Below are 57,671 nucleotides of genomic sequence, written 5' to 3'. Positions count from 1 at the left end.
TCTCCAGAATTGTCTATATCGAGGGAAGCACTCCATGGGTCTCCAACGAGCGTGCTCATGTCTTCCCGGGGTTTGACGGAACTGAACTTGATCTTTATATCAAGGTTTATCATATCTGGCATCCAGACCGAAATCCTACATTTAAGCTGCAATAACATGAATGGTTATCTTGCGTAAGTGAATTTTGCGGATAGCATGGGGAAAACTCAAGGTTTTTACGATTTACTTGGCGGGAAGCTCCTTTAACTAACAGCACAAGACAGCAAGCTGGCTTCGTTCTTTCATCGGCGTCGGCTTGTTTGGCGTTCTCCGTGTTTGCTTTTTTAGATGGGGACGAAACAGCCTGAATAGTCGGGAATTCTATAAAAAAGGTCGTAAGACCATGCTGCCGCCATCATTAGGACCTCTGCAGTGCCAGCTATTGCATTTCTTTTGAAAATAAGTGAACCAAATTTTCCTGGGCTGTGTTTATATCACAGACAGGTGTAAAGGAGAGGGGAAATACATATGAACAAAGCAATGAAAGCGACGGTTGTCGCAGCAGGGATCGCGATGTTGTTTGGATCAGTAAATATGACGGAAGCATCCGCAAGCAAGGCGGCCAATAAATCGTCACAGACGGTGATAAAGTCGTCGGCTGCTGATAAAAAGGCTGTTGAAGCCGCCAAAGCGGTACTTTCCAAGAAGCTCGCACAAAAAAATCAGGGAGATTTATATATTTTGTACGTACGGGATAAGGCGCTGAATGGTGGCGCTGAATTTATGAATTACATGAACATGTTCCGGTTCAAAACATATGAGGAATATCTAAACCAAGCAGCCAAGCTAAAAGGACCAACGCTAACAAAGCCGGAGGCCCTGCCTGAAGGCTATAAATTTGTGAAAGGAAACATTCAGCCTCCACTTATTAAGTATCTCACACAGTATCAAAAAGAAGTCAAGGCTGAGGCTGCAGCACAAGGAAAAGGCGTTCATTATAAAAAGTTTGTTTGGAAGGAAATGGGCGAAATTAATCTGATATTTGCAAACGGAAAGGACAATTTGCAAATGCAAGTAGCCTACTATGTGGGCAAAGATAAGGGTAACAGCGGATATAGTTACCATACGGCAGATGAATTCGATGCAGAGATAGCAAAGAAACATCCCGACTTTGTCAGAAACACGCTGAGTTGGTCAGATCAAAATTACATTTACAATATTACAACTAATCCGGGTAACCCGCTTACTAAAGAGGAATTGATCAAACTCTCAGAAACAGCAGTAAAGAAGTAAAATATCTTATTTATAGCTTGTCGTAGGGACAAGCGGGAGACTTGTAACCACAGATTACACAGCGGTATATAGAAAGGGCATGAAGGGACGCCGGTCGGATTCAATGATGAGTCTGGCCGGTTTTTTAATGTTATGAATGTATGAATTTTATGGAAAGCTTAAGTACTCTATAATCGCAAGGAAAACATCTGCTAAATGTGGCCCTCGCTACGAGAATAGATGATGCCGTTTCCCGGGCAGCTCACTTATAGGTGTTTCATAACTTATTTTTTTACTGGAATTGCCCAAAAAGAGTGAACCTAATTTTCCCGGGTTGTGTTTATATCATAGAAGCTGGCACAAAGGGATCCCAAATGATACGCCTAGCCTTCACACATCACTTAAGTATAAGAAAAGAGAGGAGAAATATACACATGAAATATCCAATTAAGGCGGCGGTTGTCGCAACAGGAATCGCGATGCTGTTTGGAACCGCAAATATGACGGAGGCAGCAACGGTCAATAATTCCGCACAGGCGGTCACAGCGAAAGCTCCGGCTGTTGCTGATCATAAGGCTGTCGAAGCCGCAAAGAAAGAACTCAGCCAAAAACTGCAGCAGAAAAATACAGGAGATATGTATCTCTTGTACGTAAGCGATAAAAATCTCAACGGCGGCTCTGAATTCTTGTATTACCTGGATATGTTACATTTCACAAACTATGAGAATTACCTGAACCAGGCAACCAAACTGCAGGGTCCTGTGCTTCAAAAGCCGGAAGGTCTGCCTGAAGGATATAAATTTGTGAAAGGAAACATTCAACCTCCGATTGCCAAGAATCGCGCGGAGTATCAAAAAGAAGTGAAAGCTGAAGCTGAGGCCCAAGGAAAAGGCGTTTATTACAAAAAGTTTGACTGGAAGGAAATAGGCGAAATTAATCTGACATTTGCAAATGGAAAAGACAATTTGCAAATGCAAGTATCCCACAAGATTGACAAGGATAAGTCAAGTGGCGAATACCGGTACTACACATCGGACGATTATGATGCCGAGACAGCCAAGAAGCATCCTGAATGGGTCAGAAATGTACTGAGTTGGTCAGATGAGGATCATGTATACAACATCACAACCAATCCGGGCAGCCCGCTCACCAAGGAAGACTTGATCAAGTTTGCAGAGACGGCTGTTAAGAAGTAAGGCGGATTACGCTTTATCTGCAATGATCGGATGTAGAAAGCCGGCGAAGTAAGGATAATGCAGGCATACTTAGCAGGGTTCTGAAGAAGCCGGTCAGATTAAATCTGGATCTGGCCGGCTTTTCGCATGGGCATATCACGAGACAGTTGGCAGTGCCCAAGTAGACAGATAAAAAAGAGACATCTTCTCCCTGAATTCTACCGGGGAACGGTCGTTTAGTATTTTCTGAAAGTGCCCAAGGGTGAGTGGAGCCTGTCAGTTTGATTGTTGCAATCCTTGGGGGGTAAGCCATAGCCGAGCGTACATGCAAAGAGCAAGAGAGTACGGTTTCCTTTTAGGACCGTGCACGCTTGCTCTTTTTCTTTTAGTACTCATTTCCTTACGGTTCAAGTAGGGTTGGTCTGATATCCTAGGGGTCAATCTTCCTTCAGCTGCAGTGGCAGATGATGATTGGCGAATACTTCGAAGGGCATCTGGAAGCGGGATACCTATTATGACCGGGATTTTGCCAAGGATGGGGAGATCACCGATTTACTCGAAATTATCCACGATTTAAAAAGTTGAAAAACCATTCTCTGTGCATCCTCGTTATTATGATATGAGCCTAATCGGGATAACCATTCAATCCAATGCGTCTTGCATATGGTGATCCTGCCCACACTGCTGGTGTGGGTTATTCGGTTTTCGGTTTTGGAGTATAGCTATAACCCCCAGGTTAACAGCAGGGCCGATTATGACGCGGGGGTGCCTTTTTTAAACGCATTTTAAACGAAGGAATCCCCGTCATTTAAACTTGATCCTGTAACCTATAAGTAGAACATCACAGAGGGAGTGAACGAAAGCATGCTGGAAGCCTACCTGTTTCCAATATCTTATGCATTTTTAACCTTTCCCATAGCGGCTTTGCTGTGCGCAGTTCCCTTTCTGATTGTGCAGTATCGCAAATATGGTTATTTTAATAAATTCCGGGGATTTCTGCTGTATTTATTTCTGCTCTACATGATGAACGCAGTGTATCTGGTGCTCCTTCCTTTGCCTGCCTCGCGGCATAATGCTCCAATGAATGTCGCCTCGGTCATGCAGTGGATTCCTCTGAACTTTATCCAAGACATATTGAAGGAGACCAAGGTGGTATGGGGCGAGCCTTCGACTTACATGCATCTATTCAAGGAAAGAGCCTTCTTGCAGGTCGTATTTAACGTATTTCTCGTGGTTCCGTTCGGCATGTTCCTGCGTTATTATGCTCGGGCATCTTGGGTTACGTGTTTGGTGGCCTCATTCGGATTATCGCTGTTCTTTGAGGTGACCCAGGTGACCGGTATTTACGGCATCTATGATCACCCTTACCGGTTGTTTGATGTGGATGATCTGCTGTTGAATACCATGGGTGGAATGATCGGATTCGTGCTCGCGGATTGGATGAAAAATCACCTGCCTCGCCTCGATCGGCTGGATGAGAAGGTGGATCTATCGCAGAAACGGGTCAGTTATACGCGCCGGGCGATCGCTTTCGGTATTGATGCAGGGGTCGTGCTGCCGATGATTGGCGTGTTGACGGTGCTGAATGTGAAGGGTGCGTATTTTATTGTCGTGATTTTATATCATATCGTGCTGCCGTATATGATGCAGGGACAGACGCTGGGCAAGTGGATTGTCCGGGTCCAGATTCGTGGAGCAGAGGAACATCTGAAGTTGAAGGAAGTAATCATCCGTAACGGACTGCTATATGTGGTCTGGGGTGGATTCCATGCCTTGCTTGTTCCCGTTAATGTTTTGGGTTCGCAAATCCTGGCTGCCATGTATGCGCTGGGGGTATTGCTTCTGGATGGTGTTGTGTTTATCCATGTGCTGTTATGTCTCATCCATCGCGATCGAGTGCTGCTGCATGAAGCCAAGAGCGGAACGAGGCTGGCTATCGTAGAGAATAAACCATTAAATAAGACTGATTAATGTTGGTTACCACAGGGTTTATTATTTGTTATAATGTGGAAAACGGGTTCGTCGAGGGGGAGATACAACTGAAAGGCAAAATCCTCTCCATTTCCGCAATCATCGTAGGGTTGCTGTTTATTTCCAACCAACATCTGGGCTATTCATTCGGAGATGATCTGTTCCGCTGGGCAGGGATCTCGCCATGGACTCAGGAAGGTAATTATGGTCTTCATTTGCCTGTTATAGCAGGCCTTATTTTGTTGGTAGCTGGCATCCTATGGGTGGCACGAATTTATCGTTCACATTATCCGAAGATTATGAGCCGATTATTGATCGGCTGTATCGCATGGATCGTTATTTTTCCATTCCTATCAGAGTTTGTTATGTATGTGGTGAATTACAATTCGAGTGGAATATCTACCGTGTCCTATTCCAGGAAAGACAGCAAGTGTGATTATCGCACAGAGAATGATGCTATTCGGGCACACTGCCAGTTTCATATTTACAGCTATGGTAACGAGCAGCAGGTTATGGTACGACCGTTAAGCGTTGATATTGGCGGGAGGATGGTTGACTTCGAGTCTAAGGTGGTTACGGTTCGGCCACGAGGTCGGATACAGATTAGCGAAACCTTTGAGGGTTTCTTGGAACAGCCTGACCCTTCCTACAGTATGTCGGGGGGAACCAACGAGCCGGGCATCGAGCTGATCGTGGATGGCAGAAGCAAACAGGTCAAATAGCCATCCGGTTCTTCAGAATAATGACTCTGAATTGTGGGGTGAACCATGGTCGATATTCATCGTGCGGGTCGGCTTATGCAAATACCGCTGTTAACGTTGCTGTTGCTGGTGATGTGTTCATCGCCAGCTGCGGTTGCTTCCTGGGCATATCCATTTGTCGTGAACGACGGGAAGGTTTTTGTCGTGTCAGAGGACCGCGTGGATGAGTCCACGCTTGGAGACGTGGTGGGGAAGGTCACCTACCATACGGATCAGGAAGGGACCTACGGCGGCAACTTCTCTAATATTTACCCAAAGGGAACGAAATACTATGCCATCCAAGGAATCGCTCCTGAATCCGCCATCGCGGTTGAGACGCAGGAAGGTTATGTCATGGCTCGTTATGAGGGTGAGTATGGCGGATCCCGTGTTCCGTGGGAAGTCATCAAGAATTGGATTGCGGCGGGGCTGATCCTGCTAGTCGTTGTGTGGGTGGCGGCCGTTGTTCGAAAGAAGCGGGCAAGTGGCTCATATAGGCGCTAGCTGCTTCGGGAGCTAAGCAGACTTATTCACGGTGTGCAATAACAGCCGGTATTCTATGAGCATGCTCATTGGACACCGGCTTGTTATATTCATGTATCATTGCGGATTGCAGGTTGACCTATGGAGGATTTATATTTGCTACAATAGAAAATAGAACTAGAAACCGATACGATAAGGAGACAGCTCATGAAACCGATACGAAACTCGGCCAAGGCCGTTATTATGCGGAATCATCAAATTCTTCTAACGAAAAACGTAGACCATTTGGGGGATTTCTATCTGTTCCCTGGCGGTGGACAAGAAAAGGGGGAAACCTTGGTGCAGGCGGTGATCAGAGAGTGCCAGGAAGAAATCGGGCGTAAGGTGGAAGTTCGTGATCTCCTGCATGTCCGTGAATACATAGGGTCCAATCATGAATTTGCGGAATGGGATTCCGATGTGCACCAAGTGGAGTTTTATTTTGAGTGCAGCTTGGCGGATGCAGGGGATAGCTTTCTTGGCCATAATCCGGATGAATACCAGGTGGGTGTGGAATGGATCGATCTGCCTTCATTGGATGAGATTCGAGTATACCCTCGATCCCTGGTCAAACCACTCCAGGATAAGGCTGCACGCCCCGTAGTTTGCTATGTTGGCGATACGAACTGATTTTATCTACAGAAAATCTTGAAGTTTGTGGTCAAAAATTCAATGGGATGATGGAGGATGCCGAATATGGATCAATGGGAATACAAAACGCTGAAATACAAAACCGGAGGATTCCTTGGAGGCAAGGTGAACGAAGAGGAATTTGAGGATTTATTAAACAGTTACGGGATTGACGGATGGGAATTGATCTCGTGTTTTGATACGAGTGTGCATCAAGGCCAATCCAGAGACATCATTGCCGTAATGAAGCGCAGAGCTTATCTGGGGTGAGGAATGAATAAAAGGGAGACGATATTATGATCATTCGCGAGACAGAGGATGCTTTTGTGATGACGGCCCAGGACGACCATGGCCGATTCTCGGGCGATGTAGCTCGGGGCTTCCGGCGAGAGCTGTTTATGGATGAGTCTGTATTGAAAGAAGTACTGCTGGCTATAACCGAGCATGACCGCGCTTGGCTTCGGATGGATGACACGCCGATCTGGAATGACGAGAGCCGGACTCCTTACACTTTTATCGATTATCCGGTCCTGCCGAAAATGCTAATGTATACAAAGGGTGTTGATGAGATCGAAGCGATGAGTCCTTATGCAGGGTATCTCTGCAGCCTTCATTTTGCGTCATTTATGAAAGAGGCGACAGAAGCGCCGCTGGTGGAATTCTACCATGAGGAGTTGGCTCGGCAAAAACGACTAAGTGATCAGTTTCAATTTCCCGATGAAGATGTCGTTAACAGACAGTTTGGCCTGCTGCAGCTGTGCGATGATATCTCACTCTATGTAAACATGAATGCACCTGGTGTTTCCAAGGATCAGGAGCATCCTTGGTTCAAAGAGGGCTTCGATATGTCGATCGATGGGGAAAGGGTCATAGCGGCCTGGGCAAGCGAGCATGAGATTCGATTGCGACCGTTTCTGTTCGACCAGGCATGGTCGGCTTCGGTGAAGTGGAAATATGTACTGAAGGCGAAGATTGATGAACTGGGAGTGGCCAAGGCATTTGATGGTGCGGCGTGGACGGAGCAGACGGTTACTTTTGTACCGTAAGTTCATTCATATAAACGATCATACTTCATCAGCAAAAATATGATATGATCACCACAGTAGGCTGTAGACTGGATAGATTTGATTCTGTAGGAATGTAGAGGATGAACAATGAAGAAAAAGGAATTTTTGATCGTTGCGATGCTTAATTTTTTGGCTGCGATAGCGTTCTTGGTGGTCGTTTTCATTACGGATCGAAGCTCTTGGCAATGGGGATTTGGGATCGTTTCACTGTTGTTTGCGATTGGTGGAGTAGGGAATTTGGTATTGCATGCCAAGAACAAGTAAAACCTCCTTCGCAGGGCTATCATGATAAGATTCACTTTGTAAGGTAGGAGGATTATGATTTTGATGGAATGGAAGAACCTTTATCGGGGTGTGCTGATGGGAGTCAGTGACCTAATTCCAGGTATAAGCGGCGGCACTATTGCTGTCGTGCTGGGTATCTATGATCGTTTGCTGGCGGCTATCAGTGGATTTTTCAGCAGGGAATGGAAGAAGCAGCTGGGCTTTTTGATTCCACTTGGCGTTGGAATTGGAGCAGCTCTATTGTTGCTGAGCCGCGTGATTGAATACCTGCTGGCAAGCTACTATGAGCCTACCCAGTTTTTCTTTACAGGATTGATTTTAGGGGTGTTGCCTCTTATTCTGCGTAAAGCGGAGGCGAGAACCAAATTCAAAGCCGTGCATGTGGTCGTGTTGATTGTGGCAGCCGGTTTATTGGCTTCGACGGCCTTTCTCAGAACGGATGCCACATCCGATCCGATAACCGTCCTGACCTGGTCCAACGGGATTGGACTGTTCTTATCCGGCTGGTTGGCCAGCATGGCGATGCTGCTGCCTGGCATTAGCGGGTCGTTTGTACTTCTCCTTCTGGGTGTGTATTCTACTGCCATTTCAGCTCTATCCTCATTAAATTTAGGGATTATAGCTGTCATTGGGGCGGGAGTGGTGATTGGCTTCGTGGTTAGCAGCCGGTTGATTCGGTACCTGCTGGACCGTTTCCCACATATGACGTATGCCGTTATTATTGGATTGATATTAGGATCTATTGTTATCGTGTTTCCGGGTATTCCATCCGGAACGGGTATGATGGCTACCAGTATAGGAACCTTGCTGCTGGGGCTGATCGTAGCGGTGTTCATGGGTAGAAAAGAATAAGAATGAAATATAAAACAGGGAGCCGAGGGCTTCCTGTTTTTAGGTTGCACTGAGCGACTTTGCTCTGAAGGAGCGAAGGGTTGAGATGGCATATGAATGATTTATGCCTTTACTTGTTACCGCATTTATGTGACAATATTCACAAATGGATTAACATTAAAAAAGTATTCATGAATAGGATCCGTGAGGATTCCGTTCATAAGATATGTTAAATGATAAAGCAATGCATAGATGTCGATGTTGTCTTTCCAAGTAAAGGAGCGTTATTCATGAGGAATAATGGGAATTGTGTCAGCTGCGGCGGCGAGGTATACCTTGCCTCTAACAGATGCGCTCAATGCGGAATGCTGCAGACGTCCGGTCCAACCAAGCACACATTCATGCTGCAGGTCGCTTCGATGATTGGTGCAGGGTTGCTTATTTTCGCGGTCCCGGTGGTCCTGCTGCTGATGTGGAGACAATAGGATAGAAGCGAATAAACGTTTTATAATCCCCTTATTTGCAGACTGTGATCGAAGCGTTCATCAAGTGATGAATTCGACATGGTTGGCAGGAAGGGGTTTTTGTGCTTGGAGCAGCGCAAACTTAAATGGAATTCCCTATGGAGCTTTAACCGGCATTCCGGACATAAGAAGGGAATATTTCATTATACTGGTCCTGGACCAAGACCCTCATCCAAAAAGATGTTAAAATATCCCTAACCAGATAAAGGATGGGGTTCTTGATGATACATAAAATGAAGGAATTTGCTGCCAGCATTCGTTTTTCGGGAGCTGTGCTCGTAACAGATGAAAATGACAACGTAGTATGGGATGATGCCTTCGGTTATTCCAACCGGGCCGATCACATCCCGAATCAAACAGACACCAGGTTTGGCATTGCCTCAGGCTGTAAGCTGTTCACCGCTATTGCGGTTTGTCAGCTTATCGAACAGGGCAAGCTGTCGCTGGACAGCAAGCTAAGCGATTGTTTGGATATCCCACTGCCTAATTTTAGCCCGGAGATTACCGTTTTTCATTTGTTGAGCCACAGCTCGGGTATTCCGGATTATTTTGATGAAGAGGTCATGGATGATTTTGAGGATCTGTGGAAAGCGGTTCCCATGTATACACTCCGGAACGGAAGGGATTTCCTTCCTTTGTTTCAGGATGAGCGCATGAAATTTCAGCCCGGTGAAAGATTTCATTACAACAATGCAGGATTTGTGGTGCTTGGTCTGATCGTTGAACAACATGCCGGAATACCGTTTCGCGACTATGTCCAGCAGTTTGTATTTGAGCCGTGCGGCATGCAGGATTCGGGATATTTCCCGCTGGATCGTCTGCCCGCAAATACGGCCTACGGGTATATTGATGAGGAGGACGGCACGTGGAGAACGAACCAGTATGCTATCCCGATTCAAGGTTATGCCGATGGTGGGGCGTATGTGACGGCACCGGACATGATCAAGTTATGGAGATCGCTTATGAACAATACGCTGCTCACCGCATCCATGACGGAGAAGCTGCTGGCTTCACATAACTTGAATTATGGGCTTGGCGTGTGGATTACCAAGAAAAATGAGGATGTGTTTAAATACCATGTCATGGGCTATGATCCGGGTGTGAATTTTCGGTCTGCTTATTACCCGGCCACCGGTCATACCCTTGTAGTGGCTTCCAATGCCGGTGGTGGCGCTTTTGAAATGATGCAGTTTATCGAGGAAGAATGGTTGAAGTGATCATAATCTACATGAAACAGCCCCGGGCCTTAAATAGGCCAGGGGCTGTTGTTCTGTTGATCCCAAATCAAGCGGGTGCTGAGTTGACTTATGATTCAGCTTTGAAGTACCGATTCGCCGCGGGTCTGAACATAAATATCAAGGCCGCAACAACGGCGATCATATGAAGGGTACGGCTGGAGGCAAATAGTATGGAAATATTGTCTGCTTGAGCAAAGGCGTCCCTAAGGGAACCGCCTGTAATGAGCCATTTGATAGGGTCAATGATTAGGGAGAGAGTGCCAAACCCGCCTAAAAACAAAGCCAACGCGATACGCGCCCAATTCTTTCCCCGAAGCATTCTGATCATGATGTAGACAAGGACAGCGAACATCGTCGTTCGTGCGGCGACTTGAATGAGAATACCGACAATTCCAGCACTCGTTAGGCTGGATATCGAATCGATGACAGCCAGGATCATTTCAAATACCCCTGCACCGATAGCAATTATCCATAACAGAAAGGACTGGAACACCTCAAGGGGGGCAGCATCCTTTTTCAAGATCCATCATTCCTTTCGTGCTAGAGTGATCCAATAACGCGTTGTTAGGGGAAACAATATTAAGCGATGGTGCGTCTGGCCGTGAACCACCAGCCTCCTGCAAGCAGAACGAGGGAGATGATCAGCGTGAGGCCGAGTCCTTGCAGCAGCGAATCGTTGAAGAGAAGGGCCAGCAAGCCATCAGCCAGCGTATGCCGGAGTGAAGGAATGGATGTAAAGATAGGGATTGCCGCAATAAATACCACCCAGACCACCCAGCCCATTACATGACGCAGACCGGAAAACAGCAGATTCAGTAATGAAATAAGAAGCAGGTAAACACCGAATTGATAGAAGAACATGCCAACGATGCCAAATTGATTCCATCCAAAGATTTCAAGGATGTTGAAGGTATTCTCATATTGTCGTATAAATCCGTTCTCCACCTGAAGCCAGATGATATTGAGGACAGCAAAGATGGCGGACCATATGGAGTAAACCAGAAGCATACCAATATAATATTCTTTTCGTGTAGCTCCTAAATTCATTACCCGCCGGAACAAGCCTGCCGGGAGCACACTGCCTACAAATATCAGGAACACGGTGAGGATGTTAGCCGCAGACACCTGCGTATTCTCCGAACTGTCTCCTAGAGACAGGCTTATGATCACATTTGCAATCAAACTAATCGCAACGGTGCCGAGCATCACCAAGAGATAAGGTCGAAGCTGAAGAAATGAAGCCCTCATGAGTGCGGTGGTCTTATTCAATGGATTGCCCTCCTTCGATTAAATAGGAGAAAAACTTTTGCAGCGGTAAACCGTCAATAGCAATACCAAGCTTGTTGGCTTGTGAACGGTCTGCCTCATGAATGGCTCCATATATCGCGGTTAAGGAACCTTTACCGTAAGATTCTTTATATATCACGTGACGATCCTTCGTAAATTGTTCGATTTGTTCCTGGTTCCCTGTCAACAGATGAGAATTGGCGCGGATATGGTCAACATCGTCATGCAATAACATAGCGCCGGAATCCATGATATAGACTCTCTCAACGACGGTTGCGATCTCATCAATCAGATGGGTCGAGAGCAGGATGGTCCGGGGATGATTGGCATAATCCTCAACCAGAACGCGATAAAATCTCTCTCGCATGAGCACATCCAATCCCAGCACCGGTTCATCAAATACGGTGATCGGGGCCCGGCTGGCCAGACCGATGATGTTTCCGACCAGGGATTCCATTCCCCGTGAAAGCTGGCGGATTTTTTTGTCCGGGTTTAGCTTGAATGTCTTTAGCAGGCTCTGGGCATAGTCCCAGTCCCAGTTCTCGTGAAAGGCCGATGCCAAGCGCAGCACTTCAATCACCTTGGCACCGCCGAAGAACAAATTTTTCTCTCTTACGTAGCAGATTCCCTTTGGGGTTTCTCCACTCTTAAGCGTTACCCCCGAAACCTGAATACTGCCATAGTCGGGAAAAGATCCGCCGGTCATCATATTAAGCAGTGTGGTCTTTCCGGCGCCATTGCGGCCCAGCAAGCCGTAGATCGTATTCTCTTCCAGTTGGAGCTCCAGATTTCGGACCGCTTCCGTACGCCCGTAACTCTTGCTCAGGTTGGAACAGGTAAGTATTGCGTTCATCCTGCTCATCTCCTATCTCTTTTGTTTGATCATTTCAATAACATCCTCGGTGGTCAATTCAAGCTTTTCTGCCTCATCAAGCAGCTTCAATACGAGTTCGTTGTAAAACCGATCCTGTCGCTTGGTCAATATGATCTGTTTGGCATCTGCAGCAACAAACATGCCCAGCCCCCTTTTCTTGTACAAAATCCCTTCATTGACAAGCAGGGCAATGCCTTTTACAGCTGTTGCGGGATTGACCTGAAAAGTACTCGCGAACTGCGACATTGAGATAATCTGATCATCCGCTTGGTATGTCCCGTTCAATATGTCATCTTCAATCATATCTGCGATTTGCTGAAAAATCGGCTGTCCTTCGTCAAACCTGGAATTCATGATATCACCCTGTCGGTATGTTAGTCTTGTAACATACTATAATGCTAGGTGGGAGGATGTGTCAATCAAAAAGAAAAAACAGACCCAAATGGGCCTGTTTGCGCTGTGAAGTACAAAAAGCCCTCGTCTCTTCAAGACGAGGGTAAGGGGGGTGATCAAGCTGCAAGGAATGCTATATCCAGCCCTTCTCTTCGGCCATCGAGATGGCCTCAATCCGGTTCTTGGCACTGAGCTTGCTTAAAATCTCAGACATATAGTTGCGGACAGTCCCATAGGACAAGTGAAGCTTCAAGGCAATTTCATTGGAGCTGTTGCCGTCTGCAGCCAACCGCAGCACTTCCCGTTCGCGTTCGGTCAGCGGATTGGCACCCGTACCTGAAAGCGTACCGAATACGAGCTCAGGGGAGACCTCCCGCCGCCCATCCATTACCCGGCGGATGGCTTCTGCCAGCCGTTCACTGGGCTCGTCCTTAAGCAGGTATCCCTGAACTCCCGCCTGCACGGCCCGCTCGAAATAACCGGGTCTGGCAAAGGTCGTAAGTATGATGATTCGGCTGGCATAACCGCGCAGCTTCACTTCCTCCGCTACTTCGAGACCGCTGCGCGCAGGCATTTCGATATCGAGCAGGCATACATCGGGTTCATGCAAGCCAATCAGGGATAGAGCTTCATCACCGTCGCCGGCTTGACCAATCACATCAATATCGTCTTCAAAATCAAGCAAGGAAGCCAGAGCGCCGCGCAGCATTCGTTGATCCTCGGCGATCAGCACTTTGATGCTCATGGGATGTGTCCTCCTTCCGGTTCTTGATGATGATCGGAACACGAATTTCTATTATCGTGCCTTGCTGGTCGGAGCTGGCCTCTACGGTGCCCCCGATAAGGGAAAGCCGCTCCACCATGCCTTTCAGGCCATTACTGTTGGATGAAGAAGATGGATCTTCTTCTTTGCATTGAAGACCGACTCCATTGTCGGCCACCTCAAGACGCCACTCATTGTCAAGCGACTCGAGGGCAATCCGGCACTGGCTTGCCTGACTGTGCTTCACCACATTGGTCACGGCCTCCCGCAAGCAGAGGCTCAGAATATTGTGGGCTAGGTCGGATATTCCCTCCAGCTTCGGGTTACCGGTGCAGATAAACCGGATATCGGCACTCTCCAGAATGATCTGGGCCTCTACCAATTCCTCGGGCAAGGTGGCGGTCCGCATATCGGACACCAGCTCACGTACTTGGCGCAGCGCGGCACGAGAGGTGTTCTGAATCTCCCGGGCTTCCAATTGGGCCTTCTCTGGATTCTTCATTGCCAGCTTCTCGACAAGCTGGCTCTTCAACGTGATGAGGGAGAGGGTATGGCCTAAGGTGTCATGAAGATCCCTGGCGATACGCATCCGCTCTTCACCTTTAATCAGATTGCGAATCTGCTCGTTAGCCTGCGCGAGCTCCTTCTCCAACTCCTGCCGCCGGTTCAATGAGCGGATACCGAAGGGTGAAAATAGCATGATGAGAAAGAAAGGAATCATAAAGACCAGATCCTTCCAGCCCAGCAAGCTCGCATTTTTGATTAAAGGAACAGTCTCGATGATGCCGAACAATACGAGGGAGATCGTGAAATTACGCCGGTCGGTATACCAGCCGATGAAATTGGCCGTAAAGAAGCCCATGTACATGTAGGTTGGGTGGTACCACATGCAGAGAATGAAAATGATGGACATCTGAACGCCCAGCCACGCAAAGAAACGAGGGGTGCCGGCGGCGAAGTAGAGCTGGCGGTACGTGACGAGAAACAAGGCAATAAGCGTAAAGCCGATCCCCATCTTCCATCCTTGTTCGCTCATCATGTTGATCACGGGCAGGGATATATAAATGAGCCATAAATAGGGGAAAACCCCCAATTGCGTTGGAAACACCTCAAACCCTGCAGATTTCGCGTCTTTCAATTTTTTCATGAAGCCATCATCCTATCCCCTTAATCGGCTTGTTGTTTTTTCCGAATATAGGTGGATAGTAACATAAATACTACCAAATATCCTGCCAAAACCATGAAATTATCCAAGCCCGGCGCTTCTCCGCGCACGATCGACCAGGCACCTCCGCCGAAATGGTAGGAGGGCATCCACTTGCCGATAGCTTGCATGATAGAAGGCATCGCCTCGATTGGGAACCACATCCCACCCGTAATGGCCAGCCCTAAGTAGATGCCGTTGCTGACACCGCTTGCCGTATCGACCCGTTTCATGGAGCCGATCAGGGTACCGATGGCAAGAAACGGGACGGATGCGATCAGAATCCACAGACCGCTGAGCAGCCATTGTCCGATGGTGAGGGAGACGCCGTTAATCAGATAGCCGGCTACGAAAATCACAATGATGCAGAGTAGATGCATGACCGTCTGCACAAACATTTTGCCAAAGAAATACACGCTGCCGGGAAGCGGCGTTACCCGCATGTAAACGGCCCAGCCCTGGACTCGTTCCTGAACGAGGCGTATGCCAAGCGACATGATGGCGGTGCCCATGACACTGAAGGATGCCATCGACATCAGATAATGCGCCTGCCATTGTCCAGTATCGTCGGCCCCCGTATTTACGACCCGGGTAAAGATGAAATAGAACAGAATCGGCATAGCGAGCGACCAGAAAATATAATACGGATTGCGCACCATCCGGAGCAGCTCCATCTTGCACTGTATGGCCAGCAGTTTCCAGGTTGTCATGATTATACTGCCTCCCCTTGATTCATCGTTAATTGCTCAAATGCTTCATCCAGGCTTCCTTGATCGATGCGGATATCACGTGCAGCCAGCCCGGCCCGAAACAGAGCTGCTAGTGCCGTGTCCGTATTATCCGTTACGGCGTTCAGCCGACCGTTCAGTTCATATACATCCGTTACGCCGGGGACCTCATGAAGCAGCTCTTTGACCTGCTGGTGATCCGCATCGACGATAAAGGAGAGCGACCTTCGGGTCAGCTTAGCCTTAATAGCTTCTGGCGTGCCGTCTGCAGCAACCTGACCCTGGTGGAACAGCAGAATGCGGTCAGCCATATCGTCCGCCTCTTGCAGGTAGTGGGTGGTGAACAGAATCGTCTTGCCCTGATCGGCAAGCTTGCGTACCGTCTGCCAGAATAACCGGCGTGCCGATGTATCCAGGCCGACCGTTGGTTCATCGAAGAATAACAGCTCGGGGTTCCCCGCAATCGCCAGTGCAAAGCTGAGCTTGCGTTTTTGGCCTCCGGACATTTTGACAGCCCATTTGTTAAGCTCCTCTGTTGTGAGCCCGCTAAGCAGGGCGATGTCTGGAAGCGACAACGGATTCGGATAATAGCCGCGAATGAGATTGATGATTTCACGCGTGCGGAGCCCGTCCATGACGCTCACCTCTTGAAGCATGGCGCCGATCTTCTCGCGGACTTTCAAGTCCTTCGGGCTTTGACCGAACAGGAGGACCTCGCCTTCGCTGGCGTCTTTAAGACCAAGCATCATGGAGATGGCGGTTGATTTACCTGCTCCGTTTGGCCCGAGAATGGCCGTGATAGATCCTTTTTCTATAGTAAACGACACTTGATTGACTGCTTTTTTGCTTCCGAACATTTTGGTTACCTGCCGTAGTTCCGCAATAGGTTCATGGATTGGTTTTGACATGGTATCGCTCCTTTCGTTATCGAAATGATCTGAATTCATCATACGAAAGAGAGGGAATGCCCGTTAGTAAAGGATGTCATCACTTCGGAGTGACATTTGTCATGTGCGAACTGCTAAAGATTAGAGGAGGTTTGATTATGAACAAATAAGGGCGGTTTCAAGCTTAGTTGTATGCGCTTACACATGCGCGACTAAAGGACTGCCTACGGTTTCCTGTCACGTTGTCTTCTCTTGACCGCAGGAGTGCCTTCAATTATAGTGGGTACAGTAGGAGCAATCTATAATATAGAAGGAAAAAGGTGGCTTGAAACATGTCTGAGAACATCTACGTCGGTGTCGATCTGGGCGGAACAGCAATTAAAGTTGGAATTTGCAATGAAGAAGGGCATCTTCTGCATAAGTATGAGGGGCCGACGGAAACAGCCAAAGGCGTTGACACGGTTATTGACAACATTGAGAAATATGTGCGTCACATTGTAGAAGAATCGCCATACAGCTGGGATCAACTTGCTGGTGTGGGAGCTGGATTCGCCGGATTTACGAATATTCGTGAAGGCATCATAATTTTGGCACCGAATGTAGGATTTAAAGATGTACCGATTCGCGCACTGCTTGAAGAGCGTCTCGGCAAGCCCGTCAAAATAGACAACGACGCCAATGTAGCTGCATTGGGTGAAGCTTGGAGCGGCTCAGGCCGCGGCGTTGAGAACTGCGTATGCTATACACTGGGTACCGGTGTCGGCGGAGGCATTATTATTAACGGCAAAATTTATCAGGGGTTTGGCGGCATGGCTGGCGAGCTTGGACATATCTCGGTTGTGCCGGACTTGGAAGCGATTCAATGCGGATGCGGTGAAATGGGCTGCCTCGAGACGGTTTCGTCGGCAACCGGCATTATCCGCATGGCGAAGGATGCCGTAGAGCGTGGCGACCGTACTTCCCTTGCCCATGTAGAGAGCATTGCGGCGAAGGAAGTATTTGACGCTGCAAAGGCCGGCGATGAAGTTGCCGTTCGGATCGTGAATCGCGCAGCTTATTACCTGGGCAAATCCATGGCTGCCGTTGCGGCCGTGTTGAATCCGGAAGCCTTTATTATCGGCGGCGGTGTATCCAAAGCCGGCGACATTCTGTTTAATGAAGTTCGTGCTGTATTTGCGAAGCTGACACCAGAGCCGCTTCAGCGAGGTGTACGCATCGTTCCGGCTGAGCTCGGCAATGATGCCGGCGTTGTAGGCGCTGCTGGTCTGCATTTGCGTTCATAGTCATTAATCACCATACATCGTCTGATCTAAACTTATAAGGGAGGGAAAGCTGATGCTGGAAGCAGCCAACCGCGGCAGCAACACATCATCCATGGCCACCCTGATCATCATCACCGGGATGTCGGGAGCAGGTAAGACCTTGGCCGTACAAAGTCTGGAGGATCTAGGATTCTTTTGCGTCGATAACCTGCCTCCGGTGCTCATTCCCAAATTCGCGGAGCTGATCGAACAATCCAAGGGGAAGATCGGCAAGGTTGCATTGGTCATCGACCTGCGTGGCCGCGAATTTTTCACGGCTCTATCAGAGTCTCTGAGTTACATCAAGGATCACTTTACCATCCATTGCGAGATTCTGTTCCTGGATGCAACGGATTCCGTGCTTGTTCAACGCTATAAGGAAAGCCGTCGTCGCCATCCCCTCGCTCCGGAAGGCATGCCGCTTGACGGTATAAGGTTGGAGCGCAAAATGCTGGATGAGCTGAAGAATTCGGCCACTCAGGTGATCGATACCAGCAATATGAAGCCTGTGCGATTGAAGGAGAAGATTATCTCCCGCTTCACACATCTGGAGAGCAGCACGTTATCGGTAAATATTACATCCTTTGGGTTTAAATACGGTATTCCGATTGACGCTGATCTGGTGTTTGATGTGCGCTTTCTGCCCAACCCGCACTATATTGAGCAGCTGCGTCCAAATACCGGCCAGAACAGTGACGTATATGAATATGTGATGAAATGGCCGGAGACACAGGCTTTCATAACCAAACTGCTCGATATGCTGCATTTCTTGATCCCGCAGTATCGGAAGGAAGGCAAAAGCCAGGTTATTATCGGCATTGGCTGTACCGGCGGGAAGCATCGCTCCGTTGCGATAGCGGAATACCTTGGCAAAATGCTGGGCGTTAGCGAAACGGAGACGGTATCGGTGAGTCACCGTGATTCTGATCGGGATCGGCATTAATTAAGGGAAGTGATAAATGTGGCTGTGCAAGCTAAAAAGCGTCCCCGTATCGTGGTGATGGGTGGAGGAACCGGGCTGTCCGTCATGCTGCGGGGACTCAAGGAAAAGCCGCTTGATATTACGGCCATCGTTACCGTCGCTGATGATGGGGGAAGCTCCGGCATACTGCGTAGCGAATTGCAGATGCCGCCCCCGGGAGATATTCGAAATGTACTTACAGCGCTTGCCGATGTGGAGCCGCTGTTATCCGATATATTGAAATACCGTTTTAAGAATGGCTCGGGACTGGCCGGGCACAGCCTCGGCAATTTAATCTTGGCTGCCATGACGGATTTGCACGGTGATTTTGTCACGGCAGTCAAGGAGATGAGCCGGGTTTTTGTTGTTCGTGGACAGGTGCTGCCTGCGGCAGGTGAAGCTGTTATTTTGCATGCGGAGATGGAGGACGGTTCCATTGTGACCGGTGAATCCAAAATCCCGGAGGCTGGACAGCGCATTAAGCGGATCTTCCTGGAGCCAGAGCATGTCGAGCCACTGCCGGAGGCGCTGGAGGCAATTCAGCAGGCCGATGCAATTCTGATCGGTCCGGGAAGCCTGTATACCAGTATTTTGCCCAATTTGCTTGTTCCCAAGCTTGCTGAGGCTATCGTATCCTCTGAGGCGATCAAAATGTTCGTGTGCAATGTGATGACGCAGCCTGGAGAAACCGATAATTATACGGTGAGTGATCATTTGCAGGCCGTTTACGACCATATTGGTCTTCATCTGTTCGATTATGTTATTGTAAATGATGGAGAAATCCCGCCTCAGGTTCAGGATAAGTATGCCCAGAAGGGTGCAAAGCCCGTATTCCTGGATCGTGATGAGGTGACCAGCAGAGGGTACAAACTCATTGCAGATAAGCTTGTGCTATTTAGAACATACTTAAGGCATGACGCTGACAAGCTGAGCAACCATATTTTTCAGCTGGTACAGGATTGGATTACACGAAAGGGGTGAGTACCTTGTCCTTTGCGGCACAGACGAAGAAAGAACTGACAATGATCGAAAGCCAGAACTGCTGTGAAAAAGCCGAGCTGTCCGCGCTCATTCGGATGAACGGTTCTGTTCAACTTTCGAACAAAAAGGTAATCCTGGATATTTCAACGGAAAATGCCGCGATTGCAAGACGTATTTATTCCTTAATTAAGAGGCATTTCCAGGCGCATACTGAACTTTTGGTGCGTAAAAAAATGCGTTTGAAGAAGAATAACGTATATATCGTTCGTATTCCCGCCCAGGTTCAGGAGATACTTAAAGAACTGTGCATCGTTTCCGAAGGCTTTCTGTTTCAATCGCGGATTGATAAACAAATCGTTCGCAAAAATTGCTGTAAACGCGCCTATTTGCGCGGTGCCTTTATGGCTGGCGGATCCGTGAACAATCCGGAGGGGTCTTCGTACCATCTCGAAATTGCCTCAATGTATGAAGAGCACTGCCAGTCCCTGGTGGATCTGGCGAATGAATTTCATCTGAACGCACGTTGTATCGAGCGGAAGAAAGGCTTTATCTTCTACATTAAGGAAGGCGAGAAAATAATCGAATTCCTTAATCTGATCGGTGCCCATCAGGCATTGTTCAAGTTCGAGGATGTTCGTATTATGCGGGACATGCGTAACTCGGTAAACCGGATCGTGAACTGCGAGACCGCCAACCTGAACAAAACGATCGGCGCTGCCGTCCGTCAAATTGAGAACATCAAGCTGCTCCAAAAGGAAATGGGTCTTGAGAATTTGCCTGATAAACTGCGGGAAGTGGCGGAAATAAGGCTGGCTCATCCGGACATGAATCTCAAGGAAGTCGGTGAGCTTCTTAAAGGAACCGTTAGCAAATCCGGCGTCAATCACCGTCTGCGCAAAATCGACGAATTGGCCGAAAAGATTCGGAATGGGTAAGAATTTTTTCTTCTAGTGTCCTGTATGGTAAAATGGTATAATATTATAAAATGTCAATCGCGCTTTCAATGCAGCAGATTTATTAGATAGGGGGTAATTTTCATGACAAAGCACCCGGTAGTCGTTCGGTTAAAGACGGGTCTTCACGCCAGACCGGCCGCGCTGTTCGTTCAGGAAGCGAATAAATACTCATCTGAAATCTTCGTTGAAAAAGATGATAAAAAAGTAAATGCCAAAAGTATCATGGGAATTATGAGCCTTGCGATCAGCTCTGGTACGGAAGTTTACATTAGTGCTGAGGGAGCCGACGCGGAGCAAGCGGTTACTTCACTCGTGAACTTGGTGAGCAAAGAGGAACTCGAGAACCAATAAGGGCAACCGTGATTGAAGTTTAAGAAAAGTCTTGTTACTGCAAGGCTTTTTTTGCTATCAAGCTCTGGTATTGCTGGGATTCTCGCTTGATTCTACGTACATAAGAATAGGTTTTAAGAGAAGGGGCGGAGACATCCGCCCTTTTTCAATTTCGGGGCCCCCGCAAAGGATTTGGAATAAACATCGTAGCATGAGCTCCACTTTGTGGGGTTATTTTACGTTGTTTTCATAAAATTAAGCCTTCGTTTAACTTCAGTTTAACTTGTTGATATATTCTTTCCTTACAGATGATAAATAGGGATGGAAGGGAAGAGAAACCGATGAGAGAAACGGATCATACTTCTATACAAGAAATAACGCAGGAAAAGTCGGCCGGCAGCAATAAAGCAGGTTCGAAGGCCTTCATCCGGCTGTTGAAAGAAACGAAACCTCCGATGCTGCTGCTGATTGGAGCGATCCTGCTGAGTGTGGTATCAACCCTGATCGGACTAGTCATTCCGATGTTTACAAAGAGCCTGGTGGATGGCTTTTCCTTAACGGATATGAATCGTTCCCATATCATCGGGCTTGGCATTGCGTTTGTGTTGCAGACGATTGCCTCGGGGGTCTCGATTTTCCTGCTGAGTTATACGGGACAGAAGATGGTGGCTGCCCTTAGGGATCGGCTGTGGAAAAAGCTGCTTGTACTGCCGATCCGCTACTTCGATCATAACCGTTCAGGGGAATCGGTTAGCCGGATGACGAATGATACAGGAGTGATCAAAAGTCTCATATCGGACCATGTGGCCGGATTCTTCAGCGGGATCATTTCTATTGTCGGTTCCATTGGGGTGCTCCTCTATTTAAACTGGAAGATGACGCTGACGATGTTTATCGTCATTCCGATTGCAGCGCTGATTCTTGTGCCGCTCGGCAAGAAAATGTATAAAATATCGCTTGGCATGCAAGATGAGACAGCTACGTTTACAGCGAATATCAGTCAGGTGTTGTCCGAGATTCGCTTGGTTAAAGCTTCTAATGCTGAGGACAGAGAGTATGAGAATGGGCATAAAGGGATTACTAATCTGCTGAATTTCGGGATCAAGGAAGGTGTGGTATCCGCCTGGATCGCGCCGCTGATGTCCTTCGTGCTGATGATGCTGCTGGTGGTGGTCATCGGGTATGGCGGACTTCAGGTATCCACAGGGGCGCTGACCGCTGGGGAGCTGGTTGCGTTTATCCTGTATTTGATTCAGATCGTGATGCCGATGACGCAGTTAACGACGTTTTTTACCCAGTTTCAGAAGGCTAAAGGAGCAACGGAGCGAATATTGGAAACGCTGGATGCAGAGGAAGAGTCCATTTCGGCCGGTACTGATGTGGTGAACGCGAATCAGCGGATGTCCATCGAGAATCTTTCGTTTGGTTACAAGCCGGATGAGCTGGTGCTGCATGATATCAGCTTTCAGATGGAGCCGGGCACGGTCACGGCCGTGGTTGGACCGAGTGGCGGAGGCAAAACGACGCTGTTTTCCATGCTGGAGCGTTTTTACCTTCCGCAAAAAGGGCAGATCCGATTGGGCAAGACGGCGATCGATACGTTCTCTTTACGCTCATGGCGCGGATTGATCGGCTATGTTTCACAAGATAGTCCAATGATTGCGGGAACCATTCGTGATAACTTATGTTATGGGATGGACCGGGAGGTGAGCGATGGGGAGATCCGAAGAGCGGCAGAAATGGCCTATGCGGATGGATTTATCGACGAGCTGCCTCATGGCTTTGATACGGATGTGGGCGAACGGGGCGTGAAGCTCTCGGGCGGACAGCGGCAGCGGATTGCCATCGCCAGAGCCCTGCTGCGGGATCCCAAGATTCTGATGCTGGACGAAGCCACTTCCAGTCTGGATAGCCGTTCCGAGATTGAAGTGCAGAAGGCGCTCAAGAACCTCATGGCTGGACGGACGACGATTATTATTGCGCACCGGTTATCCACGGTGGTGGGAGCTGATCAGATTATTTTCCTTGAAAAAGGAACGGTAACCGGACGGGGAACGCATGATGAATTGATTGAGCAGCATGATATGTATAGGGAATTTGCCGTGCAGCAGCTGCAAATGAATGAAACGATCGAGGCCTAAGGCCTAAGGGCGCCTTGAAGATGCTGGGGAAGAAGGGATGGCAACCATGGCAAAAATATTGGTAGTGGACGATGACCCGAACATCCGCGAACTCATAAAGGTGTTCCTGGAGGAAGCGGGAATGGAAGAGGTGTTCGAAGCTTCGGATGGCGTCGAGGCCTTGTCCGTCATGGACCAGACATCCGTCGATCTGGTCGTGATGGATATCATGATGCCAAATATGGACGGATGGGAGTTATGCCGGGAGATCCGGAGGAACACCGGTATTCCGGTGCTGATGCTGACGGCAAAAGGGGAGACGAGACAGATCGTGAAGGGCTTTGAGCTGGGCACCGACGATTATCTGGTGAAGCCCTTCGAGCCCGCAGAGCTCGTCGTGCGCGTCAAAGCGCTGCTGAAGCGGTATCAGGTAGCCGCATCGCAGACGGTGACCGTCGGCAAGCTGCAGATGAACCGCAGAACCTATGAGGTCAAGGCGGGTGATGAGGTTTTTACCCTGCCGCTGAAGGAGTTTGAGCTTCTCTTCAAGCTGGCCAGCTACCCGGGGAGCACGTTGACGCGTGATCGGTTGATCGAAGAGATATGGGGCTATGACTTTGAAGGGAACGAACGGACGCTGGACGTCCACGTGAATCGGCTGCGGGAGCGGTTCCCGGAGGAGAAGTACCGGTTCAGGATTCGGACGGTGCGCGGGCTGGGATATCGCCTGGAAGCAGGTGAGGGCTGATGAAAAAAACACCCAAAATCTTGTGGAAGATCGTTCGAGAAACGCTTCAGACGATCTTGGTTTTCGCGGTCTTAGGAGCGTCTTGGACGGCGGCGACTTATGTGACTCGGTTTGTTTACACCTGGACGGGAACCCCGCCGTGGGATTATGCCATCCAACTGATCGACTTGTTTGTCGGCGTAATCATTTTCTTCCTGTGCATGCTGGTCGTGGGCATGTTCTTCAAGCACCGGCAAATGGCCATGCTGAATTCCATTACGGATGCCATGCGACGGATATCGCAGGGGGACTTCAATGTAAAGATGAACGAAAATGAATGGCGCGGGGAGTTCAAGATGATCGCGAGCAGCATTAACGACATGGCCGGCGAATTGGGGCGGATGGAGACCATGCGTCAGGATTTCATCTCTAATGTGTCCCATGAAATCCAATCCCCACTTACTTCGATTCGGGGGTTTGCCCGAGCGCTCCGAAGTCCCCGCCTTACGGAGGAGAAGAGAGCCCGTTATCTGGAGATCATCGAAGGAGAGAGCCGCCGCTTGTCGCAGTTGAGTGACAATCTGTTGAAGCTGTCGTCCCTGGAAGGAGAGCAGCCGGCATTCGAAAGGGCCCGCTACCGGCTCGACGGGCAGCTGCGTGCGGTCGTCTTGGCGAATGAACCGCAATGGCTGGCGAAGCGGATTCAGGTGGATCTGGACCTCGCTGAGGTAGAGATTGAGGCAACGGAGGATCTCCTGAGTCAAGTATGGAACAATTTGCTGCACAACAGCATCAAATTCACGCCCGAAGACGGCATGATCACGATTGTGCTGAAAGCAGGAGAAGACGGGGCCGAGGTTACGATGACGGATACGGGAGTCGGGATGTCGGAGTCGGATCAGCTGCATATATTCGAACGCTTTTACAAAGCGGACAAATCGCGCAATCGCGCCGCGGGCGGCAGCGGGCTGGGATTATCCATCGTGAAGCGGATCGTCGATATTCATCAAGGGAAGATAACGGTCCAATCCGAGCTTGGGAAGGGATCGAAATTTACGGTGATGGTACCTTATAAGCGATCTCTGGATACGAAGTAATGATTGTGCAGTGAAGGTTTGACATTAAAATTGGTACGTGAAGCTGTGACATGAAGTTGGATATGAAGTTTAGATGGGCTTGGATATGAAGAATAGATGGGTTTAATGAAGTACGTAGGGAGCTGACATAAAAAGGACGCTTATCGTGTGACTCTCCTCCAGGAAGGCGGGAAGGTATAGAGGATTAGGACTGTTTCGGGGATGTTCTCAAGAAGATACTAAAGGTGTGAGGAGATGGCTGCTCACCCGCCATATCTGGAACAACTTGAACCGGATATGTCCATAGAACAGGAGTAAGGGCTATGGTCGCCCCTACTCCTGTTTAAGCTGTGCACTGATGCGATATGGACAAACTCACCGAGTCGGGTTAAAGCAGGTGAATTAGCTAAAACGGTCGCGAATTTGGCGGACACCAAGGACCTTATTTGCCGAATTAAGCGCGATATTCTAAAATAACGGACTCCAGATCCGTTATTTTAGGATTTGTTTAGGTAAATGCCGCCTTTTGGAAGGAATAACGGATCCTTGGTCCGGAAGTTTCCGGAAAACCGCCATTTTCCCTCAAATAAGGTACTCTTGGTCCGTTAGCTCCACTAAAGCAGCGTGCAGCCATCGCACGACCACCGCAGTCGACTCTAATTTTAATGCACATGCCATTAATAGCCGTATGATAACCGGTTAGTCTCACCCTAACGGGCTAGCTGGAAGGGTCGCTGGTTACTGCATGAATCTAGTCGACAGCCCTCCAAGCCTGCCCAAGACCACACACCGTGCACACAGGGAGCAGTGAGCACAGGGAGTAGTACACCAGGGAGCAGTACGCCAGGGAGCAGAACGCACAGGGAGCAGTACGCCAGGGAGCAGTACGCACAGAGAGCAGAACGCACAGGGAGCAGTACGCCAGGGAGCAGTACGCACAGAGAGCAGAACGCACAGGGAGCAGTACGCCAGGGAGCAGAACGCACAGAGAGCAGAACGCACAGAGAGCAGTACACACAGAGAGCAGCCCGCAAGGTACATGTAGCTACACGGCAGCGGTTTGTTAAAGAAAGGTTAGCTGCGTGATTACAGCACCTTTTCCAAAAAGCTAATCGTCCGCTCATGCTTCGGTCTGCCGAACACTTCCTCTGGCGGGCCTTCCTCTACGATGTATCCGCCATCCATGAAGATCACCCGGTCCGCAACCTCGCGGGCAAAACCCATCTCGTGCGTGACAATCATCATCGTCATGCCTTCGCGCGCCAGATCCTTCATGACGCCGAGCACTTCGCCGACCATCTCGGGGTCCAGCGCCGATGTCGGCTCGTCAAACAGCATGATGTCCGGATTCATCGCCAGCGCCCGGGCGATCGCCACACGCTGCTTCTGACCGCCCGACAGCTGGCTCGGGAAGGCCTCCGCTTTATCGGAGAGGCCTACTTGCTCCAGAAGCTTTAGTCCCGTGGCACGAGCCTCGGATGCGTTCTGCTTGCCCAGCTCGACCGGGGCAAATGTAATGTTCTTCAGCACGTTGAAGTGGGGGAACAGATTAAAATGCTGGAACACCATGCCGATGTTCTGGCGCGCCTTGTTGATGTCTGTTTTAGGGTCATTGATATCCTTGTCATGCACGAATACCCTGCCTGCCGTAATGTCCTCCAGACGATTGATGCAGCGCAGGAAGGTGCTTTTGCCGGAGCCCGAAGGCCCGATGACACAGACAACTTCGCCTTCCTGGACCTGCATGTTAATGCCCTTCAGCACCTCATTCGTGCCAAAGTTCTTCTTCAGTCCTTCTACGCGGATTTTATCCATGACGCACCTTCCCTTCCAGACGGCCCGAAATTTTGGTCAGAATCGTGATCACGACCAGATACATGATGGCGACCACGAGCCAGATATCAAACGAAGCGAACGTTCTTGCAATGATGATTTTCCCGGATTGGGTCAGTTCGACCAGACCGATTACCGATAGGATCGATGTATCCTTGAGCGTGATCACGAGCTGGTTAATAAAGGTCGGAATCATCACTTTGATCGCTTGGGGAATGATGATTTTCATCATGGCTTTGCGGTATGGCAAACCGAGCGAGCGGGCAGCCTCAAGCTGTCCAGGGTCAATGGATTGGATACCGCCCCGGATAATTTCCGTTACATAAGCACCGGCATTCAGGCTAAGTGTCAGGACCGCTGCCACGATCGGCGACATCGTGAAGCCGAGTGCCTGCGGAATACCAAAGTAGATGAAGAAGGCAAGGACTAGCAGCGGTATGCCACGGAAAATGTCCACGAATACGGTTGCGATGCCTCGGAGCCATTTATTGCGTCCGACCTTCATAAAGCCGAATATCAACCCTAAGAAAAACGCGAAGAACAGCGATACGATGGTCAGCAGCAGTGTATTGCCAAGGCCCTTCAGCAGCGAAGGCAGCGACTCCACGATAAGCTCCCAACGGCTTTGACTCGCCGCGCCTACGGCATTTTCGCCAATGTATTTTGCCTTAATACGGTCATACTCCCCGTTTGCCCTCAAGTTAATCAAGCCGGCATTGAATTTCTCCAGAAGCTCTTGGTTCTGTCCTTTACTAACGGCAAATCCGTAGGAGGCGCCAGGGACCATATCCGTAACGATCTTCAGTCCATTGTTCTGTTCGACTCCGTAAGCCAGCACGGGGAAGTCATCAAAACAGGCAACGGAATTGCCGGTCCTGACATCGTCATACATCTGGGCCGAATCGTCAAAAGGCACGATGGTGAATCCGTACTTGGAGGATATGGATTCCGCAAAGCTGTAGCCCTCCGTACCCGTTTTGACGGCGACTTTTTTCCCTTTTAAATCCTCATACCCTTTGATGGACTCCTGATCCTGGCGAATGGCCATGACCACACCTGAGTTAAAATAAGGATCAGAAAAGTCGAATTTCTGCTTCCGCTCATCCGTGATGCTCATGCCGGCAATGACACCGTCCACCTGGTTGGCTTCCAGCGCCTGAACCGCCGCATTGAAACCGAGCGGCTTGACTTCATATTTGAAGTTCTGATCTTTCGCGATCGCATCCAGCAGATCCATGTCGATACCGACAAAATTGCCGCTAGCATCCTGGAATTCAAACGGGGCAAACGTAATGTCTGTTCCGATCTGATAGGTTTTACCGGAGGCTGGCTCTGCCGCGGCGCTTGCCGCCCCGTATGGCATGCCCGCTGCCATGAGTATCAGCAGTGACATGAACGCGTATAACATCCGGAATGATTTCATAGTGACCTCCTCTTTTTAACACCGATGTAGTTAGTTACCCATGAAGGCTTCCTTATTAAACAGTTGCCGTCATCTTCATTGGGTATCTTATTGTGCTGATCCACCAATCATGCCTAGATATACCAATTAACAGGGGCGTATCAACAAAGTTAAAGAAAAATCTCAAAACGCTTCGTTCCGGATGCAACATTTACCAATGCCCTCACGTTAGAAGGGTAAGGCAAGCATGGCAGCGATGCCAATATAAAGGAGGCTGACAATAATGAAAAGATGGGTCAAACAAGTAGGTTCCATCATGATTGCAGGTGCACTGTTGACTGGCAGTACGGCAGTAGTAGGATTGAGCGGGGCAACCGAGGTGCATGCGGCGGAGGCAGCACAGCAAAACCTTCTTACCGTACTCGGTAAAGGCGAGATCTCGGTGAAGCCAGATATCGTATATCTTTCCATTGGGGCTGAATCGTATGCGGAAACCGCAAAATCCGCACAGAAGAGCAATGCGCAGAAAATGGATAAGATTACGAAGATGCTGAAAGAAACATGGAAGATCGATGACAAGGATATCAAAACCGAACAGTTCTATGTACAGCCTAACTATACGTACTCTGATGATAATGGACGTAAAGTGAAGAATTACAGTGCTTATCATTCCCTGGAAGTCACGCTTCGCGACTTGAGCAAAGTCGGCGATCTGCTCGATGCAGCGTCTGATGCCGGTGCCAATTCCATTGGCAACGCCCGTTTCTCAGTCGAGAACCGTGATGCTTTTGAAGCCCAAGTGATAGATAAGGCCATGGCGAATGCGGACCTGAAAGCTCAAGCGATGGCAAAAGCCTCCAAGCGTCAGCTCGGTATCGTGCTTAATATCGTGGAAGGTTCTGTTGGTGTAGATAACATTTATGGCCTCAATAACATGGCTGCAAAAGCTGAGTTCTCTCAGGCCGACGCGGGCGCCAGCACATCCGTGAAACCGGGCGAGATCAAAATCTCGACGCAGCTGTACGTGCAATATGAGCTGAAATAGTAACTGTTTTCGACTCATAATACTAAAAACCGTTCATCCGGGTCTTTATCGGGTGGACGGTTTTTTGTGCATCCCTCTTCGAAAAATGAAATACCATTATCCGGTCCTGTATCCGTGCCTTCCCTAGTTGAAATACACAGAAAAGTGTTGTGTATAGGGGGAAAACGAGGTATAGTGAATATGCGAAAAACTGAACTTTATTTAAACGTTAAAGCCATACCCATGGATATGGCTTTTTTTTCTTAGTAGAGACTTCTAGACGCTTCCACCCTTAAGAAACGGATTCTGCCAACCTGAGCACGATAGGCAGTATGACCGTTTCTTCTTAGTGGAGAACGTTTTTGTGCATACTGGTTAGCAGGAATGTACACATGGAATAGGTCACATTTGAAGAAGGGGTTGATGCATGTGATTGAACTTGTCCAGATCGAGAAGCATTTTCAGGGACAAGCGGTCGTGCATCCGCTGTCGCTCTCCATTAAAGAGGGGGAATTCCTGACTTTGCTGGGCCCCAGCGGCTGCGGCAAAACGACGATTCTCCGAATGATAGCAGGATTCGAACAGCCGACCGAAGGACAGGTCTGGCTGGCGGGTCAGAATGTGACGGAAATGCCTGCGAACAAGCGGGACTTGAATCTGGTATTCCAACACTATGCTCTGTTTCCGCATATGACCGTAGAAGATAATATCGCTTTTGGATTAAAAATGAAAAAAATGCCGCGTCAGCTCATCAAAGAGCGGGTGGACGAGGCCGTTGCCATGACACAGCTGACCGCCCTGCGGGAACGCTTTCCGCACCAACTGTCCGGCGGACAGCAGCAACGCGTGGCCATCGCCCGCGCCATCGCCAACAAGCCGAAGGTGCTGCTGCTGGATGAACCGCTGGGCGCATTGGATCTGCAGCTCCGCAAAAATCTGCAGTCCGAGCTCAAGCATTTGCAGCGGACGCTCGGGATTACGTTTGTCTATGTAACGCACGACCAAGAGGAAGCCATGATGCTCTCCGACCGGATCGTTATCATGAACCACGGACGGGTAGAACAAATCGGTACGCCGCGCGAGATCTATGCGAAACCGCAAACGCTGTTTGCCGCCACGTTTGTAGGGGAGAATAACGTCTTTTCCTCGCCCGAAGGTCTTTTTGCAGTGCGGCCGGAGAAACTCATTCCGCAGCGGGAGTCGGGTGCCAGGAAGAACGGCGTGATTGAGGATGTGCAGTACCTCGGCAGTGTTCATAAGCTGCTGGTCCAATTGGATGATGAACCGATGAAGGTCACGATTGCCCTGGATATCTCGGATGACCATCCTTGGGAGGTTGGTGAACGGGTTGGGGTGAACTGGAACACCAAGGATGAGGTGATCATCGGGCCATGAGGAAATCAAGGTTCCTGTTGACTCCGGTGCTGCTGTGGTTATCCCTGTTCCTGATCGTTCCGATGCTAATTGTGGTCGGCATCTCCCTGCTCTCGCGGGATTCGCTGGGGAATATCGTTTTTTCCTTCAGTCTCGAAGGCTATAAAACCTTTTTTGATCCATTATATTTGGGAATTTACTGGGATACCCTGGTATTGTCGCTGCTGACTACGGTGATTTGCTTGTTAGTCAGCTATCCTTTGGCCTATTATATAGCCAACGCTTCCCCGCGTATCCAAACCTGGGGATTAATTCTGATCACCGTCCCGTTCTGGATTAACTTTCTGATCCGCACTTATGCCTGGGTTCTCCTGCTACGAACGCAAGGCGTGGTGAACAGCCTGCTGCTGTGGATGGGTTGGATCGACGAGCCGATTCAGATGCTGTATACGTATGGCGCCGTACTTCTCGGCATGGTCTATAATTTCATTCCCTTCATGGTGCTGCCGATTTACGTGGCCCTGGAGCAGATGGATAAGCGTCTGATAGATGCGGCCAGCGATCTGGGCGCTTCTAGATGGAGGGCATTCCGCCACATTACCTTGCCGCAGAGCAAATCCGGTATCATGACGGGAGCGGTTCTGGTCTATGTCTCGACTTCCGGGATGTTTGTAGTTACGGATATTTTGGGAGGCGCGAAGTCCTCCATGATCAGTAATATTATTCAGCAGCAGTTCCTGGGTGCGCGCAACTGGCCCTTTGGAGCGGCGTTGTCGGTGATCTTTGTGATCACGTCCCTGGTGCTGATCCTGCTCTTTAACCGGGCGATGCAAGCCCGCCATCAACGCGTAGGGGAGGGGAGATAAGTGAAGAAGAAGAATCACCCGCTGCTTGGGATTCACTCTTTCCTTATGATGGCTTTCATCTATGTACCGATCATCATGATCATCATCTATTCCTTTAATAACACGCGGCTTAGCGGCAACTGGGAAGGATTTACGTTAGATTGGTATGTGTCGCTATTCGAGAACCGGCACGTGATGGAAGCGCTGATGAACAGTTTGACGGTGGCGGTCATATCAACGATCGTTTCCACCCTGCTTGGAACCGCGGCAGCGCTCTCGCTTCGGAGTATGGGGCGCAGAGGTCGCAGCGGCATGAATGGGCTGCTGTATCTGCCCGTCATTATCCCGGATATTATTATGGGGCTGTCGCTGCTGGTGCTGTTCAGTCAACTGAACATGCCGCTTGGCAAGACGACGGTGATTATCGCACATATAACGTTCAGCCTATCGTATGTGTATGTCGTGGTGACAGCCAGACTGTCGGGCATGGGCAAACAGCTGGATGAGGCGGCCCAGGATTTGGGGGCTACGCCTTGGCAGACGTTCCGGCATGTTACATTGCCGCAGATTGCTCCGGGCATTATCTCCGGCGCCTTGATTGCTTTTACGCTGTCATTGGATGATTTTATGGTCAGTTTTTTTGTCGCCGGCCCAAGCTCAACGACGCTGCCGATCTATATTTACGCTCAGGTGAAGCGTGGCATCTCGCCAGAAATTAACGCGCTGTGTACGCTGCTCATTCTAGTCAGCATCACGCTGATTCTGTTAGCCCAATATATTCTTAACCGCGGCAATGGGCAAAAGAAACATAAAACATTACCGATCTAAGTGAGATGAACGCTTTTTTCGAAATAAAACATGCAAGTGGAAAGAGAGGAGATATTGAATTGAAAAAATCAAGATGGACCCGCCTGCTGACGGCAGGCATGGTTGCGGTTTTGTCTGTGGGACTCTTGGCCGGTTGCGGATCGGATAAGGAGACACTCCACATTTACAGCTGGGCGGATAACTTTGATCCTGAGGTGCTGAAGGACTTCGAAGCGAAGTTCGACGTGAAGGTAACCTACGACAATTACGCAAACAATGAAGACCTGCTGGCAAAGATCAAGGCTGGCGGCAGTGGATATGACCTCATTCAGCCGTCCGATTATATGGTGAAAACGATGATTGAATCGGAGCTGCTTGAGCCGCTTGATATGAATAATATCCCGAACTTCGTCAATCTTACGGATACTTTCAAAGATCCTTCTTATGACCCGGGCAATAAATATTCGATTGTCTACACGTCCGGTGTAACGGGAATTGCATATAACAAGAAGTATGTGAAGGACGAGATCAATAGCTGGGAAGACCTCTGGAACCCGGAATACAAGGGTAAAGTTCTGCTTCTGGATGACAACCGTGAAATGATCGGCATGGCGCTGAAGAAGCAAGGGAAATCCAACAGCAGCACGGATGAAGCGGAAATCACCGCGGCTACGGATGACCTGAAGACCTTGCTGCCAAATGTGCTTGCGTTTGATACGGATAACATTAAGCAGAAGATGATCCAAGAAGAAGGCTGGATTGCTACGGTCTGGTCCGGAGATGCGGCCTTCATTGCAGCGGAGAATCCGGATGTGGCGTATGTCGTGCCAGAAGAAGGGGCTACCATCTTCTCTGATAACTACGCGATTCCTAAGGGAGCCAAGAATAAAGAGCTGGCCGAGAAATTCATTAACTTCATGATGGAGCCTGAGGTCAGCGCCAAAAACTATGAATTCATCGGATACAGCAATCCGAACACCAAAGCGATGGAATTCCATAGCGAGGAATACCGCGCCAATACGATGATCAACCTGACAGATGAAGAGCTGGGCCGTACCGAATGGCTCGATAATGTCGGTGACTCGCTCTCGATCTATGATCGTTTATGGACCGAACTGAAAAGCGGTCGTTAATTATAACAAGCATTTTCATATTTTTGTAATAAAAAAGTCTGTCCCATTGGGGCAGGCTCTTTTTTGTTTGTAAAGAATAGGTCCTAAGACCCGGAATGGGGAAAAATGTCCGATTTATGCGAATCGAACCACAACTTCGGGGCCCGTTTCGTTGTTATATATAAGGGAGGACGCAAATGATTTAAACCAGGTTTCTATGGGTTTAAATCAGGAAAAGGAGAAATCGGCTTGAGCGATGTGATGGGCTTGCTGGTTCTTGCAGGAATCGTAGCGGGCGTTGCAGCGGTGTTGTTTCTGAACTTCTTCAGGAAAAGCGCTCTGCATCTGGTGTTATTGAGTATTCACAGTGCGCTTGTCGGTATCGGATTATTTCTATTAAGTTATGCACTCCGGTGCAGCGAAATCTTGTTGTTTATGGGTGCATGAGCTCTCTTTTGTGGTGTGTTTCTAAGCTTATAAGCATTCATGCAGAAAGATTAGAAGAACGTGTAGGTCCTACGACCTGGAATCAAAATTGTCATTGGCGTTGTTACCAATACATTGAAAGCTTTCCTTATAATGATTAAGGGTAATAGATTAACAACTAACGGAAACTTAATTTAACAAAGGTGGAGTTCTGATATGAATCCTAAATTACGTGTATGTGCATCATTAATTGCAACTAGCGTCCTGCTTGGCGGTCTGGGTTTGAGCGGACAGGTCATCGATGCAAGCGCCGCTAAGGCACCCGTTTCCGCCAGCCAAAAATCGTCGAAGAATGAAGTTGTACTGAAATGGAATGGCAAGACCCTGTCACAGAAAGGTCTCGTGCTGCATGGGGTAACTTATGTGCCGGCAACCGCTTTGCGGGACGGCCTGGGAATGCCTCTTAAATATGATGCAAAAAACCGTACGTATACACTGGGTAACGGCTATAACAAACTGAGTGCTATCGTATATGATTCAACTGAAATCGGTATTCTGGTGAATGGTTCGTATGCCGGCGAGCCTGGCGGACAGATCATAAATGGTCGTCTCTATGTGCCGTTCAAAACGATCAGCGAATACATGGGCGTTCAGGGGCAATGGAATCCTTCCTTGAAAACACTCAGCATGACGCAGAAGAAGCAGAATGACATCACCATTAAATCGGTAGCGCTGAAGAAGAAGATTCAGGGCGTGGATGCCGTTGTGAACTATCCTGTAATCAGCGGACTCGATAATGCAGAGGTCCAAGCTGAAATCAACAAAGTGTTGAAAGAAAATGCTTCCGGCGTAATCACAGGTGCTGAAGGGAATGCTGAAGAATTCCCTCCTTCGGAATCCAATCTCCGCTACGAATTCAGTGGTGACTTTGTGGTTCATTACAACCAGAACGATATCCTGAGCATTACGACGTACGATTATTCTTATACCGGCGGCGCCCATGGGATGACCTTCCGTAAAAGCTTCACCTTCTCCTTGAAGGATGGCAAGCAAATGAAGCTGGGCGATTTCATCAACATGCAGGGCAAGAATAAACAGAAGCTGAACAACCTTGTGCTGAACACGATGAAAAAAGAAGGGGGCTACCTCGGCGGATTTGAGGGCGTGCCTGCGGATGCTGATTTTTATGTGAAGGATAATGCTGCGGTGCTGTACTTCCAGCTTTATGAGTACACCGCGTATGCCTATGGATTCCCTGAGTTTGAGCTGAAGCTCAAAGAGTGGAAGTAAGAATATACGGTAAGCGGTTTGTGTAAACTGCAATCATTTATTTTCATATACTATAGCTTGTCTAGAAACATGATGTTGTCCTGATGTAACGCTGTGCTGGAACGAGTTGCGAAAATCCCCTGATCACGTGAGCGTGGAGTGTATACTCCCGCTTCCTGCGGTCAGGGGATTTATTGTTTTATCCCGAGGCTTGCCTTTTCCCCTCCCTAAAAAGTTAAGGCAGGCCTTTTAGGAGGGGCGCCTTACCGTCTTTAGGTTTTATTGAAAAAGTTGTCCCCTCCAGTGAGAGTATCCCCCGGAGGAGCAACGCGTTCGCCTTTGAAATCGGGAAACAACCTATCCATTCATTCCAGTTTCCTGATTTCAACTGCGACCGAAGGGGATACTCTCACTCTCCCGAATTGAAGTTTTCAATAAATCCCCTTCAGAGAATAAGAAAGGGCAGGCACCAGATAACGGCGCCTGCCCTTTACTTCATTTCTTTTATAAGCCTTGCGGCGGTGTATTCTCTAATACTTGATCGATCAGGCCATATTCTTTGGCTTCGTCGGCCGTCATGAAGTAGTCGCGATCGGTATCCTTCTCGATGCGCTCCAGCGGTTGGCCAGTGCGATCAGACAGGATGCGGTTTAGCTTATCGCGCATTTTGAGAATGCGGCGAGCACGGATCTCAATATCCGTTGCTTGACCTTGTGCGCCGCCGAGCGGCTGGTGAATCATAATCTCGCTGTTAGGCAGACCGTAACGTTTGCCTTTAGCGCCTGCGTTGAGCAGGAATGCACCCATAGAAGCAGCCATGCCGACACAGATCGTCGAAACGTCCGGCTTAATGAACTGCATCGTATCGAATATCGCCATACCTGCGGTAATGGAACCGCCAGGACTGTTGATGTAAAGATGAATATCCTTCTCAGGATCCTCAGCCGACAAGAACAGCATTTGGGCAATGATGGAATTGGCGACCACGTCATTTACGTCGGAGCCGAGGAAGATAATGCGGTCTTTCAGCAATCTGGAATAGATGTCGTACGCCCGCTCACCGCGGTTGCTTTGTTCAACGACCATAGGTATAAAACTCACGTGGAAAACCTCCTCTTAAGTACCTCATATAAATACTGTTACCGTATTACCCACATGATAAACAATTTAAATCAAAAAGTCAAAGATAGTCAAACTATTGGGTAAAAAAAAGAGCCGTCATGGGCACTTTAGGGTAATCAGTATAGAGAATAAAGATAAAATGGCGCGCCCGCGAGGAATCGAACCTCGATCTCAGGCTCCGGAGGCCTACGTCATATCCATTGGACCACGGGCGCATAAGAAAAATGTCTATCGACGTACATTCAAAGAAGACATACCGCGTTTAGCGGTAGTTTTTCTTGCGATATCAGGAAGCTGACTCCGCGAAGTTTATACTTTCTGATATCTAAAAAATTAGCAACGAAGTTGATTATACCGCATCTATTTCAAAAATACAATAGCAGACAAAACTTTGTTCCTATTATATAGACAAGCCTGTAGTTGGTCATAATGAATAAGAATGCTTGGGGTAGAGAAATATACTTTCGGACACTTGCAACCGGCATGATTATTGGTTAGAATAAGGGTGGGACTTAAAAAGTTCAACTGGGACATTTTACGACCAGGTAGAGGAGAGCCGAGACGAAGTTTGCAGGAGTGGAATGCATGCGTAACCTATTAGAAATACAAGAGCAGCTTCTGCCGGATCTGATGGAAATTCTTAAACGAAGGTATTCCATCCTTCATCAGATCAAGCTGTCCGGAATTGTTGGCCGAAGAACATTGGCTTCATCACTCTCGATGACCGAGCGTGTCCTCAGAGCAGAGACTGATCTTCTGAAAGCGCAAGGGCTAATCGAGATTGAAACGCTTGGCATGCGGATCAGCAGCTCAGGGATATGCTTGCTGGAGGAACTCGAACCGGTAATGAATGAGTTATTCGGACTGGTTGAACTGGAAGAGAAGATTCGTCAGGCTTATGGGCTTCGTAAAGTGGTCATTATTCCCGGTGACAGTGAGTTATCTCCGGAAGTCAAACGCGAGCTTGGCCGTGCCGGAGCAAGAACGCTGCTAAGCTTTGTAAAGGATGGAGATACGATCGCCGTAACAGGCGGCTCCACGCTCGCCGAAGTAGCAGAGCAGATGTCCTCTTTACCTGGTGGCGAACCGCTGACAAGCACTTGGTTTGTGCCTGCCCGGGGCGGTCTCGGGGAGAGTGTCGAGATTCAAGCGAACACCATTGCCTCCAAGATGGCAAAGCGCGTGGGGGCTGAGTACCGATTACTTCATGTACCGGATCTGCTAAGCGAAGATGCCTACCAGTCTTTGGTACAGGATCAGCATATCCAGGAAATTGTGGATGTGATCAGGCGCTGCCGAGTCATTATTCACGGCATCGGAGATGCCATGGAAATGGCAAGAAGGCGGAAGCTGGATGAAAACTCTATTCAGAACTTGCAGGCAGATGGCGCGATTGCGGAATCCTTTGGCTACTACTTTAGTGAAGATGGTGAAGTTGTCCACAAAATGCTTACCCTTGGGCTTCGGCTTGAGGATATTATGCAGACAGAGACGATCATCGGCATTGCTGGAGGGCAAGGCAAGGGCAAGGCGATTCACGCGGTGCTAAAATTCGGACATGAGGATATTCTCGTTACCGATGAAGCAGCTGCACTGGAAGTCGAGAAGGAGATTGACGCCGGTATTTGAATCCACGGGCGTACAACTGATTTTTCATTATTGTTGTCTTGATTGGCTTAACGGCCAATCTTGAATATATAAATTTTACAAATATGGAGGGAACTACTCATGGTTAAAGTAGGTATTAACGGTTTTGGACGTATTGGACGTAACGTGTTCCGCGCTGCGCTGAACAACAGCGAAGTTGAAATCGTGGCAATCAACGATTTGACGGACGTAAAAACGCTGGCACACCTTTTGAAATATGACACAACTCACGGAAGACTTAATGCAACAGTTGAAGCTAAAGAAGGCGCACTCGTTGTAAACGGCCGTGAAGTGAAAGTATTCGCTGAGCGTAACCCAGAAGCATTGCCTTGGGCTGAGTATGGCGTTGAAATCGTTGTAGAATCCACTGGTATTTTCACAGCGAAAGACAAAGCTTCCGCTCACTTGAAAGGCGGCGCTAAGAAAGTTATCATCTCCGCTCCAGCTACTGACGAAGATATCACCATCGTTATGGGCGTTAACGAAGACAAATACGATGCTGCTAGCCACACCATCATTTCCAATGCTTCTTGCACGACGAACTGCTTGGCTCCTTTTGCAAAAGTTCTTGACGAGAACTTTGGTATCGTTAAAGGATTGATGACTACAATTCACTCCTACACAAATGACCAGCAAGTGCTTGATCTGCCGCACAAAGATCTGCGTCGTGCTCGTGCAGCTGCTGAAAACATCATTCCATCCACAACAGGTGCTGCTAAAGCGGTTAGCCTCGTTCTGCCACAATTGAAAGGCAAATTGAACGGTAACTCTATGCGTGTACCTACGAAGAACGTTTCTGTAACGGACCTCGTAGTTGAGCTGTCCAAAAACGTAACACTTGAAGATGTAAACGGAGCTCTGAAAGCAGCTGCTGAAGGCCCGCTCAAAGGCATCTTGAACTACTCCGAAGAGCCGCTTGTATCCAGCGACTACAATGGCGACCCAGCTTCTTCCACTATCGATTCGCTCTCCACTATGGTAGTTGGCGACAACATGGTGAAAGTTGTTTCTTGGTATGACAACGAGTGGGGCTACTCCAACCGTGTCGTTGACCTCGCTGCTTACATCGCAAGCAAAGGTCTGTAATTGATCTAGCCATACAATCGAAGAGGAGTTCCGTTCCACGGGTCTCCTCTTTGGTTCATGGTTTTTCCTTGTTTTCATGCCAGAGCACTGGGAAGAATAGACAAGATCCGGGCGCTGGTTAGCGATAGAGAGAGAAACGAGAGCAACTGCATGCTGTCGGTGAGGAGAATAGTTTTCTTAGGAGGAACGTGGAGATGAACAAGAAAAGTGTACGTGATGTAGAAGTAAGTGGCAAACGGGTGTTTGTCCGCGTCGATTTCAATGTACCGCTCGAAGATGGTAAAATTACAGACGACACTCGTATTCGCGAGACTTTGCCGACCATTAAATATTTGGTAGAGCAAGGAGCGAAAGTCATCCTGGCCAGCCACATGGGCCGTCCAAAAGGAGAGGTCGTTGAATCTTTGCGCCTGACTCCGGCAAGTCAGCGTCTGTCCGAGCTGCTCGGTAAACCGGTAGCCAAAGCGGATGAAGCTGTAGGAGAAGCGGTTAAAACGCAAATCGATAAGATGCAAAACGGCGATGTGCTCGTGCTTGAAAACGTTCGTTTTTACCCTGGTGAAGAGAAGAATGATCCGGAACTTGCGAAGCAATTCGCCGAACTGGCCGATCTGTTCGTGAATGACGCGTTTGGTGCTGCTCACCGTGCGCACGCTTCGACAGAAGGCATCGCTCATCATCTTCCGGCTGTATCGGGATTGTTGATGGAGAAAGAGCTGTCCGTTCTCGGCAAGGCCCTTTCGAATCCGGACCGTCCTTTTACCGCCATCATCGGTGGATCGAAGGTTAAGGACAAAATCGACGTGATCGACAACCTGCTTACGCTTGCTGACAATGTCATCATCGGCGGTGGACTTGCTTACACGTTCTTCAAAGCTCAAGGCCATGAAATCGGTCAATCTCTGCTTGATAAAGATAAGCTTGATGTTGCACTTGGTTTCATCGAGAAAGCTAAAGAGTTGGGCAAAAACTTCTACCTGCCGGAAGATATCGTCGTTACGGACGAGTTCAGTGCAGATGCGAATACTAAGATCGTTGATATCGACGGCATTCCTGCCGATTGGGAAGGCGTTGACATCGGTCCTAAGACTCGCGCCAAGTATGCAGAAGTGATCAAGAACTCCAAACTTGTCGTGTGGAACGGTCCTATGGGCGTATTCGAAATCGCTCCGTTCAGCAACGGTACTCGTGAAGTGGCACAAGCCTGTGCGGATACGGAAGCTTACACGATTATCGGAGGCGGCGACTCGGCTGCAGCTGCGGAGAAATTCGGCCTTGCCGACAAGATGAATCACATCTCGACAGGCGGCGGTGCATCTCTTGAGTTCATGGAAGGCAAAGCACTTCCTGGTGTTGTGGCATTGAACGATAAATAGAATTAGGCGCTACATTGGATAGCAAGTGGATGAAGAAGTTTGGACCCCGATTCTTCGGGGGAATAAAGGAGTGAATCGTGTGAGAACACCTATCATAGCTGGTAACTGGAAAATGTTCAAAACTGTTCCGGAAGCAACTTCATTTATTGAAGATGTGAAAGGCAAAGCGGAAGTAGAAGGCGTGGAAAGCGTGATCTGCGCGCCATTTACCAATCTTCCTGCATTGGTTGAAGCAGCAAAGGGCACGAACATCAAAATCGGTGCACAAAACCTTCATTTTGAAGATAATGGCGCCTTTACTGGTGAAATCAGCGGTTTGATGCTGAAAGATCTGGGCGTGGACTATGTCATTATTGGACATTCCGAGCGTCGTCAGTACTTTGCTGAAACGGATGAGATCGTGAACAAAAAGGTACATGCGGCATTCCGTCATGGTCTTCTTCCGATCGTTTGCGTTGGCGAAAAGCTGGAAGAACGCGAAGCTGGCCAAACCAAAGACGTGTGCAAGGTACAAACAGAAGCTGCGTTCGCAGGTGTTCCGGCTGATCAAGCGATTCATGTTGTTATTGCTTATGAGCCAATCTGGGCAATCGGAACGGGCAAATCCTCTACGGCAGAGGACGCAAACGAAGTTATCGCATACATCCGTGAACTCGTTAAAGGGCTGTATGGCGAAACCGTTGCAGACCAAGTTCGCATTCAATACGGCGGTAGCGTGAAGCCTGAAAATGTAGCGGAGTATATGGGACAAAGTGACATCGACGGCGCGCTCGTTGGTGGTGCAAGTCTACAACCGGCTTCCTACATCGCACTCGTTGAGGGGGCGAAGTAAATGTCTGCTCCAAAACCTGTAGCTCTGATCATCATGGACGGTTTCGGTCTTCGGAACACCGAGGTGGGCAATGCGGTCGCACAAGCGAACAAGCCTAACTACGACCGGTATTTGAAGCAGTACCCGAACACCACGTTGACCGCCTGCGGCGAAGCCGTAGGCTTGCCGGAAGGTCAAATGGGGAACTCCGAAGTGGGTCACTTGAACATCGGCGCAGGCCGGATTGTGTATCAGGACTTGACCCGTATCACGAAGTCGATTCGTGGAGGAGAGTTCTTCGAGAACGAAACGTTGGTGGAAGCCGTTCGCGCTGCCAAGAACAACAACAAGAAGCTGCATCTGTACGGACTGGTATCCGACGGCGGCGTTCACAGTCATATTGAGCATATGTTCGCCATGCTGGATCTTTGCAAGAAGGAAGATTTCCATGACGTATACATCCATGGTTTCATGGATGGACGCGACGTGGCACCGGACAGCGGCAAGCAGTTCGTTAAGGATCTGATTGCGAAGATTGAAGAAGTGGGCGTTGGCCAAATCGCTACGCTTTCCGGTCGTTATTATGCGATGGACCGCGACAAGCGTTGGGATCGTGTCGAGAAGGCTTACCGTGCCATGGTGTATGGCGAAGGACCTAAATATACGGATCCGCTGAAAGCCATCACCGAATCTTACGAGAAATCGGTTTACGATGAATTCGTAGAACCGACCGTTATTGTGAATGGTGAAGGCGAGCCGGTTAGTCTGGTGGAGAGCGGAGATTCCGTCATCTTCCTGAACTACCGTCCTGACCGTGCGATTCAGCTGTCCCAGGTGTTTACGAATAATGATTTCCGTGGCTTTGAACGTGGACCGAAGTTCCCGCAAAACTTGCATTTTGTCTGCCTGACGCTGTTCAGCGAGACGGTGGAAGGCTTCGTCGCCTACAAACCGAAGAATCTCGACAACACGCTGGGCGAAGTGCTGGTTCAGCACAACAAGAAGCAGCTTCGTATTGCGGAAACCGAAAAGTATCCACACGTTACGTTCTTCTTCAGCGGTGGACGCGATGTTGAGCTTCCAGGCGAAACACGTGTATTGATTAACTCGCCGAAAGTGGCGACGTACGATCTGAAACCGGAGATGAGCGCTTATGAAGTGGCGGATGCTTGCGTGAGAGAAATCGAAGCGGATAAGCATGATGCGATTATCTTGAACTTCGCGAACCCGGATATGGTAGGCCATTCCGGTATGCTGGAGCCGACGATTAAAGCCGTTGAGACTACGGATGAGTGTGTCGGTAAGGTCGTTGAGGCTGTTTTGGCAAAAGGCGGGGTTGTTCTGATCACCGCTGATCACGGAAATGCGGACATGGTATTTGATGAGAATGGACGTCCATTCACCGCCCATACCACGAACCCGGTTCCGTTCATCGTAACGGATGAGAATGTAACGCTGCGCGAAGGCGGTATTCTCGCCGACATCGCGCCAACGATTCTCGATCTGATGGGACTGCCGAAGCCGGACGAAATGACCGGAACCTCCATGATTGCAGCACGTAAATAAGTAGTTCATAATGGAACATAAACATAACATTAAAAGGAGACTATACACATGACTATTATTTCTGATGTATATGCACGCGAAGTCCTTGACTCCCGCGGTAATCCAACCGTAGAGGTTGAAGTATACCTGGAATCCGGTGCAATCGGTCGCGCGATCGTTCCATCCGGTGCTTCCACTGGCGTTCACGAAGCCGTTGAGCTTCGCGACGACGACAAATCCCGTTACCTGGGCAAAGGCGTTCTGAAAGCCGTTGAGAACGTGAACGAAATTATCGCTCCTGAAGTGATCGGCATGGACGCTCTGGACCAGCTCGGCATCGACAAGCTGATGATCGCTTTGGACGGTACGCCAAACAAAGGCAAACTGGGTGCGAACGCAATTCTGGCCGTATCCATGGCTGTAGCTCGCGCTGCTGCTGATGCATTGGATCTTCCATTGTACGTTTACCTTGGCGGATTCAACGCCAAACAACTTCCAGTACCTATGATGAACATCGTGAACGGTGGCGCTCACGCGGACAACAACGTTGACGTTCAAGAGTTCATGGTATTGCCTGTTGGCGCTCCTAGCTTCAAAGAAGCGCTTCGCATGGGTGCTGAAATCTTCCACAACCTGAAATCCGTTCTGAAGGGCAAAGGCCTGAACACGGCGGTTGGTGACGAAGGCGGCTTCGCTCCTAACTTCACATCCAACGAAGATGCACTGTCTTCCATCATCGAAGCGATCGAAAAAGCCGGCTACAAGCCAGGCGAAGATGTATTGCTGGGTATGGACGTTGCTTCCACCGAGTTCTTCAAAGATGGCAAGTATGTTCTGGAAGGCGAAGGCAAATCCTTCACACCAGCAGAATTCGTGGACTTGCTCGCTTCTTGGGTAGACAAATACCCGATCGTAACCATCGAAGACGGATGCTCCGAGGACGATTGGGAAGGTTGGAAATTGCTCACCGAGAAATTGGGTAACAAAATTCAACTCGTGGGTGATGACCTGTTCGTTACCAACACCGAGCGTCTGGAAAAAGGTATCAACGAAGGCATCGGTAACTCCATCCTGATCAAAGTAAACCAAATCGGCACATTGACTGAAACATTCGATGCGATCGAAATGGCAAAACGCGCAGGATACACGGCTGTAATCTCCCACCGTTCCGGTGAGTCCGAGGACAGCACGATCGCTGATATCGCAGTAGCTACGAACGCAGGTCAGATCAAAACGGGTGCTCCTTCCCGTACAGACCGTGTGGCAAAATACAACCAATTGCTTCGCATCGAAGATCAATTGGGTGAACTTGCTCAATACAACGGCTTGAAGTCGTTCTACAACTTGAAGCGCAAATAATTGAAATAAGAGAAAGCCCAGCTCCTGCTTTTGAGGGAGCTGGGCTTTTTTGCATTTATTTGAGGATGTCTGGGGGGAGGGAAGGGGCTGCACAATATGTTAACGTGCTGTGGGACGGTGCGTATATCGGTTCCGGTCGCTGTTAAAATCGGGAAGCAGGAATGGAATAGGCTTAAGGAAGCTTCCCGATTTTAAAGGCGAACGCGTTGCTCCTCCACCGATATACGCACCTGAGCAGGGGAGGAGGCGTGCAGCCATTTGTGAGTATCTCATAGGAGTGCAAAGAAGAAAGCCCAGCTCTGTGAAGTCACATGAGCCGGGCTTTTGGGCGTGGGAGAAGGAGAGATCGAAGGGCTGCACACTCTGTTATCGTGCCGTGTGGCGGCGCGTATATCGGCTCCGGTCGCTGTTAAAATCGGGAAGCAGGAATGAAATAGGCTGAGCGACGACCGGGATACTCTATTAGACCTAAAAGCCTATCTTTTTTATAGTTCAAGTTTCCTATATTTTCCGTTATAATGATGATACGGAAGTTATAGGAAAAATACTAGAAGTAAGGTGGCTTGAATCTATGAAACGATCACTCCAACGATCGAGAAAATGGCTGATACTGCCTGCGGCTATGCTGATCGCAGCAGTCTTATCGGCCCCCGATGCCCATGCAGCTGACGTTCAACATCTGACGGGAGAACGAACGAAGCAGGATATCCTGAATAAATGGCAGCAGTACAAACCCATGGACACAGGCACATCCTATATGGGACCCGAACGAATTTACATGGAATCGCCAAGCGTCGCCGTACCCTATAAGGCAGGGACGATAAAACCGGAATATATCGAGGACGGCATTCGGGCCGTCAACTTTGTAAGATACCTATCCGGCCTGCCGGATGACGTGACAGCCAACCCTTCGCTTGCAGGGCAGCAGCAGGCGACAGCGCTTGTGAACGCCCTGCATCAAAAGCTGAACCATTATCCAACCATGCCGGCGGGCATGGACGATTCGCTGTACGCTTCAGCGAAGGAAGGCGCGAGGACAAGCAACCTTTACGGCGGCAGCCCGACCTTTTATGACAATGTCCTTGGTTATATGGCGGATAGCGGGGCTACGAATATCGACCGGGTCGGACACCGCCGGTGGGTTATCAATCCGGAGATGAAACAGACCATGTTCGGAATGGTACATACATCCAACAACGTTGCCTATGCGTCGATGTACGCGATGGACAAGGGCCGCGCAGCTTCCGAAGTTCAATATGATTACATCTCCTGGCCGTCTGCAGGATATTTTCCGGAAGAGGTTTTTAAGACAAACGATCCATGGTCGGTGTCGTTGAACCCGCAAAAGTATGACCGGACCAGAACGGATCAGATTCAAGTGAAATTGACCCGTGTGAGGGACGGGAAAGAGTGGAGCTTTGACAAGAGCGACAACGATAAATCGGGCAAATATTTCAATGTGCAGACCAGCTATTACGGCGTGCCGTTTGCCGTCATTTTTAGGCCTGACAGCATAGGTGATTTTGCGCCGGACGATGCCTTCACCGTTCAGATGACGGGGCTATATACCGCTTCCGGAAGCACGGCACAGGTTGAGTTCACCACGACGTTTTTCAAAATGATGCCTGGTTTATTGGCCCGCTACGATATTCAGCTCCAAAAGGGGCAAACCCTTCAAATGGGCCTCACTGGCGGACTGCAGACCAGCGGCAATACGTTCAAGAGCGGAGATAACCGGATCGTTGAGATAGATGCAAACGGCAAGGTCAAAGCCGTAGGCAAGGGATCGACATGGATCTCTGCCAATGATTATCTGGGGGCGAGAAGCCTGGTCTACGTTAACGTGAATGATGGTCCGGCTAATGGCAAAGTGAGCAACTGGGCTCAAGCGGATTACATGAAGGCAAAAGCGAATGGCATTATCGGCTGGCCGTTTGACCGATCCTACCAGCAGCCGATCACCAGAGTGGAGTTTACGGAGATGGCGGTACATATGATCGAAACCATGCTGGGACAGGATCTTTATATGGATGTCTCTGGCGTTAAGACCCCATTTAAGGACGTCGATGATTGGACCGTGACGTGGGCAAGCCAAAACGGCATCATCAACGGCACATCGCCGCAATCCTTCTCGCCGCGAGCGACCATCACCAGAGAACAGGCTGCCGCGCTGATCCTTCAGGTGTATGCCAAGACAAATGAATTGAAAGGCAGACCGGCGTCAACCGGATCAGCTGCGGCTTCGCTGTTCGCGGACGATAGCAACATCTCGCCATGGGCGAAGGAACAAGTATACCAAGCGATAAACCTCTCTTTAATGAACGGCATGGCCAAGAATCAGTTCAACCCGAAAGGCGAGCTCACCTTCGAGCAGACGTATGTGCTGCTGTTAAATTGCTTTGAAATGCTGATGGAAAAGTAAGTTTTTTAAATCCGATATCAAACGTGGCCCGCATGATCGAGAGTGGCTGACCTCGACGTTAGCGGGCGTGATCGTTAATGCGCTTGAGCACGAAATGTGTTGATGCAGTAGATGAAGGCCAAGCTCTTTCCGGAGAGTTTGGTCTTTTTGTCTGATAAAAATAGAACAAATCTACACATCCACTGCGCTTGCCCTTGGCATCGACCGCACATATCCATGCAATTTCAGGCATTCCCATTCTCAAGCGAACCCGTGCTGATATAATTGAAGAACAAGCGAGCGAAAAGGAGAGTGCGGGAGGGTGCTGAACCGAATACGATTCCTGTTTCCACACAAGCTGAAATACCGTCTGTTTGCCGCGTTCGTTCTGGTCATACTGCTGCCTTTCGGCATTCTGAATTTGTACAACTACCAGCGGATCGAGACCTTGGTCCAGGAGAAAATCAGCCAGCAGAGCCACAGCCAGCTGGAGCAGATGTATCGAACGCTTGAGGATCAGTTGAGCGTGGCCTTTAAAACACTGATCTTTCTAGAACAGGATTCGACGGTGGCCTCCGTGCTGACCCATCCCGGGCAGCGACAAGGACTCGAGAACAAAAACCTGATGGAGGAAAAGTTCAAAAATTTGAACAACAGCTTTTTCCTGTATAATCCGTCGGTCTACTTCACGATTCTCGATTTTCATGGTAACGCTTACACTTCATATTCTCCCAGGGAGGCCCTCGATTACAGAAAGCTGCGGGACAACCCTGGCTTTGATAGGGAACAGATGGAGGGCGTGTCGTATCACTGGGTTTCGAGCGATGCGAATTACGTGCTGAGGGATATCTCCACGAGCCCTTACCTGCTGTCGCTGTACGCTTACATGGAAACTCCCCGCAACAAGCCGTACGGCATTGCCCGGATCAGCATCGATTACTCCTTTTGGTTTCAATCTGTAATGAAGCAGTCGACGCTGCGACAGGAATATTTTTTGATTACGAGCGCCGGCGAGAACGTATCCCAATCGATCCTGAACAGCAGTCTGACAAGCGAGGTGAAAGCCAGGATTGCAGCCGAGCCTAGGCAGAAGTATTTTATCGACAAAGCCTCCAATACCCTGGTGAATTATATTTACGTGGAGTCGCTGGACTGGTATATCGTGAACCGGATTCCGCTGACGGTGCTTTTTAACGAGATTGAGGAGCTGAAGCGCCAATATTTTATGACCTTTTTCCTGCTGACCGGCGCGTTTCTTATCATGACCTTCATCATTGCAGCCACGATTACCCGGCCGTTATCTCATTTGCAGAATAAGATGAAGGCGGTTGTCCGCAAAAATCTGAAAATCCGCCTGCCGGAACGGAAGTTCAGAGGCGAGATTCTGGAACTGACGCAGACGTTTAATTCCATGCTCGACGACATGGATATGCTGATTCAGCGGTTAAAGGCCGAGGAAAGGCAGAAGGAAGCCGTGCATTTTCATATGCTTCTGGCTCAGATGAACCCGCATTTTCTGCTCAACACGCTAAATACGGTCAAGTGGATTGCCATCCGTCATGAAAATGACGATATCACCAATATCACCCTGTCTCTCGGCAAACTGCTGGAGGCGAGTCTGAATACGGAGAAAGATCTGGTGCACCTGAAGGATGAAATCGAGCTGGTGCAGGCCTATGTGCATATTCAGCAGGTGCGTTACAATCACCGTTTTGAGGTGACCTTTGCGTATGATGAGGACATTCTCTATGCGCTTGTGCCAAAGCTTTGTCTGCAGCCGCTCGTGGAGAATGCTATCCTGCACGGAATCGGGCCGCTGCCGGAGCAGGAGGGCCTCATTGAAATTACGGTTATCCGGGAGGGGCCGAACCGGCTGGCGGTTGAGATCAAGGACAACGGCGTCGGCATGGAGCAGTCCCGGCAGGCGAACGGGATGCGTAAACGGCCGGGCATCGGTCTTAGCAATGTACAGGAGCTGCTTCGGCTGCTGTTTAAAGAAGAGGGCAGCATGGAGATTATTTCTTCGGAGCTGGGAACGAGGATTCGGTTCTCTATCCCATTGTTAATCTCAACACCCTATCAGAACGAACACTTGATTTCATCATAACGGGCAGATTATTCGGCGCTTCGGCCTGTGCGGGCTGGAACGGGATTTTAAAAGCTTCAAGGAGGGGAGACCTATGTGGAAGGTGCTGTTGGTGGAGGATGAGGTGTTCGTGCGAGAGTCCGTGCGGGAGATCATCGCGTGGGAGGAGCTTGGATTCAAGGTGGCGGGAGAGGCAGGCAACGGTGCCGAGGCGCTGGAGATGATCCGGAGCAACCCGCCCGATCTCGTGCTGACTGATATCGTGATGCCGGAGATGGATGGCGTGGAGCTCCTCCGCAGAACCCGGGAAGAGGGATACGCTTCTCGGTTCGTGATGCTGACCTGCATGAGTGAATTCGAGTATGTCCGGCAAGCGATGGAATACGGGGCATCCAACTATATCTTGAAGCTGTCAATGAGCGTGAATACGCTGCGGGAAACGCTGCACAAAATGAACGCCGAGCTGGCGAAGAATAACCCGAACCCGAGCCAACCTGTCCCGATTCCGGTCGCGCCCACGGAGACGATGCCGTCACAGCCGGCACATCATCCCTCCCCAAGGGAAATTACGTCGCACCCGGAAGTACAGAAGATACTGCAGTATATCCATGAGCACTACGAGCAGGACATTACGGTGAAATCGATGTCTGGCTACGTGATGATGGGCGAAAATTACGTCAGCGCGCTCTTCAAGAAAAAGACCGGACGCACCTTGATTCATTATTTGCACCAGGTCCGGGTGGATAAAGCCATCGCGTATTTGCTTCAAACCGACCTCCCTGTTCACGAGATCGGCCTTCGGGTGGGGTTCGTGAACGACAATTATTTTATTAAAATCTTTAAGCGATTGACCGGATTCACGCCGAGTAAATACAGACAACACAGCAAAGACCTCAAATAGAAGGATTCTATGCAAGACATAGATTCGCCGAAACAGGAATTCCATCGTTTTGTTCCATCATCTGAATGGATATGTAGCTTAAAAGCGGCTCCCGTTCCCTGCTACGATGAGAGGGCATCATCAAAACCATTATGATTTTCTGGGAGGTCTCTAATATGAAAAATAAAAAGGGATGGGCGATGCTTCTCATCGGTATCATGCTATTGGGTCTTCTCGCCGGTTGCGGTGGTAAGGAACCGTCATCCGCAAGTGAGGGACAAGGAACGGACAATTCGAAAGCGCCTTCATCGGGCGAACCGATCAAACTAACCATGTGGGGCGGCGTACCGCCGGAAGCGGGACCGCAAGAAGTCATTGACGCATGGAATGCTGAGCATCCGGATGTTCAAGTCGAATATGTACGCTACGTCAATGACGATGACGGAAACCTGAAGCTCGATACGGCCATGATTACGGGCCAGGATGTCGACCTGTTCGTAAATTACACGCTTTCCCAAACGTCCAAACGGGTGGAGTCCAACCTAGCCTTGGATCTGAGCCAATTCAACGATTACAATATTGATGAGAAAATGGGACCTGACGCCGAAGGCTGGAAAATCAACGGGAAGTATTATGGAATGCCGACCACGAAGAGCGCGTTCTTCGTCGCTCTGAACAAGGATGCCCTTGATGCGGCCGGCCTGCCCGTTCCGAAGGATTGGACGTGGGATGAACTGCGCGAATATGCCAAGAAGCTCAAAGTCGGCAATAACTACGGATTTATTCAAAATATGGAGCCGTTCGTCGATCCGATTGATTCGGTGTTATCGCAAGAGGGGTACACCAAGGCGGACGGAACTTCGAATTTGGACCACCCGCTGGTCAAAAAATGGCTGGAAACCCTGAACGTCATGATGAAGGAGGACAAGACCACGCCGCCTCTTGGAGAGCAGTTGACTTCCAAAATGCCGGTGGAGCAAGTGTTCCTGAGCGGGGAAGTGCCTATGCTGAATATCGGGGCCTGGCTGCTGCGAAGCTCGAATAACTTTACGGATTTTCCGCGCGACTTCACCATCGCGTTCGCCCAAGTGCCGAGATTAACGGACAGTGCGGACAGCTACGTGACAAGGGGCGGCCTCGGTGATTACATCTCCATTAATGCCAAATCCAAAAAACAAGCTGAATCTTGGGAATTCCTGAAGTGGTATGCGGACGGAGGCATGGCTCCTATGGCTGCTGGCGGAAGATTGCCTGCTTCGAAGGACGCCAATCAGGAAGAAGCGTTAAACAGCCTGCTCGGTGATAAGAAAGACACGTATGACCTGGATTCCTTGATGCACGTCATGTTCGAAGACAAAACGCCTACGTACGTTAGGAGCTTGCCGCAAGAGGTGATGGATATGCGCGCTCAGGAGTATGAGAAGTATTTCCTTAATGCCCAATCACTCGATCAAACGCTGGAGGCCATGGTGAACCGGCACAATACGTTTCTAAAAGAAAGCAAATAAGGGGCTATCGGCACCAATAGAAGGGGACTATCGCTTCGGGCGGCGGTCCCCTTTTTGTTCGGCTTCGACACTGCCTATCTCGGCATGATCCGGGCTGGGGAGTTGATTGCCGCTTTTTTCTCATCGGCCATAGAACAAATCTACGGAGCGGCCGAAGGCCGCGGCGCTGCAATTGCATACTTCTGTAGCATAAATTCGAAGGTTTTGTTCCTTATCCCCGCTTGGTCCCGACTGCTATGCTTGAGATGAAAAAGACCAAGAGGAGTGGAGCTATGTGAAAACATCCTGGATGAAACGGCAACAGTATCTCGGCTATCTGTTTATCGGTCCGAACATGGTCGGCGTGATGCTGTTTTTTATTGTGCCAGCCTTGTATTCGTTCTATCTCATGTTTACGGATTACAAATTTATGAGCTCGGACACGAAGTTCGTGGGTCTGGCCAATATTCAAAAAATGCTGGGCGACGAGGTCTTCTACATTTCGATCAAAAATACGCTGTTATTTCTGTTATCCGTTCCTATATCGATTGGACTGGCTTTCATCGTCGCCGTAGTTTTGAATCGCTCGGTGTATTTAAAAAAGCTGCTCCGCGCCTTATATTTCATGCCTTACATCACCAGCGGCGTCGCCGTGGCTTTCGTGTGGATGCTGCTGTTCCATCCGAATAACGGCCCGATCAACGGAATCCTCAAGTCGTTCGGCATTACCAACCCCCCGGGATGGCTGTCCACCATGGATTCCTCCATGTATGCCATCGACATCATCTGGATCTGGTTTATGCTCGGCTATAACATGATTATCTACCTAGCCGCTCTGCAAGAGGTTTCGACTGAACTGCTGGAGGCCGCCAAAATCGACGGGGCCCGCGCCTGGCAAACCGTTCGCAGCATCCTGTGGCCGCTCGTCAGCCCTACAACCTTCCTTCTGCTCATTACCGGGCTCATCATGACCATCAAGCAATTCGGGATCATTCAAGCCATTACGCAAGGGGGCCCGGGCAACAGCACCACCGTGCTGTCCCTGTTCATTTACCAAAACGCCTTCCGCTACTACGAAATGGGTTATGCATCCGCGATCTCCTGGGCGCTGTTCTTGATCATCATGATCTTCACTGTCATTCAATGGATCGGTCAGAAGCGCTGGGTTCACTATTAAGGAGGAAGGAATATGACCAAAGCTTTATATACTAAAATAATCATCACGCTCATTATGCTGTTCTTCAGCGTAATTATGATCGTTCCTTTCCTCTGGATGATCAGCACCTCGTTCAAGATGCCGGCGGAAGTGTTCCAATACCCGATTAAGTGGATTCCCGCCCAATTCATGTGGGATCATCATGTGAAAGTGTGGACCGGAGCGAACAGCTTTGGCCAATACTACCTGAACTCGCTTAAAGTCGCCTTGATCAGCACCGTCGGAGCGGTACTGCTGTCCGCTTTAGCCGCGTACGGCTTTGCCCGGATCGAGTTTAAGGGACGGAATGCCATGTTCATGATCTATCTGTCGATGATGATGGTCCCTCCCCAGGTCTTGTTTGTACCGAAGTTCATCATGTTCGACTGGGTCGGTATCTACAACACGCATTGGGCCCTTATATTGCCGGGCGTATTCACGATTTTCGGGGTGTTCATGATGCGGCAGTTCTTCCTCTCCGTACCGCATGAAATTTCGGAGGCTGCCTTTATCGACGGAGCAGGACATTTCCGCATTTTTTCCCGGATCATTCTGCCGATGGCGAAGCCTTCGCTGGCTACGCTGGCCATTATCGATTTCTCCTGGCACTGGAACGATTACGAGAACGCTTTGGTGTTTTTGATCGATCAGGATCTGTATACCGTTCCGTTGGGACTACAAAATTTCATACTGGAAAATACGGTGGATTATAACGGCATGATGGCGGCGGCAACCGCAGGCATTATTCCGATGATTCTCGTGTTCCTGATCGGTCAGAAATATATCATTCAGGGCGTGGCGAGCTCGGCTGTAAAAGGATAGCCCAGAATCCAGGTCCACACATGAGCTGGACAAAAATGAAAGGAGTCGAAGCATGAGAAACGAAACGGCAGTAAGCGACATTACGGTGATTGGCGGCGGTTTGGCAGGGGTATGCGCGGCGGTGGCAGCTGCTAGACTCGGACAGAAGGTAGCGCTTGTGCAGAACCGTCCCGTGCTGGGGGGCAACTCCAGCAGCGAGGTGCGGGTATGGGTTTGCGGCGCGACGGCCCACGGGATCAACCGCTATGCCCGGGAAACCGGCATTATGGGCGAGATGTTCGTGGAGAACCAGTACCGGAATCCGGACGGCAATCCGTATTTATGGGATTTGATCGTGCTGGAGACCGTACGGGCCGAGCCGAATATAACCTTGTTCTTGAATACGGACGTGCATGAGGTTGAAGCGGATGGTGATTCTGACGCGCGGCAGATCCGATCGGTTACCGGTTGGATGATGGGCTCGGAGCGGCGCATCCGGTTTGAGAGTCCCGTGTTCCTGGATTGCACGGGGGATGGGCTGGTCGGCTTTCTGGCGGGAGCGAAATACCGGATCGGGCGGGAAGCCCGCAGCGAATACGGGGAGGAATGGGCGCCGGAAACGGCGGATGATGTGACGCTCGGCAGCACGCTGCTGTTCTACACCAAGGACGCCGGACATCCGGTGAAATTCGTGCCGCCCGTTTTTGCGAAGGATATTACGCAGACGCCGATCCCGATCAAGCGGGTCATCCGCAGCGGCGACTCGGGCTGCCATTACTGGTGGATCGAATGGGGCGGGGAGCTCGATACCGTGCATGACAATGAGCGGATCCGCGATGAGCTGTGGTCGGTCATTTACGGCATATGGGACTATATCAAAAATTCCGGCAAATTCGATGCCGTCAATATGACGCTGGAGTGGGTCGGCGCCCAGCCGGGCAAGCGGGAATACCGCCGGTTTGCCGGCGACTATGTGCTCACGCAGAACGATATCATGGCCCAGGAGCCGTTCGAGGACCGGGTGGCCTTCGGCGGCTGGTCAATCGATCTGCATCCGCCGCAGGGCATGTACGCCGAAGAGAGCGGCTCGAAGCATATGCATGCGGACGGGAATTACCATATCCCGTACCGCAGCCTGTATTCGGCAAACGTGACCAACCTGTTGTTCGCCGGGCGCAACATCAGCGCCACCCATGTGGCCTTTGGCACCACGCGGGTCATGGCGACCTGCGCCGTCCTGGGCGAAGCGGCCGGCACGGCTGCGGCGCTGTGCGTCCAGCACGGCATCACGCCGCGCGAGCTGTCGCGCAGCCGGAGCGGGGAGCTTCAGCAGACGCTGCTGAAGCAGGATGCCTCCGTGCTTGGGGTGGTGAACCGCGATCCGCGGGATCTGGCACGAAGCGCCAAGATCAGCGCATCGTCCCACCTGTCCAGGATTGCGATCGAGGAGGCGGAGGCCTCTTATGCGCTGGAACGGGACATCGCCGTGCTGATGCCGGCCGATCCGCGTCTGAGCGGAGAACTGGAATGGCTGATCGATGCGAAGCGAGATACTCAACTGACCGTAGAAATTTGGAGCACCGGGAAAAAGGAGAATTATGTGCCCGCCAAGCTGGAGAGCAGGACGGAGATCCAGGTGAAGGCAGGAACGCAGCAGTGGGCAGCCATGCCCGTTGATTGGCAGCCGGGAGAAGCGCAGAATGCGTTTGTCATCGTTCGTCGCAATCCGGATCTCTCCCTGTATCTGTCCTCCCGGACCGTCAGCGGATGTCTTGCTTTTGAACGCGGTGCTGCCTCGCAGGTGTCCAAGGAGCTCGAGGACCATGACGACAACCAGCTCGTTGTCGAGTGGAGCATGAAAAAATGGGTTCGCCGAATGTTTTGCCTGAGAATGACCGGCATCACGGATGCTTATCATCCCGAGCATGTCATTGACGGCTATAAACGTCCGTTCGGCGGTCCGCATATGTGGGTATCGGAGCGCATCGCAGACGGGGAGACGCCTTGGTTGAAGCTGGAATGGGAAGAGGCGCGGACGATTCGTGAGATTCATCTCATTTTCAACGATGACGTTAATGAAGATCTGATCAATCTGCACCATCATCGTACGCCTTTCGATATCATCCCTGAGTTGGTCAGTGCCTATAGATTAGAGGCGCTGGATTCGGAAGGGAATTGGATTACGCTTGACTTGGAGGCGCATAACCGCCGCCGGAAGAGAGTCCACCGTTTGGAGGAGCCTGTTCAGAGCACGGCGCTTCGGTTGGTGGTGGAAAGCACGAACGGCTCGGATTATGCCGAGGTTATTGAAGTGAGGGTTTACTGTTAGTTAAAAAATAAAAGCTGGCTCCTGTATTCATCAGGTGCCAGCTTTATTTCGCTTGTGAATTTCGACGAGCCCCCAAAAGGCTGACCGTGGCTCATTGGCATTTCGGTCCGTCTTGAAATAACCGTTTAGTAAGAGGTCACTGAACAGGATCATAAAGGTGGCTTGCTGTAGGCAAGATCATGTATTCATAAGGTTGATGATGCTAATCTTCTTTCGACGGAAAGATCGTCAATTCTGCTGCAGCATCTCCAAAAATGCCCCTGCAGCAAGCGAGGGCGACACCTGCTTCCGAACTGCAACTCCGATATATCGATCCGGTAATGGCGTTTCTGTTCGAAGCTCTAGCAAGGAACCGTCCGAGATGCGGGACGCGACAAAGGCTCGCGGCAAGAATGCTGTTCCATAACCGCGCTCGGCAAATTCCGCTAACATGTCCAGGCTGTTCAACTCGAAGTCGGCTTCCACTTCCACTCCTTGTGACCGGAACCACCCTTCGATGAAGGAACGTGTCGAGCTGCCGGGGGATAGCATTAAGAGGGGGAGCTCCGCCAACTGTTCTGTCCGAAGGGGCTCTCGCGCCCATTCTGCGAAGGCCGTTCCGATCACAGCGCAATAAGGGGAGTCATGTGAGTCGATGATCTTGATCTCTTCATCCGATACGGGCAGGTGAACAAAGCCGAGATCCAATGAGCCTTTCTTTAAGCGCTCCAAAATGCTGCTGGTCCGCTCCTGTGACAGCTGAATACGGATGTCGGGATAGCGGACATGGAATCGGTCGAGCAAGGCGAGAAGAAAGTCCTTGAGGATTGCCCCGTTCGCGCCAATCCTCAGCCTGCCTTCGCTGAACTGCTGTAGCCTTTTCAAGCGGCGCTCGGCTGAATCAAGTTCATCGAATGCTTGCCTTACATGCTGATACAAGGCCTGACCTTCTTGCGTTAAGCGGACACCCTTGGATAACCGGTCGAACAGCCCTACACCGAGTGCTTCTTCCAACTGCTTGATGGCGTAACTCACAGAAGGCTGTGTCATATGGAGGTTTTGCGCAGCTTTCGTCAGATTGGAAGTCTCTGCCGCATGCAGGAACACTCGATACCATTCCGTGTTTGCGATCATGTGTCATCAATCCTCTCTATGGGAACTCTTCGATATTGCGATTTCATTTATTTCAAATATACCTCTAAACTGAAGGAGAAGGAATCGAAAGTATTCGGGAGGTATGGACATGGCAGGGAGTACGTTTGGAGAGCGGTTAAAAATGACTACGTTCGGGGAGTCACACGGAGAAGCAGTGGGCGTCATTTTGGAAGGCGTCACACCGGGCGTTGAGCTGGACGAGGCCTACATTCAGATTCAGATGGATCGAAGAAGACCCGGGCAATCCTCAGTTACAACTCCTCGCAAGGAATACGATAAGATACGAATTTTATCCGGTCTTTTCGAGGGGCGAACGACGGGAACGCCACTGTGCATCATGCTTAATAACACCGACATGCGCCCGTCGGCATACGACACAATCAAATCGGCCTACCGGCCCGGGCATGCGGATTTCACTTATGAAAAGAAATACAAGATCCGTGACTATCGCGGCAGCGGAAGAGCTTCGGGAAGGGAGACAGCTGCGCGAGTGGCTGCCGGAGCAGTGGCGCGCAAGCTTTTGGAACGTCGGGGCGTCTCCATTATGGCTTATACGACGGAGATTGGTGGCATCCGATGTGAGCAATTCGACGCCGATGCTATCGAACAAAATGCCGTTCGCGCGTGCGATCCTGAAGCAGCCGTTCGCATGATCGAGATGATCGAACGACTGGCAGAAGAAGGCGACAGCTGCGGGGGGATCGTCGAATGTCGAATTAGCGGCATTGCCGCAGGACTGGGGGAGCCCGTATTCGACAAGCTTGACGCTGAGTTAGCGAAGGCAATGTTATCTGTTGGCGCGATTAAGGGCATTGAATTCGGGACGGGCTTCCAAGCGGCCTCTATGCGGGGAAGTGAACACAACGATCAGATGGACGCAGGAGGGTTCCGGACGAACCATGCCGGCGGGATCATCGGTGGTATCAGCACTGGGGCGGACATCGTGTTTCGAGTCGTCGTAAAGCCGACTTCATCCATTTCTATCCCTCAACAGACTGTCGATGTGGACGGCAACGAACGGGAGATTGCGACGATCGGCAGGCACGATCCATGCATCTGTCCCCGCGTCGTACCCGTGATCGAAGCGATGGCTTGCATGGTAATCGAGGATCATTACAAGCGTCAAGCCGCCCTGCAAGACGAATAGCCGTCTGGATGAAGCCGATCGGAGAGTATCAGCTGTGTCTCATTTCAGCTATCGGGTATTTCTGGCTGTATGTTTGGTCACGTCAATTCTTCGGAAAACGGTCCGTTGAATGGAGCTAGAAGTGGCGGTCCCATGAGCGGCAGGCTGTCCAGGTCAGCGGTAAGAGCAAATTATCATACAGCAAAAAAACCGGAAGAGACTGAAGTCTTCTTCCGGTTTTTTGATTTAAGAGATAAGAAAGTATAAACATCCGAGGCTTAGCATCCTTATCTCGCAAGAAAAACTTCCGCTACATGCGGTCTGTCTACTGTGAAAGTACGTCGATTGACGTTTTTCTTATAGATATAGAAT

Annotated in this window: 55 protein-coding genes and 1 tRNA gene (1 of these 56 running past the window's edge); 43 read left to right on the top strand and 13 right to left on the bottom strand. The window is 49.8% G+C overall.

The genetic code is table 11. From position 1 onward, the window contains the following. The 13 genes from ACOZB4_RS30170 to ACOZB4_RS30110 all read left to right on the top strand — a co-directional run. On the top strand, nt 1–155 hold the 3' portion of the coding sequence (locus ACOZB4_RS30170; protein WP_379414477.1) for a DUF4179 domain-containing protein. The gene continues 1,552 nt to the left of window position 1, outside the view; the window shows 155 of its 1,707 coding nt (coding positions 1,553–1,707); its start codon lies off the left edge, out of view; the stop codon is at nt 153–155. 352 nt (nt 156–507) lie between these two features. Continuing rightward, nucleotides 508–1,272: a hypothetical protein gene (locus ACOZB4_RS30165; RefSeq protein ID WP_379414478.1), complete on the top strand. Its 765-nt coding sequence runs from the start codon at nt 508–510 to the stop codon at nt 1,270–1,272. A 413-nt stretch (nt 1,273–1,685) separates the two neighbouring features. Continuing rightward, nucleotides 1,686–2,447 carry a DUF4367 domain-containing protein gene (locus tag ACOZB4_RS30160; protein ID WP_379414479.1) on the top strand — a complete coding sequence of 254 codons (762 nt, stop codon included), beginning with the start codon at nt 1,686–1,688 and terminating at the stop codon, nt 2,445–2,447. Nucleotides 2,448–3,290: 843 nt separating this feature from the next. Further along, on the top strand, nt 3,291–4,397 hold the full coding sequence (locus ACOZB4_RS30155) for a VanZ family protein (protein WP_379414480.1): 1,107 nt from the start codon (nt 3,291–3,293) through the stop codon (nt 4,395–4,397). Then, entirely contained in the window at nt 4,397–5,119 is a 723-nt protein-coding gene (locus ACOZB4_RS30150; protein ID WP_379414481.1) for a hypothetical protein, read from the top strand. Before ACOZB4_RS30155 ends, ACOZB4_RS30150 begins: the two co-directional genes overlap by 1 nt. Nucleotides 5,120–5,194: 75 nt before the next feature. Further along, on the top strand, nt 5,195–5,641 hold the full coding sequence (locus tag ACOZB4_RS30145; RefSeq protein WP_379414482.1) for a hypothetical protein: 447 nt from the start codon (nt 5,195–5,197) through the stop codon (nt 5,639–5,641). 186 nt (nt 5,642–5,827) lie between these two features. Then, on the top strand, nt 5,828–6,289 hold the full coding sequence (locus tag ACOZB4_RS30140; RefSeq protein WP_379414483.1) for an NUDIX domain-containing protein: 462 nt from the start codon (nt 5,828–5,830) through the stop codon (nt 6,287–6,289). A 66-nt stretch (nt 6,290–6,355) separates the two neighbouring features. Beyond that, a complete protein-coding gene (locus ACOZB4_RS30135) occupies nt 6,356–6,559 on the top strand; it encodes a DUF4177 domain-containing protein (protein ID WP_006207549.1) in 204 nt (67 codons plus the stop codon). Nucleotides 6,560–6,585: 26 nt separating this feature from the next. Then, nucleotides 6,586–7,335, top strand: a complete 750-nt coding sequence (locus ACOZB4_RS30130) for a DUF3891 family protein (RefSeq protein WP_379414484.1) — start codon at nt 6,586–6,588, stop codon at nt 7,333–7,335. 108 nt (nt 7,336–7,443) lie between these two features. Continuing rightward, nucleotides 7,444–7,620: a hypothetical protein gene (locus ACOZB4_RS30125; RefSeq protein ID WP_379414485.1), complete on the top strand. Its 177-nt coding sequence runs from the start codon at nt 7,444–7,446 to the stop codon at nt 7,618–7,620. Nucleotides 7,621–7,683: 63 nt separating this feature from the next. Then, nucleotides 7,684–8,493 carry a DUF368 domain-containing protein gene (locus tag ACOZB4_RS30120; protein ID WP_076326167.1) on the top strand — a complete coding sequence of 270 codons (810 nt, stop codon included), beginning with the start codon at nt 7,684–7,686 and terminating at the stop codon, nt 8,491–8,493. A gap of 269 nt (nt 8,494–8,762) precedes the next feature. Beyond that, nucleotides 8,763–8,957, top strand: a complete 195-nt coding sequence (locus ACOZB4_RS30115) for a hypothetical protein (protein WP_379414486.1) — start codon at nt 8,763–8,765, stop codon at nt 8,955–8,957. A gap of 260 nt (nt 8,958–9,217) precedes the next feature. Beyond that, nucleotides 9,218–10,213, top strand: a complete 996-nt coding sequence (locus tag ACOZB4_RS30110; protein WP_379414514.1) for a serine hydrolase domain-containing protein — start codon at nt 9,218–9,220, stop codon at nt 10,211–10,213. Between the two features lie 88 nt (nt 10,214–10,301). Here ACOZB4_RS30110 and ACOZB4_RS30105 read toward each other — a convergent pair whose 3' ends face one another. The 8 genes from ACOZB4_RS30105 to ACOZB4_RS30070 form a co-directional block, all read right to left on the bottom strand. Beyond that, nucleotides 10,302–10,754, bottom strand: coding sequence for a hypothetical protein (locus ACOZB4_RS30105; protein ID WP_076326170.1), 453 nt, complete (start codon nt 10,752–10,754; stop codon nt 10,302–10,304). Nucleotides 10,755–10,813: 59 nt separating this feature from the next. After that, nucleotides 10,814–11,503, bottom strand: coding sequence for a hypothetical protein (locus ACOZB4_RS30100; RefSeq protein WP_379414487.1), 690 nt, complete (start codon nt 11,501–11,503; stop codon nt 10,814–10,816). After that, nucleotides 11,496–12,374 (bottom strand): ATP-binding cassette domain-containing protein, encoded by an 879-nt coding sequence (locus ACOZB4_RS30095; protein WP_076326171.1) that lies wholly within the window; start codon nt 12,372–12,374, stop codon nt 11,496–11,498. The genes ACOZB4_RS30100 and ACOZB4_RS30095 overlap by 8 nt, the downstream gene beginning before the upstream one ends. A 12-nt stretch (nt 12,375–12,386) precedes the next feature. Then, complete coding sequence (locus tag ACOZB4_RS30090) at nt 12,387–12,749, bottom strand: GntR family transcriptional regulator (RefSeq protein WP_076326172.1); 363 nt, start codon at nt 12,747–12,749, stop codon at nt 12,387–12,389. A 172-nt stretch (nt 12,750–12,921) separates the two neighbouring features. Then, nucleotides 12,922–13,533: a response regulator transcription factor gene (locus ACOZB4_RS30085; protein WP_379414488.1), complete on the bottom strand. Its 612-nt coding sequence runs from the start codon at nt 13,531–13,533 to the stop codon at nt 12,922–12,924. Continuing rightward, complete coding sequence (locus tag ACOZB4_RS30080; protein WP_379414489.1) at nt 13,466–14,698, bottom strand: sensor histidine kinase; 1,233 nt, start codon at nt 14,696–14,698, stop codon at nt 13,466–13,468. The genes ACOZB4_RS30085 and ACOZB4_RS30080 overlap by 68 nt, the downstream gene beginning before the upstream one ends. 20 nt (nt 14,699–14,718) lie before the next feature. After that, a complete protein-coding gene (locus tag ACOZB4_RS30075) occupies nt 14,719–15,465 on the bottom strand; it encodes an ABC transporter permease (protein ID WP_379414490.1) in 747 nt (248 codons plus the stop codon). Between the two features lie 2 nt (nt 15,466–15,467). Continuing rightward, complete coding sequence (locus ACOZB4_RS30070) at nt 15,468–16,391, bottom strand: ABC transporter ATP-binding protein (RefSeq protein WP_379414491.1); 924 nt, start codon at nt 16,389–16,391, stop codon at nt 15,468–15,470. Between the two features lie 311 nt (nt 16,392–16,702). On the opposite strand from ACOZB4_RS30070, the gene ACOZB4_RS30065 reads away from it, so the two are divergent. The 9 genes from ACOZB4_RS30065 to ACOZB4_RS30025 all read left to right on the top strand — a co-directional run bounded on the left by ACOZB4_RS30065 (nt 16,703) and on the right by ACOZB4_RS30025 (nt 25,908). After that, nucleotides 16,703–17,653, top strand: coding sequence for an ROK family glucokinase (locus tag ACOZB4_RS30065; RefSeq protein WP_076326177.1), 951 nt, complete (start codon nt 16,703–16,705; stop codon nt 17,651–17,653). Nucleotides 17,654–17,705: 52 nt separating this feature from the next. Beyond that, nucleotides 17,706–18,614: an RNase adapter RapZ gene (gene rapZ / locus ACOZB4_RS30060; RefSeq protein WP_379414492.1), complete on the top strand. Its 909-nt coding sequence runs from the start codon at nt 17,706–17,708 to the stop codon at nt 18,612–18,614. Between the two features lie 57 nt (nt 18,615–18,671). Continuing rightward, the gene (locus ACOZB4_RS30055) at nt 18,672–19,613 is read left to right on the top strand and encodes a gluconeogenesis factor YvcK family protein (protein ID WP_174819264.1); all 942 of its coding nucleotides are present in this window, start codon (nt 18,672–18,674) and stop codon (nt 19,611–19,613) included. A gap of 5 nt (nt 19,614–19,618) precedes the next feature. After that, nucleotides 19,619–20,548 (top strand): DNA-binding protein WhiA, encoded by a 930-nt coding sequence (whiA, locus tag ACOZB4_RS30050; protein ID WP_076326180.1) that lies wholly within the window; start codon nt 19,619–19,621, stop codon nt 20,546–20,548. A 102-nt stretch (nt 20,549–20,650) separates the two neighbouring features. Next, nucleotides 20,651–20,920: an HPr family phosphocarrier protein gene (locus tag ACOZB4_RS30045; protein ID WP_006207570.1), complete on the top strand. Its 270-nt coding sequence runs from the start codon at nt 20,651–20,653 to the stop codon at nt 20,918–20,920. Nucleotides 20,921–21,240: 320 nt separating this feature from the next. Next, on the top strand, nt 21,241–23,040 hold the full coding sequence (locus ACOZB4_RS30040) for an ABC transporter ATP-binding protein (RefSeq protein WP_379414493.1): 1,800 nt from the start codon (nt 21,241–21,243) through the stop codon (nt 23,038–23,040). 46 nt (nt 23,041–23,086) lie between these two features. Then, entirely contained in the window at nt 23,087–23,767 is a 681-nt protein-coding gene (locus tag ACOZB4_RS30035) for a response regulator transcription factor (RefSeq protein ID WP_076326181.1), read from the top strand. Next, nucleotides 23,767–24,843, top strand: a complete 1,077-nt coding sequence (locus ACOZB4_RS30030; protein WP_379414494.1) for a HAMP domain-containing sensor histidine kinase — start codon at nt 23,767–23,769, stop codon at nt 24,841–24,843. The genes ACOZB4_RS30035 and ACOZB4_RS30030 overlap by 1 nt, the downstream gene beginning before the upstream one ends. A gap of 786 nt (nt 24,844–25,629) precedes the next feature. Next, nucleotides 25,630–25,908 carry a hypothetical protein gene (locus tag ACOZB4_RS30025; RefSeq protein WP_379414495.1) on the top strand — a complete coding sequence of 93 codons (279 nt, stop codon included), beginning with the start codon at nt 25,630–25,632 and terminating at the stop codon, nt 25,906–25,908. On the opposite strand, the gene ACOZB4_RS30020 is transcribed toward ACOZB4_RS30025, so the two are convergent. Both ACOZB4_RS30020 and ACOZB4_RS30015 read right to left on the bottom strand, forming a co-directional pair. Then, nucleotides 25,909–26,637, bottom strand: coding sequence for an amino acid ABC transporter ATP-binding protein (locus ACOZB4_RS30020; RefSeq protein WP_076326183.1), 729 nt, complete (start codon nt 26,635–26,637; stop codon nt 25,909–25,911). It lies immediately after the preceding gene. Continuing rightward, the gene (locus ACOZB4_RS30015) at nt 26,630–28,018 is read right to left on the bottom strand and encodes an amino acid ABC transporter substrate-binding protein/permease (protein ID WP_379414515.1); all 1,389 of its coding nucleotides are present in this window, start codon (nt 28,016–28,018) and stop codon (nt 26,630–26,632) included. The genes ACOZB4_RS30020 and ACOZB4_RS30015 overlap by 8 nt, the downstream gene beginning before the upstream one ends. A gap of 322 nt (nt 28,019–28,340) precedes the next feature. On the opposite strand from ACOZB4_RS30015, the gene ACOZB4_RS30010 reads away from it, so the two are divergent. The 7 genes from ACOZB4_RS30010 (at nt 28,341) to ACOZB4_RS29980 (ending at nt 34,935) form a co-directional block, all read left to right on the top strand. After that, complete coding sequence (locus ACOZB4_RS30010; RefSeq protein WP_379414496.1) at nt 28,341–29,102, top strand: SIMPL domain-containing protein; 762 nt, start codon at nt 28,341–28,343, stop codon at nt 29,100–29,102. Between the two features lie 402 nt (nt 29,103–29,504). Next, the gene (locus ACOZB4_RS30005) at nt 29,505–30,476 is read left to right on the top strand and encodes an ABC transporter ATP-binding protein (protein ID WP_076326186.1); all 972 of its coding nucleotides are present in this window, start codon (nt 29,505–29,507) and stop codon (nt 30,474–30,476) included. Beyond that, nucleotides 30,473–31,321, top strand: a complete 849-nt coding sequence (locus tag ACOZB4_RS30000) for an ABC transporter permease (RefSeq protein ID WP_379414497.1) — start codon at nt 30,473–30,475, stop codon at nt 31,319–31,321. The genes ACOZB4_RS30005 and ACOZB4_RS30000 overlap by 4 nt, the downstream gene beginning before the upstream one ends. Before the next feature lie 45 nt (nt 31,322–31,366). Beyond that, nucleotides 31,367–32,128 (top strand): ABC transporter permease, encoded by a 762-nt coding sequence (locus ACOZB4_RS29995; RefSeq protein WP_179090738.1) that lies wholly within the window; start codon nt 31,367–31,369, stop codon nt 32,126–32,128. Nucleotides 32,129–32,187: 59 nt separating this feature from the next. After that, complete coding sequence (locus ACOZB4_RS29990) at nt 32,188–33,240, top strand: ABC transporter substrate-binding protein (RefSeq protein ID WP_379414498.1); 1,053 nt, start codon at nt 32,188–32,190, stop codon at nt 33,238–33,240. A gap of 228 nt (nt 33,241–33,468) precedes the next feature. Next, nucleotides 33,469–33,666 carry a hypothetical protein gene (locus ACOZB4_RS29985; RefSeq protein WP_379414499.1) on the top strand — a complete coding sequence of 66 codons (198 nt, stop codon included), beginning with the start codon at nt 33,469–33,471 and terminating at the stop codon, nt 33,664–33,666. A gap of 195 nt (nt 33,667–33,861) precedes the next feature. After that, a complete protein-coding gene (locus tag ACOZB4_RS29980) occupies nt 33,862–34,935 on the top strand; it encodes a PdaC/SigV domain-containing protein (RefSeq protein ID WP_379414500.1) in 1,074 nt (357 codons plus the stop codon). 483 nt (nt 34,936–35,418) lie between these two features. Here the strand turns inward: ACOZB4_RS29980 and clpP are convergent, their stop codons facing one another. Further along, nucleotides 35,419–36,015, bottom strand: coding sequence for an ATP-dependent Clp endopeptidase proteolytic subunit ClpP (gene clpP, locus ACOZB4_RS29975; protein ID WP_006207581.1), 597 nt, complete (start codon nt 36,013–36,015; stop codon nt 35,419–35,421). A gap of 161 nt (nt 36,016–36,176) precedes the next feature. Next, nucleotides 36,177–36,251, bottom strand: a tRNA-Arg gene (locus tag ACOZB4_RS29970). Between the two features lie 370 nt (nt 36,252–36,621). Here ACOZB4_RS29970 and ACOZB4_RS29965 point away from each other — a divergent pair. From ACOZB4_RS29965 to ACOZB4_RS29905, 13 genes are all read left to right on the top strand, one after another. Continuing rightward, nucleotides 36,622–37,665, top strand: coding sequence for a sugar-binding transcriptional regulator (locus ACOZB4_RS29965; protein ID WP_379414501.1), 1,044 nt, complete (start codon nt 36,622–36,624; stop codon nt 37,663–37,665). A 99-nt stretch (nt 37,666–37,764) separates the two neighbouring features. Next, nucleotides 37,765–38,769 carry a type I glyceraldehyde-3-phosphate dehydrogenase gene (gene gap, locus ACOZB4_RS29960; RefSeq protein WP_076326192.1) on the top strand — a complete coding sequence of 335 codons (1,005 nt, stop codon included), beginning with the start codon at nt 37,765–37,767 and terminating at the stop codon, nt 38,767–38,769. Between the two features lie 194 nt (nt 38,770–38,963). After that, nucleotides 38,964–40,145, top strand: coding sequence for a phosphoglycerate kinase (locus tag ACOZB4_RS29955; protein ID WP_379414502.1), 1,182 nt, complete (start codon nt 38,964–38,966; stop codon nt 40,143–40,145). 79 nt (nt 40,146–40,224) lie between these two features. Continuing rightward, nucleotides 40,225–40,977, top strand: coding sequence for a triose-phosphate isomerase (gene tpiA, locus ACOZB4_RS29950; protein ID WP_213646118.1), 753 nt, complete (start codon nt 40,225–40,227; stop codon nt 40,975–40,977). After that, complete coding sequence (gene gpmI / locus ACOZB4_RS29945; protein WP_379414503.1) at nt 40,978–42,522, top strand: 2,3-bisphosphoglycerate-independent phosphoglycerate mutase; 1,545 nt, start codon at nt 40,978–40,980, stop codon at nt 42,520–42,522. It begins immediately after the preceding gene. Between the two features lie 48 nt (nt 42,523–42,570). Then, nucleotides 42,571–43,860 (top strand): phosphopyruvate hydratase, encoded by a 1,290-nt coding sequence (eno, locus tag ACOZB4_RS29940; protein ID WP_071219501.1) that lies wholly within the window; start codon nt 42,571–42,573, stop codon nt 43,858–43,860. 571 nt (nt 43,861–44,431) lie between these two features. Next, on the top strand, nt 44,432–46,282 hold the full coding sequence (locus tag ACOZB4_RS29935) for an S-layer homology domain-containing protein (protein WP_379414504.1): 1,851 nt from the start codon (nt 44,432–44,434) through the stop codon (nt 46,280–46,282). Between the two features lie 301 nt (nt 46,283–46,583). Continuing rightward, complete coding sequence (locus ACOZB4_RS29930; RefSeq protein WP_379414505.1) at nt 46,584–48,368, top strand: sensor histidine kinase; 1,785 nt, start codon at nt 46,584–46,586, stop codon at nt 48,366–48,368. A 73-nt stretch (nt 48,369–48,441) separates the two neighbouring features. Beyond that, the gene (locus ACOZB4_RS29925) at nt 48,442–49,248 is read left to right on the top strand and encodes a response regulator (protein WP_379414506.1); all 807 of its coding nucleotides are present in this window, start codon (nt 48,442–48,444) and stop codon (nt 49,246–49,248) included. Between the two features lie 155 nt (nt 49,249–49,403). Further along, nucleotides 49,404–50,735 (top strand): ABC transporter substrate-binding protein, encoded by a 1,332-nt coding sequence (locus ACOZB4_RS29920; protein WP_379414507.1) that lies wholly within the window; start codon nt 49,404–49,406, stop codon nt 50,733–50,735. Between the two features lie 274 nt (nt 50,736–51,009). Beyond that, entirely contained in the window at nt 51,010–51,891 is an 882-nt protein-coding gene (locus ACOZB4_RS29915) for a carbohydrate ABC transporter permease (RefSeq protein ID WP_379414508.1), read from the top strand. Nucleotides 51,892–51,903: 12 nt separating this feature from the next. Beyond that, nucleotides 51,904–52,731, top strand: coding sequence for a carbohydrate ABC transporter permease (locus ACOZB4_RS29910; protein ID WP_076322663.1), 828 nt, complete (start codon nt 51,904–51,906; stop codon nt 52,729–52,731). Nucleotides 52,732–52,783: 52 nt separating this feature from the next. Continuing rightward, nucleotides 52,784–55,039: an FAD-dependent oxidoreductase gene (locus ACOZB4_RS29905; protein WP_379414509.1), complete on the top strand. Its 2,256-nt coding sequence runs from the start codon at nt 52,784–52,786 to the stop codon at nt 55,037–55,039. Nucleotides 55,040–55,267: 228 nt separating this feature from the next. On the opposite strand, the gene ACOZB4_RS29900 is transcribed toward ACOZB4_RS29905, so the two are convergent. After that, nucleotides 55,268–56,152: a LysR family transcriptional regulator gene (locus tag ACOZB4_RS29900; protein WP_215156679.1), complete on the bottom strand. Its 885-nt coding sequence runs from the start codon at nt 56,150–56,152 to the stop codon at nt 55,268–55,270. Nucleotides 56,153–56,261: 109 nt separating this feature from the next. Here ACOZB4_RS29900 and aroC point away from each other — a divergent pair, with 109 nt between their 5' ends. Beyond that, nucleotides 56,262–57,320 (top strand): chorismate synthase, encoded by a 1,059-nt coding sequence (aroC, locus tag ACOZB4_RS29895; protein ID WP_076322659.1) that lies wholly within the window; start codon nt 56,262–56,264, stop codon nt 57,318–57,320. Nucleotides 57,321–57,671 lie beyond the last annotated feature (351 nt).

This window comes from Paenibacillus sp. NPDC058898, assembly GCF_049316025.1.
Taxonomy (GTDB): domain Bacteria; phylum Bacillota; class Bacilli; order Paenibacillales; family Paenibacillaceae; genus Paenibacillus_AQ.
Note: the sequence above shows the minus strand (reverse complement) of the source record. Positions and strands in the feature narration are given on the sequence as shown.

What these genes read in the sequence shown, in the direction of transcription:
- ACOZB4_RS30085 (WP_379414488.1), bottom strand. Translation starts at nt 13,533, where the DNA reads ATGAGCATCAAAGTGCTGATCGCCGAGGATCAACGAATGCTGCGCGGC.
- ACOZB4_RS30130 (WP_379414484.1), top strand. Translation starts at nt 6,586, where the DNA reads ATGATCATTCGCGAGACAGAGGATGCTTTTGTGATGACGGCCCAGGAC.
- ACOZB4_RS30075 (WP_379414490.1), bottom strand. Translation starts at nt 15,465, where the DNA reads ATGACAACCTGGAAACTGCTGGCCATACAGTGCAAGATGGAGCTGCTC.
- ACOZB4_RS30065 (WP_076326177.1), top strand. Translation starts at nt 16,703, where the DNA reads ATGTCTGAGAACATCTACGTCGGTGTCGATCTGGGCGGAACAGCAATT.
- ACOZB4_RS30005 (WP_076326186.1), top strand. Translation starts at nt 29,505, where the DNA reads ATGCATGTGATTGAACTTGTCCAGATCGAGAAGCATTTTCAGGGACAA.
- ACOZB4_RS30155 (WP_379414480.1), top strand. Translation starts at nt 3,291, where the DNA reads ATGCTGGAAGCCTACCTGTTTCCAATATCTTATGCATTTTTAACCTTT.
- ACOZB4_RS30035 (WP_076326181.1), top strand. Translation starts at nt 23,087, where the DNA reads ATGGCAAAAATATTGGTAGTGGACGATGACCCGAACATCCGCGAACTC.
- ACOZB4_RS30165 (WP_379414478.1), top strand. Translation starts at nt 508, where the DNA reads ATGAACAAAGCAATGAAAGCGACGGTTGTCGCAGCAGGGATCGCGATG.
- ACOZB4_RS30160 (WP_379414479.1), top strand. Translation starts at nt 1,686, where the DNA reads ATGAAATATCCAATTAAGGCGGCGGTTGTCGCAACAGGAATCGCGATG.
- ACOZB4_RS30150 (WP_379414481.1), top strand. Translation starts at nt 4,397, where the DNA reads ATGTTGGTTACCACAGGGTTTATTATTTGTTATAATGTGGAAAACGGG.
- ACOZB4_RS30090 (WP_076326172.1), bottom strand. Translation starts at nt 12,749, where the DNA reads ATGAATTCCAGGTTTGACGAAGGACAGCCGATTTTTCAGCAAATCGCA.
- ACOZB4_RS30120 (WP_076326167.1), top strand. Translation starts at nt 7,684, where the DNA reads ATGGAATGGAAGAACCTTTATCGGGGTGTGCTGATGGGAGTCAGTGAC.
- ACOZB4_RS30135 (WP_006207549.1), top strand. Translation starts at nt 6,356, where the DNA reads ATGGATCAATGGGAATACAAAACGCTGAAATACAAAACCGGAGGATTC.
- ACOZB4_RS30110 (WP_379414514.1), top strand. Translation starts at nt 9,218, where the DNA reads ATGATACATAAAATGAAGGAATTTGCTGCCAGCATTCGTTTTTCGGGA.
- ACOZB4_RS30000 (WP_379414497.1), top strand. Translation starts at nt 30,473, where the DNA reads ATGAGGAAATCAAGGTTCCTGTTGACTCCGGTGCTGCTGTGGTTATCC.
- gpmI (WP_379414503.1), top strand. Translation starts at nt 40,978, where the DNA reads ATGTCTGCTCCAAAACCTGTAGCTCTGATCATCATGGACGGTTTCGGT.
- ACOZB4_RS30125 (WP_379414485.1), top strand. Translation starts at nt 7,444, where the DNA reads ATGAAGAAAAAGGAATTTTTGATCGTTGCGATGCTTAATTTTTTGGCT.
- ACOZB4_RS29925 (WP_379414506.1), top strand. Translation starts at nt 48,442, where the DNA reads ATGTGGAAGGTGCTGTTGGTGGAGGATGAGGTGTTCGTGCGAGAGTCC.
- ACOZB4_RS30140 (WP_379414483.1), top strand. Translation starts at nt 5,828, where the DNA reads ATGAAACCGATACGAAACTCGGCCAAGGCCGTTATTATGCGGAATCAT.
- ACOZB4_RS30055 (WP_174819264.1), top strand. Translation starts at nt 18,672, where the DNA reads ATGGGTGGAGGAACCGGGCTGTCCGTCATGCTGCGGGGACTCAAGGAA.
- ACOZB4_RS29905 (WP_379414509.1), top strand. Translation starts at nt 52,784, where the DNA reads ATGAGAAACGAAACGGCAGTAAGCGACATTACGGTGATTGGCGGCGGT.
- ACOZB4_RS29995 (WP_179090738.1), top strand. Translation starts at nt 31,367, where the DNA reads ATGATGGCTTTCATCTATGTACCGATCATCATGATCATCATCTATTCC.
- ACOZB4_RS30145 (WP_379414482.1), top strand. Translation starts at nt 5,195, where the DNA reads ATGCAAATACCGCTGTTAACGTTGCTGTTGCTGGTGATGTGTTCATCG.
- ACOZB4_RS30070 (WP_379414491.1), bottom strand. Translation starts at nt 16,391, where the DNA reads ATGTCAAAACCAATCCATGAACCTATTGCGGAACTACGGCAGGTAACC.
- ACOZB4_RS29910 (WP_076322663.1), top strand. Translation starts at nt 51,904, where the DNA reads ATGACCAAAGCTTTATATACTAAAATAATCATCACGCTCATTATGCTG.
- ACOZB4_RS30115 (WP_379414486.1), top strand. Translation starts at nt 8,763, where the DNA reads ATGAGGAATAATGGGAATTGTGTCAGCTGCGGCGGCGAGGTATACCTT.
- ACOZB4_RS30040 (WP_379414493.1), top strand. Translation starts at nt 21,241, where the DNA reads ATGAGAGAAACGGATCATACTTCTATACAAGAAATAACGCAGGAAAAG.
- ACOZB4_RS30030 (WP_379414494.1), top strand. Translation starts at nt 23,767, where the DNA reads ATGAAAAAAACACCCAAAATCTTGTGGAAGATCGTTCGAGAAACGCTT.
- ACOZB4_RS30045 (WP_006207570.1), top strand. Translation starts at nt 20,651, where the DNA reads ATGACAAAGCACCCGGTAGTCGTTCGGTTAAAGACGGGTCTTCACGCC.
- aroC (WP_076322659.1), top strand. Translation starts at nt 56,262, where the DNA reads ATGGCAGGGAGTACGTTTGGAGAGCGGTTAAAAATGACTACGTTCGGG.
- ACOZB4_RS29955 (WP_379414502.1), top strand. Translation starts at nt 38,964, where the DNA reads ATGAACAAGAAAAGTGTACGTGATGTAGAAGTAAGTGGCAAACGGGTG.
- ACOZB4_RS30080 (WP_379414489.1), bottom strand. Translation starts at nt 14,698, where the DNA reads ATGAAAAAATTGAAAGACGCGAAATCTGCAGGGTTTGAGGTGTTTCCA.
- ACOZB4_RS30020 (WP_076326183.1), bottom strand. Translation starts at nt 26,637, where the DNA reads ATGGATAAAATCCGCGTAGAAGGACTGAAGAAGAACTTTGGCACGAAT.
- ACOZB4_RS29900 (WP_215156679.1), bottom strand. Translation starts at nt 56,152, where the DNA reads ATGATCGCAAACACGGAATGGTATCGAGTGTTCCTGCATGCGGCAGAG.
- ACOZB4_RS29935 (WP_379414504.1), top strand. Translation starts at nt 44,432, where the DNA reads ATGAAACGATCACTCCAACGATCGAGAAAATGGCTGATACTGCCTGCG.
- rapZ (WP_379414492.1), top strand. Translation starts at nt 17,706, where the DNA reads ATGCTGGAAGCAGCCAACCGCGGCAGCAACACATCATCCATGGCCACC.
- ACOZB4_RS29920 (WP_379414507.1), top strand. Translation starts at nt 49,404, where the DNA reads ATGAAAAATAAAAAGGGATGGGCGATGCTTCTCATCGGTATCATGCTA.
- ACOZB4_RS30015 (WP_379414515.1), bottom strand. Translation starts at nt 28,018, where the DNA reads ATGCCATACGGGGCGGCAAGCGCCGCGGCAGAGCCAGCCTCCGGTAAA.
- ACOZB4_RS29965 (WP_379414501.1), top strand. Translation starts at nt 36,622, where the DNA reads ATGCGTAACCTATTAGAAATACAAGAGCAGCTTCTGCCGGATCTGATG.
- eno (WP_071219501.1), top strand. Translation starts at nt 42,571, where the DNA reads ATGACTATTATTTCTGATGTATATGCACGCGAAGTCCTTGACTCCCGC.
- ACOZB4_RS29980 (WP_379414500.1), top strand. Translation starts at nt 33,862, where the DNA reads ATGAATCCTAAATTACGTGTATGTGCATCATTAATTGCAACTAGCGTC.
- ACOZB4_RS30095 (WP_076326171.1), bottom strand. Translation starts at nt 12,374, where the DNA reads ATGAACGCAATACTTACCTGTTCCAACCTGAGCAAGAGTTACGGGCGT.
- ACOZB4_RS30010 (WP_379414496.1), top strand. Translation starts at nt 28,341, where the DNA reads ATGAAAAGATGGGTCAAACAAGTAGGTTCCATCATGATTGCAGGTGCA.
- gap (WP_076326192.1), top strand. Translation starts at nt 37,765, where the DNA reads ATGGTTAAAGTAGGTATTAACGGTTTTGGACGTATTGGACGTAACGTG.